Below are 56,161 nucleotides of genomic sequence, written 5' to 3'. Positions count from 1 at the left end.
CGTAGACCCGCTGGATATGCTCCCAGCGCACCCGGTCGGCCGACATCGGGTTTTCCGGCGGCTCCGGCTTATGGTCGCCGGCGCTCAGCGCGCTGTGGATCTCGTCGGCGTCGGCGGGCTTCGCGAGGTAGTCGACCGCGCCCATCTTCACCGCGGTGACCGCTGTCGCGATGTTGCCGTAGCCAGTGAGCACCACGCCGCGGGCGTCCGCCCGGCGCGACTTCAGCGCCGATATGACGTCGAGGCCGGACCCGTCGCCGAGCCGCATGTCGACCACCGCGAAGGCCGGGGGCGCGCGTTCGACCGCGTCGAGACCTTCGCGGACGCTCTCCGCGACCGTGACTGCGTAACCGCGGGCTTCCATGGCGCGGCCGAGCCGCTGCACGAAGGACTTGTCGTCGTCCACGATGAGCAGCGTCATCTCGGACGCAGCTCCCACGCGAGCGTCCGCTCCGCTCGCAGCTTCGGCCGTCATCTGCATCGACATTCCAGACTTGCTCACATCGCCGCGACCTCTGCCGCGACCGATCGAAGCACTATAGCCGATGACACGGCTCCGCAACCACCGTTCACGTGAAGCGGAGCTCGTTCATCTTTGCTGAACGTTGAGCGCAGAAAGCCTTTGGCGCCGGAGGCGCCGCGCGGGATCAGCGCGGCGCGAGCACCATCGTCATCTGCCGGCCTTCGAGCGACGGATCGCTCTCGACCTTGGCGATCGGGGAAACCTCCTCGCGCACCTTGATCAGCAGCTTCAGGCCCAGGTCCTGATGCGCCATCTCGCGGCCGCGGAACCGCAGGGTCACCTTGACCTTGTCGCCTTCCTCGAAGAACCGGCGCATCGCCTTCATCTTCACCTCGTAGTCATGATCATCGATGTTGGGACGCATCTTGATCTCTTTGACTTCGACGATCTTCTGATTCTTGCGAGCCTCGGCGGCCTTCTTCTGCGACTGGTACTTGTACTTGCCGTAGTCAAGCAGCTTACAGACAGGCGGAACAGAGTTCGGCGCGATCTCGACGAGATCGAGCCCCGAATCCTCCGCGGCCTGGAGCGCGTCATTGATCTTCGTAGGGCCGAGATTCTGCCCGCTCGCGTCGATGAGCTGAACCTCGAGGACGCGGATCTCCTTGTTGACGCGGGGTCCGTCTTTTTGAACCGGCGCGACTGGCCTCATGGGACGACGAATGGCTGCAATCTCCTCTTAACATTACGGTGCGCCGTCATCTGCTCCAACGCGGAAAGCCCCGTGTTCTGACACGAGGCGCGCGCCAAAGCGGCGAACGTCGCCGACGGCGAGCCAAAGATCGTGACAAAGGACCGGGAAGTCAACGCCCGGCGTCGTCGAGCAGGCTGACGTAGGCCTCGAGCGTCGTGCGCGTCATCGCCTCGAGGCCGTAATGCGCCGCCACGTGCGCCCGGCCGCGGGAGGCGAGGGCAGCGCGGTCGTCGGGACCGAGCGCAAGCGCCGCCGCCAGACCTTCGGCGAGCGCATCGGGATCTCCGGGCGCCACGAGCCATCCCGTGCGGGCGTCGTCCCTCGCCGCCGGCGGCGCGAGCACCGTCTCCGCCACGGCGCCGTGGGCGGAGGCCACGACGGGGACGCCCATGGCCTGCGCCTCCGTCGCGCCGCGTCCGAAGGCCTCGGGCTCGGTCGAAGGCACGGCCGCCACGTCCGCCGCAAGCAGCGCCGCGGGCACGTCAGCGACGTGGCCGGGCAGACGCAGGCGGTCGGCGATCCCGAGCCCCTCGGCCTGCGCGATCAGCCCGTCGCGGTAACGCTCCCGCCCTTGCGCCTCGCCGGCGAGAACAACGACAACGTCGTCGCGTCCGAGCCTTTCTACGGCGTCGAGCAGAACCGACTGTCCCTTCCACGACGTGAGCCGGGCGGCGAGCAGCACCACTTTCGCCGCCTCGGGGATCGCCCAGGCGGCGCGCAGGGCGGCCACACGGGCGGTGTCCACCGCCGCCGGGTCGAAGGCCGCGAGATCGACGCCGCGGGGGATGACCGCCAGCCGCCCCTTCGGAGCGCCATGCTGTCGGGCAATGTGCGACGCGGTGAAGCCGGAATTCGCGATCACCAGGTCGCCGCGCGCCATCACCGAATTGTAGAACCGCTTCGGGGCGGAGTTTCCGGAATGGATGCCGGCCGCGGTCGTGACGAAGGGAACGCCGGCCAGCCGCGCCGCGCCGAGCGCGCTCCAGGCCGGGGCGCGGGAACGGGCGTGGAGTATGTCGGCCCCCTCGGCGCGGACGAGCCGCGCGAGCCGTCCGACGTTCGCCGCCATCGTGAGTGGATTCTTGCTGGCCGCGGGAAAGACCACGTGGCGCGCCCCGGCCGCCTCCAGCGCCGCGACCCCACGGCCGCCTTCGCTCGCGACCACCGCCCGCGCGCCGACGGCGACCAGCGCCTGCGCGACGTCGATGGCCGTGCGCTCCACGCCGCCAGCGTCCAGCGCGGGCAGGATCTGGAGCACGGTGCGGCCGACGAGGGGATGCACGGGAGCGGTTCAGCCTTGCGCGAGGGGGACGGCGCGGCTCTCCCGCGCGGGCTCGCGCCGTGGTACCTCAACGACGATGCCGTCGCCAGAGATCCGCCTGCGTCCCGCCGTCTTCATCGACGCCGACGCCTGCCCCGTCAAAGACGAGATCTACAAGGTCGCCGCCCGGCATGGGCTGGACGTCACCGTGGTCGCGAACCGCTTCATGGTCACGCCGCGGGAGGCCTTCGTCCGCCTTCAGGTCGTGCCCGAAGGCCCGGACGTCGCCGATGACTGGATCGCGGAGCACTGCGTCGCCCACGACATCGTGGTGACGGCGGACATCCCGCTCGCCGCCCGCTGCCTCGCCAAGGGCGCGGCCGCCATCGGCACGACGGGCAAGCCCTTCACCGAGAGCTCGATCGGCTCGGCGCTCGCGACCCGCGAGCTGATGAGCCACCTCCGCGAGATCGGCGAGATCACAGGCGGCCCCCGCCCCTTCGCGGCGCGGGACCGCTCGAACTTCCTTCAGGCGCTGGAGCTCGCCGTGACCCGCTCGAAACGCGCGCTCGCCGAGGCCGCCCGTCCGTGACGCGCCGCGGCGTGATCAGGCTCGGCGCCCTGCTTGCGGCGAGCGCCGCGGCCGGCGGCTGGTCCTGGCTGGCGTCCGTTCGGGACAAGAACCCCTATTACGCGGGCGCGCCGACCGACCACTTCGACGGCGTCCGCTTCTTCAACCCCGATCATCAGTGGTCGAAGTCGTTCGGCGAGGCGCTGCGCGGCGTCTGGTTCGCGGACAAGGCGACATGGCCGGAGAGCTTCCCGAGCCCGTTCGATGCCCGACCGCCCGCCAAGGTCGAGGGCGACCGTCTCCGCGTCACCCTCGTCGGCCACGCCACGCACCTGATCCAGACGCAGGGATTGAACATCCTGATCGATCCGGTCTGGTCCAAGCGGTGCTCGCCGGTCTCCTTCGCCGGGCCGAAGCGGGTCAACCCGCCGGGGGTCGCCTTCGACGCGCTGCCCAAGATCGACGCGGTGCTGATCACCCACAACCACTACGACCATCTCGATCTCGACACCCTTTCGCGGCTCGCCGCCCGGGACCGGCCGCGGGTGATCGTGCCGCTCGGCAACGACGCGATCCTCAAGGCGCACGATCCGGCGATCCGGCGGGAGGCCTACGACTGGCGCGCGCGGGTCCCCCTCTCTGAGACGGTCGTCGTCAACCTCGTGCCGTCCTACCACTGGTCGGCGCGCGGCGTGTTCGACCGGCGCAAGGCGCTGTGGTGCGGCTTCGTGATCGACGCGGGCGGCGCCGGCAAGCTCTACGCCGCGGGCGACACCGCGCTCGGGCCGCGCACCATCTTCCCGGCGATCCGAGCCGCCCACGGCCCATTCAAGCTCGCAATCCTGCCGATCGGCGCTTACGAGCCGCGCTGGTTCATGAAGGACCAGCACGCCAACGCGGCCGAAGCGGTCGAGATCATGGGCCTGGTCGGCGCCGAGAACGCCGTGGGCTGCCACTGGGGCACGTTCCAGCTGACCTCCGAGGCGATCGAAGCCCCGGCCGAGGCCTTGGCCGCGGCGCTGGCGGAGCAGAGTATTCCTGCGGATCGCTTCCGGGCGCTCCGCCCCGGCGAGGTGTGGGAAGGCTGACGCCTCACTCCGCCGGCTGCGACCGGGCGCCCCGCGCCTGGACGCGGCGCTCGGCCCACTCCACCTTGCGATAGTCGAAGCCGCGGACGAGCGCCGGCTTCACGATCTCGAAGTAGGGCGAGATGTCGAAGTCGCGCGGCATGTAGAGCGAGTCGTGGCGGATGTGCAGGATCTCATGCCGCTCGCCGTGATCGGCGATGGTCTCGACCCGCGGCAGGATGGGGTAGCGCACCCGCTCGAAGGCGCGGGCGATCAGCGACGAGCAGATCGCCCGCGTCGGCAGGCCCGAACCGAGCGACAGCATCCGCCGACGCAGGCGCGCCGACACCAGCGGGATCGGCGTGCAGTAGCGCAGCAGGTCGAGCACGTTCTTGACGTCGTACTCATAGCCCAGACGCAGGATGCAGAACCGCGCGACCTGCTCGCGTTCGCACAGGTCGAGATCGAACGGGCGGCAGATGCGGATATGCTCTGTCGCGTATTTCGACAGCGGCGCCGAGGCGCAGCCGATTCCGAGCTCCATCTCCACCAGCGTGTGGCGCTCGCCGTCCGCCGCGTGGACGTCGAGCATATCCCCGACGTAGAGCACGGCGTGCGACCACACCGACGAGGTCATGCGGCGGATCACGCCGGAGACGCGGCTGCGGCCGGCGATCAGGATCACGTCGCCGATCTCCAGCGTCTCGCGCAGGCGCGCCGGATCATAGGCCGTCTCGGGCCGGCCCCGGATCTCCTCCGTGAGATAGGTCACCAGACGCCGGCCGACGGCGTTGCCGATCCAATCCATGACGCGGCCCCCCCGTCGACGACGGGCCGCGCTCGTCGGCGCGGCCTGCTCGAACCTCCAGTCTCGCCGCAGACGCTCGCCCAAGACTGAAGGCTTGCGGCCTCCGCCGCGGTTTCGGCTTTTATGGTTAATGAAACCTTTCCGGTCAAGGCAGTGCTACCCGTGACTGCGGAACGAATCAGGAAGTCCATTGAAGTCTTCGATTCGTTCTCCGTGAACGAATCGCGATTTACTGACCAATCTCGATTCGTTCTTTGGGGTCGAACATCATCCTGCCGATCTATTATGCTTAACAGACCGTTTAAGACACCCAATTTGATCGCGGGATCGTTACGATCTGACCGTAAAGTGCGATAATTTGTTTACCCTAACCGAGGATGGTGACGAGGCGTCGGCGTGTCCGGCGACTTACGAAGAGAGGGCCCCGTGGCTCACACCTCGCTTAAGGCGGCGACCGTCATCGCCCTCGCGCTCGTGGCTCACACCTCGCTTAAGGCGGCGACCGTCATCGCCCTCGCGCTCGTGGCGACCGCCGCGCAGGCGGCGGAGCGCGACGCGATCGCCGGCATGATCGCGCAAAACTCCGCGGTCGAGCCGCCGCTTGCCGCTCCCGTCGTGGAGCCCTCGGCGCCCGCCGTCGCGCCCGCGGCGCGACCCGCCGCGCCCCGCGCCGCCGCGACCCCGATCGACAGCTACCCGGTGGACCTGCTGATCGCGCTCGCGAACGACGCGGTGTTCACGAGCGATCCCTACCCGCGCGGCCAGCACTCCGATCCGCGGATGATCAAGCTGCAGGTGCTGCTCGACCGCGCGCACGCCTCCCCCGGCGTCATCGACGGCATCAACGGCGGCAACGTCGCCAAGGCGATCGCCGCCTTCGAGATGATGGTGGGGCATCCCATTGACGGGGTGATGGACGCCGAGCTCTGGGCGAAGCTCGAGGCCACCTCGACCGAACCCGTGCTGGTTCCCTACGTCATCACCGAGAAGGACGTCGCCGGCCCGTTCGTGCCGGTGATGCCGGACGATTACGCCGAGCAGGCGCTGCTCCCCGGCTCGTCCTATCGCGACCCGACCGAGATGCTCGCCGAGCGCTTCCACATGGACGAGAGTTTCCTTCGCCGGCTAAATCCAGATGTCGACTTCTTCGCGGTCGGGTCGGAGATCATGGTGGCGAACCCCGGCCGCAAGCAGACCGTGAAGGTCGCGAGCATCGTCGCCGACAAGGGCCGCAAGCAACTGTTCGGTTTCGACGCCGCCGGCAAGATCGTCGTGGCTTACCCCGCCACGATCGGCAGCTCGGATCTGCCCTCGCCGACCGGCGTTCACGCCGTGAAGGCGATCGCGATCAATCCCGAGTACTGGTACCGGCCCAAGGTCAACTTTCAGCAGGGCAACAACACTAAGGCGCTGCGCCTGCCGCCCGGCCCGAACGCGCCCGTCGGCGCGGTCTGGATCGGCCTGGACAAGCCGACCTACGGCCTGCATGGCACGCCGGAGCCCTCCCGCATCGACAAGACCAACAGCCACGGCTGCGTGCGCCTGACCAACTGGGACGCCGACGAGCTCGCCCATCTGGTCGCGCCGGGCGTGGTGGTGGACTTCCGCGAGCCCGAGCTTGCGCCGGCCCAGACGGCGGAAACGGAGCCGCTGACGACCGGCAGCGCGCCGGCGCGGACCATGCCGTACTGAGCGAGCGCTCGTCCCGGCCGTAAAGCCGGGACCCACCATGCTTGCCTCAGGCGACGCGAAGACCGACGCGCCAAGCTTCCAACGCATAGGTTTTGGGTCCCGGCTCGAGGCCGGGACAAGAACGTTGCGGCCGATTCCCAATGGGCGTTGACCCCGCGCGCAGCTCCCGCGACAACTTCGGGATGGTCGCCATCAAAGCCTCGGGCGTCGACGCCTTTCTCGCCAAGCCGCCGGCGGACGTGTTCGCCGTGCTGATCTACGGCCCCGACGCCGGCCTTGTGGCGGAGCGCGCGGAGCGGCTGGCCTCGCGCGTGCTTGAAGGCTCCGACGACCCGTTCGGCCTGGTGCGTCTCGACGGCGACGAACTCGCCTCCGATCCCGGCCGGCTCGCGGACGAGGCGCGCACCATCGCGCTCTTCGGCGGCCAGCGCGCGATCCGCGTCAAGGTCGGGGGGAGGGCGATCGTGACCGCGGTCGAGGCTCTGCTCGGAGGGCCGGCGCCGGAGTCGCTCACCGTCATCGAGGCGGGCGACCTCAAGAAGAACGCCCCCTTGCGGACGCTGTGCGAGAAGAGCCCCCGCGCTGCGGCGCTGCCCTGCTACCCCGACGAGGCCGGCGCGCGCGATCGTCTGATCGACGAGGAGACCCGCCTGTCCGGCCTTTCGATCACGCCGGACGCGCGGGCGCTGCTGAGCGCGTCGCTGGGGCCCGACCGGCTCGCGGCCCGCGGCGAGGTGCAGAAGCTCTGCCTCTACGCCCATGGTCGCGGCCGCATCAACGTCGACGACGTGACGGCCGTGATCGCCGACGCCGGCGACGTCGGCATGGACGTGGCGGTCGATGCGGCGTTTGCCGGCAAAGCAGGGGAGGCGGCCTCCGCGCTTCGGTCCTTGCGCTTCAGCGGCACGCCGGCGTCCGTTGTCGTCGGCGCGGCTCTCCGTCACGCCATCACGCTGCATCGGCTGCGCGGCGACGTCGACGCCGGCCGCAGCGCGCGGGCCGTGATGGAGTCCAACGGCTTCCTCTTCCACTTCCGCCGCAAGGACTCCGTCGAGCGCGCGCTCGGCGCCTGGAGCGGGGCGCGGCTCACCGAGATCGTGGCGAAGCTCGCCGAGGCGGTCGCGACGGGGCGCAGGGCCGCGGGCGTGGGAGAGGCCGTCGCCGAGCGCGCCCTGCTCGCCATCGCGATCGAAGCGGCGCGACGGGCCCGTTGAGCGCACGTTCGCGCTTTAGTTGTGATCGACTAAGAAATTCGCGACTCAATAGGAGAGTCACTGGCGGCGTTTTTAGATGCGGCTGGGGTGATTGGATGCCCGAGACGCGCCGGCCGCTGGTGGGCTTCTATTAGGCGAGAAAAGCCCGGTCGTCTTTAATGCTCGCAGACGATCGGGATCGTGCTTCACCGAGATCGAATACCGGTCCCTATCGCGATCCAAAGGAAGCGGAGCCTCAGCAACCGATCGCCCGCCCGGCCGCGTCATTCGATACGGTTGAGACTGTCCTTGTGCAGCTTCCAAAAATACATGAGCCCGCAGGACTCCGACCATAGGATAGAGCGTTTGTCGCGAGTCCGGCTTAGACCAAGAACGACCCCTATCGTGGTCTTCCTCTCAAATGCTCCCTCCATTCTTCCGGAAGTCCCGCAGTTGGCGCCGTTCTCTCCACCAGACGTGTAGAAAACGATCCTTCGCCGCGTTTCGCCCTTCAGGATTTCGGTTGGCTCGAAAACAATCCGATGTGGATCCTCTGCAAGAAATCCATCATCGAACTTTGGAAGATCAGTTTTGCGGATGTCGATCACACGACCTCGGGCGATGTAAGTAGCGCTCCTAAAGATATCCGAGCGAAACTCCTCGCTCATCCCGGGACAGTCGCACGCGAAAGCGACGTTCGGCGCCACGAACGCTGCGCTGCAGACCAGCATGAAAGCGAGAAACGGAGCGATCCCCCTCACAAAATTTATCCCTTCAGGCGCGCCGCCACCATGTCGAGTTGCTCGAGATCGGCATAGCGGATGACGAGCTCGCCGCCCTGGCCCTTTGGCTTCAGCGTCACGGCGAGGCCCAACGCTTCCGAGAGAGCCTCCTCCAGAGCGCGTGCGTCGGCGTCCTTCTCAGGCTTCGCCCGGCGGGCGCCGTCGACCGACTTCACCTCGGGCGCGCGGGCCATGGCCTCGACTTCGCGCACCGACAGCCCCTTCGCGACGGCCTTCTCTGCGGCGGAGGAGGGGTCATCGAGCGCGAGCAGGGCGCGGGCGTGGCCGGCGGTTAGCGAGCCGTTCAGCACATGGGTCTTCACGCTCTCCGGCAGCTTGGTCAGCCGCAGCGTGTTCGCGATGTGGCTGCGGCTCTTGCCGATGACGCGAGCAAGGTCCTCCTGCCGGTAGGAGAACTGCGTCATCAGTTGCTCGTAGCCGACGGCCTCGTCGATGGCGTTGAGATCCGCTCGCTGGACGTTCTCGACGATCGCGATCTCCAGCGCCTCCCGCTCGGTAACGTCGAGGATGACGATCGGCGCGTCATGCACCCCGGCCCGCTGCGCCGCGCGCCAGCGCCGTTCGCCCGCGATGATCTCGAACTGCTCCGTTCCGCTCGCCGCGCGCCGCACCAAGATCGGCTGCAGCACGCCCTTCTCGCGCACCGAGGCCGCGAGGTCGTCGAGGTCGGCTTCGTTGAAATGACGGCGCGGGTTCGCGGGGTTCGGCCGGAGATGGGCGATCGGCGCGCGGCGCTGGCCGCGGGACCGCTCGACCACCGCGCCTTCGTCGGCGACGTCGCCGATCAGCGCCGCGAGGCCGCGCCCCAAGCGCGACCGGGAGGGCTCGTCCGCCATGCTCATCCTTTCAAAGGTCCCGTCAGGCTGCGCGCAGCGTGCGTTCGCGCTGGATCACCTCGGAGGCGAGGCGCAGATAGGCCTGCGAGCCGTTGCACTTCAGGTCGTACAGCAGCACCGGCTTGCCGTGGGATGGCGCTTCGGAGACGCGCACGTTCCGCGGGATCATGGTGTCGTAGACCTTGTCGCCCATGAACTGGCGCACGTCCGCCACCACCTGGCCGGAGAGGTTGTTGCGCGGGTCGAACATGGTGAGCACAACGCCATGGATCGACAGGTTCGGATTCAACGAGCCGCGCACCTGCTCCACGGTTTTCAGCAGCTGGCTGAGGCCCTCCAGCGCGAAGAACTCGCACTGCAGCGGCACCACGATCGCGTTGGCTGCGGTCATGGCGTTGATGGTGAGCAAGTTCAGCGAGGGTGGGCAGTCGACCAGCACATAGGTGTAGCGCCGGTCGGCCGTCGCCCCCTCATGCAGCGCGCGCACCGCGTCGCGCAGCCGGAACGCGCGGTCGCGCTCGGAGGCGATCTCCAGCTCGACTCCGAGCAGGTCCATGGTGGATGGCGCGAGGTGCAGCCGCGGCACGGCCGTCTCGTGGATGGTCTCCGCCAGCGTCGCCTCGCCGACGAGCACGTCGTAGGTCGACAGCCGCCGCGCGCGGTGGTCGATCCCGAGCCCGGTGGAGGCGTTGCCCTGCGGATCGAGGTCGACGATCAGCACGCTTTCGCCGATGGCGGCCAGCGCCGTGCCGAGGTTGATCGCCGTCGTCGTCTTGCCGACGCCGCCCTTCTGGTTCGCGAGCGTCAGCACGCGAGGCGCGCCGGCAGGGAAATGCGAGGACAACATCTGGGCGGCTCCGGCGTCGAACGCGCGTGGCTCTAGGCGTTCGACCGGAGCTCCTGAAGACTTTCGACGCGCACGATGCGCGCGGCGGGGTCGGTGCGGCTCGGGTGAAACGATGCCTTAACTTTCCAGGATTCCAAGGCCTGGGTCAATTCAAGCTCGGCCTTCTCCCCTTTGGGAAACAGCCCGATCGCCCCGCTTTTCAACAGGGGCGCCGCCAGTGCGAGGAGTTCGCTCATCGAAGCCAGCGCGCGGGCGCTGACGACGTCGGCCTGCGGAACGACCGAGCCGACCACGGCCTCCGCCCGAACGGCGTGAACCGTGACCGAGACGCCCATGGCCCGGGCCGTTTCGCGCAGGAACGCCGCCTTCTTCAGATTGCTTTCGACGAGATGGACCTGAGCCTTGCCCGTCAGCAAGGCGGCCGCGACGAGGCCGGGAAAGCCCGCGCCGGAGCCGAGATCGACCCAGATCTTGACGTCTTTCGGAGCCAGAGCGACGAGCTGCGCGCCATCGGCGACGTGCCGCGTCCACACCTCGGCGAGGGTGTTCGGAGCGACCAGGTTCATCGTGCCCTGCCACCGATCGAGCATTGATACGAGCTGGCCGAGCCGCGCCCATGTTTCACGTGAAACATCGACGAGGGCTTGAGCGTTCGCCCGGTCCGCGGCGCGAACCTTGGGATCAACGGGGGGCATCACGAGGCTCCGGTGGAATGGCGGCGGCGCTCTGCGAGGCGACGCGCTCCATGCACGCGATCGTCACGCCGCGCGCCGGGCGCGCGCCGCGATTAGCGTGAGGGCGGCCGGCGTCATGCCCTCGATGCGTCCGGCCTGGCCCAGCGTTCTCGGAGAGACCGCCACGAGCTTGTTGCGCAGCTCCGCCGACAGGCCGGGGAGGGCGGCGTAGTCGATGTCGCCCGGGATCGTCGCGTGCTCCTCGGCGCGGAAGCGGCGGATGTCCGCCTCCTGACGGTCGAGGTACACGGCGTAGGACGCCTCGATCTGGAGCTGGGCGAAGGTCGCAGGCTCGATCGACGCAATTTCCGGCCACAGCCGCACCAGCTCCTCGCGCCCAACGTCCGGAAGCGACAGCAGCTCAAAGGCGCTCCGGCGGCGGCCGTCGTGGTTCACGTGCACGCCCTGGCGGGCGGCCTCCGTGGGCGTGATCGCGAGCCCGCGGGTCAACGCCTCAGCGGCGGCGAGCGCGCCGGCCTTGGCGGTGAACGCCGCCGAACGCGCGGCGCCGACGCAGCCCAGCGCTTCGCCTCGGGAGGTCAGCCGCAGGTCGGCGTTGTCGGCGCGCAGGCTGAGGCGGTACTCGGCGCGCGAGGTGAACATCCGGTAGGGCTCGGTCACGCCGCGGGTGACAAGGTCGTCCACCATGACGCCGAGATAGGCCTCGGATCGGTCGAAGGTGGCGCCCTCCTGCCGGGCGGAACGCCGCGCCGCGTTGAGCCCGGCCAGCAGACCCTGCGCCGCCGCCTCTTCGTAGCCCGTCGTGCCGTTGATCTGACCCGCAAGAAAAAGCCCGGGAAGCCGTTTCACCTCCAGCGCCGGATCGAGCTCGCGCGGGTCGACGTGGTCGTACTCGATGGCGTAGCCCGGCCGCAGGATCTCGACGCGCTCCAGCCCGGGGATCGATCGGACGAGCGCAAGCTGTACGTCCTCGGGCAGCGAGGTGGAGATGCCGTTGGGGTAGACGGTCGGGTCGTCGAGGCCTTCCGGCTCAAGAAAGATCTGGTGGCTTTCGCGATCGCCGAAGCGCACCACCTTGTCCTCGATCGAGGGGCAGTAGCGCGGGCCGCGGCTCTCGATCTGGCCGGAGTACATCGGCGAGCGCGCGATGTTGGCGCGGATAATCGCGTGGGTCTCAGGCGTCGTTCGGGTGACGTGGCACACCGTCTGAGGCGTTGTGATCGCCGAAGTCAGCGTCGAGAACGGTTCGGGCGGCGCATCGCCCGGCTGCTCCTCGAGCGCCGCGAAATCGATGGTTCGGCCGTCCAGCCGGGGAGGGGTGCCGGTCTTCAGCCGCCCCAACGCGAGCCCCGTCGCGGCGAGCCGCTTCGACAGGCCAAGCGCCGGCGCCTCGCCGACGCGTCCCGCCGGGATCGTGCGGTCGCCGATGTGGATCAGCCCTCGGAGGAAGGTGCCCGTGGTCAGCACCACGGCGCCGGCCGCGATGCGCCGTCCATCGCCCGTGACGACGCCGGCGACGTGGTCCTGCGCGACGATCAGGTCGTCGACTTCGGCCTCTATGATCGTGAGATTGGGCTGCGCGGCGAGCGCGGCTTGCATGGCGGCGGCGTAGAGCTTGCGGTCAGCCTGCGCGCGCGGCCCGCGGACGGCCGGCCCCTTGCGCCGGTTAAGCACTCGAAACTGGATGCCGCCCGCGTCCGCCACGCGGCCCATCAGCCCGTCCAGCGCGTCGATCTCGCGGACCAGATGACCCTTGCCGAGCCCGCCGATCGCCGGATTGCACGACATGGCGCCGATCGTGTCGGCCCTGTGCGTGACGAGCGCGGTCGCGGCGCCGGTGCGGGCGGACGCCGCCGCCGCTTCGCAGCCCGCATGACCGCCGCCCACCACGATGACGTCGAAGGACGTCGGCATGTCTTCAGATCCTGCCGCTGTGACTGATCGCCCGACGCATAGCCCCGCGAGCCCTCCGCTGCAACGATCGCCAATGTTTCACGTGAAACATTCGGGCTGCCCGGCTCACTTCCCGATGCAGAAGCTCGCAAACAGCCGGTCGAGCACGTCTTCGACGCCGACCCGGCCGGCGATGCGGCCCAGCTCGGTGGCGGCTCCGCGAAGGCGCTCCGCGAGCAGTTCGTCCGGGAGTTGCTGCCAGCGGTCGAGCGCAGACCGCAGATCAACGGCCGCAGCCCGGATCGCGTCGCGATGGCGGGCCCGGGTAAGCCCTACGTGCTCATCGCCGCCGAGACCGTCCCGAGCCGCCTGACCCAAGCCGGCGATCAGATCATCGAGGCCCACGCCGGTGCGGGTCGAAATAGCCCGGTCCGCCCATGCCGGCGCGGCGGGGGCGAGGTCGGCCTTGCTGGCGATCGTCCAGAGCGCGCCGCCCGTCGACGGCGCAGTCGCCTCCTTCTCGTATGTCGCCTCCCGCAGCCACAGCACGAGGTCGGCGTCCGCCGCCCGGGCGGTCGCGCGGCGCACGCCCTCGCGCTCCACCACGTCGTCGGTGGCCCGCAGGCCGGCGGTGTCGGCGATGATCGCGGGGTAGCCTTCGAGGTCGAGATGCACCTCCACCACGTCCCGCGTCGTGCCGGGGATGTCGCTGACGATCGCAGCCTCCCGGCGCGCGAGCGCGTTCAGCAGCGACGACTTACCGGCGTTCGGCGCGCCCACGATCGCGATCCGAAACCCCTCGCGCAGCCGGTCGGCGCGTGTGTCGGCCAACGCCGCGTCGAGATCGCGCACGAGCAGGATGATTTCCTCCCTGGCCTGCGCTCGGGCCGCGGCCGGCACGTCGTCCTCGTCGGCGAAGTCGATGCCGGCCTCCACTAGCGCCATGGCCGCGATCAGCCGGTCACGCCAGCCGTCGACAATGGCGGACAGCGCGCCTTCGCTCTGGCGGATGGCCTGGCGGCGCTGGGCCTGGGTCTCGGCGTCGATGAGGTCGGCCAAGCCTTCGGTCTCCGCGAGGTCCAGTTTGCCTGCGAGGAACGCGCGTCGCGTGAACTCGCCGGGCTCCGCCGCCCGCACGCCGTCCACCGCGAGCACGGCGTCGAGCACGGCCGCGACGACCGCTCGGCCGCCATGCAGATGCAGCTCCGCGGCGTCTTCGCCGGTGGCGCTTGCGGGCCCGGGGAACCACAGCGCAAGGCCGCGGTCGAGCAGTTCGCCGGTCTTGGGATGACGCAGTGCGCGTAACGCGGCGACGCGCGGCTGCGGGCGGCCGTCCGCGATGCGGTCCAGCACGGCTCCGGCGGCGGGACCCGAGATGCGCAGTACGGCGATCGCCGCGCGCCCTGGCGCGGTGCTGACGGCCGCGATGGTGTCGCGCGTTGCAAGAGTCCTAGGTTCCTGACTCACGCCGCGCCTTTCCCGATGCTTGGGACTTCGACGCCTAGGACCTTCATGACCAATCGCCTCTCCGCCTCCGCCAGCCCCTATCTTCTCCAGCACGCGGACAACCCCGTCCACTGGTGGGAGTGGAGCCCTGAGGCGTTCGCGGAAGCGAAGCGGACCAACCGGCCGGTGCTGCTGTCGATCGGCTACGCCGCCTGCCACTGGTGCCACGTCATGGCGCACGAGAGCTTCGAGGACGAGGCCGTCGCCGCGGTGATGAACGAGCACGTGGTCGCGATCAAGGTCGACCGCGAGGAGCGGCCGGACGTGGACCAGATCTACATGTCTGCCCTCCACGCGCTCGGTCAGCAGGGCGGCTGGCCGCTCACCATGTTCCTCACCGCAGACGGCGATCCGTTCTGGGGCGGCACCTATTTCCCGAAACAGGCGGCCTATGGCCGACCGGGCTTTCCCGACGTGGTGCGGACCCTCGCGACCGTCTACCACGAGGACCCAGACCGCGTGACGCAGAACGTCGCCGGCATAGCGGAGAAGCTGAAGCCAAAGGCGGCGCCGGCCGGCGACTTCGGTCCGGCCCAACTCGACGAGGTGGCGAAGCGTGTCGTGCGGATCTACGACCCCGTCGACGGCGGCTTCCACGGCGCGCCGAAGTTTCCGCAGACCGGCGTTCTGGAGGGCCTGCTCCGCAGCGCGCGGCGCACGGGCGACGCCGGCCTCTCCGCACCGGCCGAACTCACGCTGCGGCGGATGACCAAGGGCGGAATCCACGACCACGTCGGCGGCGGCTTCGCCCGTTACTCCACAGACGCCCACTGGCTCGCGCCGCACTTCGAGAAGATGCTCTACGACAACGCCCAGCTGCTGCCTCTGCTCGCGAGCGTCGGGCGCGAGACCGGGGACGCGCGGCTGACCGCCGCGGCGCACGGGATCGTGGACTGGCTGGCGCGCGAAATGATCACGCAGGAGGGCGCGTTCGCCGCCAGCCTTGACGCCGACACGGAGGGCGTCGAGGGGCGGTTCTATGTGTGGCGGCGTTCGGAGCTGGACATGATTCTAGGCCCAGACGACGCCGCCTTTGCGGCGGAGGCGCTGGACATCTCGAACGGGGGCAACTGGGAGGGCCTTTCGATCCCGAACCGGCTCGACGAGCGGGCTCCGATCGACGAAGCCCGGCTGGCCATCGTCAGAGCCCGGTTGCTCGCGGAGCGCGAGACGCGGACTCGGCCGGGCCGCGACGACAAGGTTCTCGCAGACTGGAACGGGCTAATGATCGCGTCCCTCGCCGACACGGCGGCGCTGCTCGGCCGGCCCGACGCGCTGGCGCTGGCCGAGCGGGCCTTCGCGTTCGTCACCCGCGAGATGACGAAGGGCGCTCGCCTCGGGCACGCCTTCCGCGCCGGGCGGTTGATCTACCCGGGGTTCGCCACGGACTACGGCGCCATGGCGCTGGCCGCCCTCGCGCTCGCCGGCGCGACGGGAGATCCGTCGTACCGCGACCTTGCCGCCCGCTGGCTCGCGGCGGCGGACACGCACCACCGCAATCCCCACGGCCCCGGCTTCGCCGTGGACGCCGACGACGCAGACCGGCTGGTGGTGCGCCCCGAGGCGCTGACCGATGAGGCGCTCCCGAGCGGCACGGCGCTGATCCTCGCCGCGGAGCTGAAGCTTGCCGCCTTCGACGCCGACGAGGTCCGGCTAGCGAGGCTCGACGGCGAGCTGGCAGCGCTGATGGGGCTGATGGCGTCGAACGTCATCGGCCACGGCGGACTCTTGAACGTGCTCGATGGCCGGATGCGGCTGGCGTCGGTCGTCGTGGTCGGAACGGGCGACGTTGCGACCGCGCTGCACGTCGAGGCGCTTTCAGCGCCGGCCTGGGAGCGGGTCGTCCGCCGGGTTGGGGCGCTCGACCAACTGCCCGACGATCATCCAGCCCGCGCGGGCCGCGTCGACGGCGCCGCAGCCTTCGTCTGCGCCGGCCAGCGCTGCTCGCTGCCGGTGACCGAGCCGCCGGCGCTCAGGCGGACGATCGCTGAGATGACGCGCCTGGGATGAGGCGCGGCGTGGAGCTGCACGCCTGGCGTCATCGACATCGCGAGGCGCCGCCGGTCCAGGACGAGACGCGTGGATCCCTCCCTCGATAGAGGGAAGCCCCGACCGGGTGGGGTGGCCGCCGGATGAGACCCGACCTTCCTCACGAGCTCGACGTCCAAGGACCCTACCCGACCCTTTGCCGTGCAAAGGGCCACCCTCCCCACACCTTCGGCGCGAGGAGGGATCCCGCGCCTTATCGATCGGGTTGAAGAGATTTTCGCGCCCGTCAACGCTCTCCTCACCCCACTAGGTCGCGCACATCGAGCGGCGCGCCGGCGTCGGTCTCGATCGCCATGTCAAGTTCGCCCGCGGCGTTGCGGAACACGCGGTAGACGATGCGCTCGTCGATCTGATTGCCCGGCTTGAAGGTCAGCACCTTCGGGCAGCGGGCGATGACGTCGTCGGCCGAGCCCCATTCCGAGGAGGCGATGATGACCTCGTCGCCCACCTGACAGGTGCGGGCGGCGGCGCCGTTCAGGATGCAGCAGCGCGAGCCGGGGACGCCGTAGATCACATAGGTCGAGATCCGCGCGCCGGACATCTTGTTCCAGATCTCGACGAACTCGAGCGGCTCCAGCCCCGCCTCCCGGCAGAGCTCGGCGTCGATGGTGATGGAGCCGTGATAGTTCAGGTCCGCTCCAGTGACGCGGATGCCATGAAGCTTGGCCCGGACGTACTGCTGCATGGCGGCCGCTCTCCTTCGGAAGGTCGGAACATGGCGAGAGCGCCGGAGGGGGTTCCGGCGCTCTTCAAAAACCGTCGATCGGTCCGCCGATCAGGCGCTCAGGCGGCGGCCGCGGCGTCTGCGGAAACAGCCGGGATCGCGTCCGCTTCGGCCACGTCCTCGACCGTGCGCAGGCCCGCGCGCGGCGCGTTGACCAGCACGGCCATGTTGCCCGGCGCGTGCTGGTTCTTCCACATCTTGGTGTGGGCCTTCGGAATGTCGGCGAAGGTGAACACCTCCGACATGCAAGGGTCGACGCGGCGGTCGATGACGAACTTGTTCGCGGCGGACGCCTGCTTCAGATGGGCGAAGTGCGAGCCCTGGATGCGCTTCTGCCGCATCCAGACGTAGCGGGCGTCGAAGGTGATGTTGAAGCCGGACGTGCCGGCGCAGAACACCACCATGCCGCCGCGCTTCACCACGAGGCAGGAGACGGGGAAGGTCGCCTCGCCGGGATGCTCGAACACCATGTCGACGTCGACGCCCTTGCCGGTGATCTCCCAGATCGCCTTGCCGAATGCCCGGGCGGACTTGACCCAGGTGTTGTACTCGGGGCTGTTGACCGTGGGCATCTGGCCCCAGCAGTCAAAGTCCTTACGGTTAATCACGCCCTTGGCGCCGAGGCCCATCACGTAGTCGCGCTTCGACTCGTCCGAGATCACGCCGATGGCGTTGCCGCCGGAGGCCGCGATCAGCTGGACTGCGAACACGCCGAGGCCGCCCGAGGCGCCCCACACCAGCACGTTGTCCGAGGGCTTCAAGCCATGCGGCGGGTGGCCGAACAGCATGCGGTAGGCGGTGGCGAGGGTCAGCGTGTAGCAGGACGCCTCCTCCCATGTCAGGTGCTTCGGCCGCTGCATGAGCTGGCGCGACTGCACCCGGCAGAACTGCGCGAACGAGCCGTCCGGCGTCTCGTAGCCCCAGATGCGCTGCGAGGGCGAGAACATCGGGTCGCCGCCGTTGCACTCTTCGTCGTCGCCGTCGTCCCTGTTGCAGTGGACGATGACTTCGTCGCCCACCTTCCAGCGCTTCACCTTGCGCCCGACGGCCCACACGATGCCGGAGGCGTCGGAGCCCCCGATGTGGATCGGGTTCTTGTGCACGTCGATCGGCGAGATCGGCTCGCCGAGCGACGCCCAGACCTGATTATAGTTCACGCCCGCGGCCATGACGTAGACGAGCACCTCGTCGTCGCCGATGTCCCAGGTGGGAACCACCTCGAGCTGCATCGCGCTCTCGGGCGGCCCGTGCCGCTCCTTGCGGACGACCCAGGCGTGCATGTTCGCCGGCACATGGCCCAGCGGAGGTATCTCGCCCAACTCGTAGAGGTCTTTACGCTCGGTCGTTGCGGCCATGGCGAAAGCTTTCGTCAGTATCCGGGTCCGAGCGGCAATATGACGTCGGGTCCGATGCGCGCAATGCGACGTTGGCCTCATGTTGCGATGCGATATGGTCATTTGCGGACGGCGCTCCATGTCTAAAGACGCAATCGGCGGGAACGGTCCCGCCCTTTAAGTCGAAGGACGTAGACGCCATGGAACCGTTCGCAGGATTTGGAATTCTCGCCGTGCTGCTGATCGGCGCGATCGCGGGTTGGCTCGCCGGCCAGATCGTCCGGGGCTACGGCTTCGGCATCATCGGCAACATCATCGTCGGCATCATCGGCGCCGTCATCGGCACCTGGCTCCTCGGCCAGCTCGGCGTCTCCACCGGCGGCGGCGTCCTCGGCGCGATCATCGGCTCGACCATCGGCGCGATCGTGCTGCTGCTGATCATCGGCCTGTTCCGAAGGGCGTAAGACGAAAATTAGCCTCATTTCGAACTTGAGCCGCCCGACGCTAGTCGGGCGGCGAAGCGCGTGGTCTAATTCGTTCCCTCGCAGCGGATCTGCCCGTCGGAAAACGGACCATGCCAAGTCTTCCTAAGACGCCCTTCTTCTTCAAAAGGACCCGGGTAAGGGTTGCGCTGGCGCTCGCGGCCCTTCCGCTGGGCATGGCGACCGCCAAAGTTTCGAGCGCCGTCGCCGAACACTATCAGCTCGGACTTGTGGAGGGCTTACTTGCCAGCGGCGCGATCGGGGTCACATGTGGGCTCGCGGCGATCGGCTTCAGTTACGTCGTCTTGATCCGTCGGGACGATCCATCCTGCGGGTAGAGTTACTCAGACGATCGGCCCATTGCACCGCAGCACGCGGAAGCTAAACACTGTTTCGGGCGGAACGGCCGCCTGCGACGTGCGAGGCTGACTGATCCCATGGCGGACAAACCCTGGCTGATCCGGACCTACGCGGGCCATTCCACGCCCGCGGAGTCCAACCGGCTCTACAAGTCCAACCTCGCTAAGGGCCAGACCGGCCTCTCCGTCGCTTTCGACCTGCCGACCCAGACCGGCTACGACCCGGACCACATCCTCTCGCGCGGCGAGGTCGGCAAGGTCGGCGTGCCGGTCTCCCATCTTGGCGACATGCGGGCGCTGTTCGACGGCATCCCGCTCGCCCAGATGAACACCTCGATGACGATCAACGCGACGGCGGCGTGGCTACTTGCGCTTTACGTCGCACAGGCCGAGGAGCAGGGCGCCGACCGCGCCGCGCTGAACGGCACGACGCAGAACGACATCATCAAGGAGTACCTGTCGCGTGGGACCTACGTGTTCCCGCCGGCCCCGTCGCTTCGGCTGATCCGCGACGTCATCACCTTCACCACCGCGGCGATGCCGAAGTGGAACCCGATGAACGTCTGCTCCTACCACCTGCAGGAAGCAGGCGCGACGCCGGTGCAGGAGCTCGCCTACGCGCTCGCGACCGGCATCGCCGTCCTGGACGAGGTCAAGGCGACCGACCCGAGCGAGGAGGTCTTCGCCCAGACCGTGCAGCGCATCTCGTTCTTCGTGAACGCCGGGATGAAGTTCATCACCGAGATCGCGAAGATGCGCGCGTTCGTCGACCTGTGGGACGAGATCACCCGTGACCGCTACGGCGTGACCGACGCCAAGAGCCGCCGCTTCCGCTACGGCGTGCAGGTCAACTCGCTCGGCCTGACCGAGCCGCAGCCCGAGAACAACGTCTACCGCATTTTGATCCAGACGCTCGCCGTCACGCTGTCGAAGGACGCCCGCGCCCGCGCCGTGCAGTTGCCCGCGTGGAACGAAGCGCTTGGCCTGCCGCGGCCTTGGGACCAGCAATGGTCCCTGCGCGCGCAGCAGATCCTGGCCTATGAGACCGACATCCTGGAATACGCCGACATCTTCAACGGCTCCGAAGTGATGAACGCCAAGGTCGAGGCGTTGAAGGACGAAGCCCGCGCCGAGCTTGCGCGCATCGACGAGATGGGCGGGGCGATCGCCGCCGTGCAGTCGGGCTACATGAAGGGCCGGCTGGTCGAATCCAACGCCCGTCGCCTCGCGGCGATCGAGAGCGGGGAGCAGGTGGTCGTCGGCGTGAACCGCTGGAAGGAGACGGAGCCTTCGCCGCTGTCGACCGGCGCCGGCTCGATCCAGGTTGTGCCCGAAAGCGTCGGCCAGGAGGCGATCGAGCGCCTCGAGGCTTGGCGCGCCCAGCGCGACGCCAAGGCCGTCGAGGCGGCGCTCGCCGAGGTCGCCGCCGCCGCGAAGGAGGACCGGAACATCATGGAGCCGTCGATCGCCGCCGCGAAGGCCGGCGTCACCACCGGCGAGTGGGGCCAGACCCTCCGCGACATCTTCGGCGAGTTCCGGGCTCCGACGGGCGTCGGACGCGCCGTGCGCGCGGACGCCGGCGGCGCCGAGATCGAAGAGGTGCGCGCCCAGGTCGAGGCCGCCTCGGGCCGCCTGGGCCGCCGGCTGAAGCTGCTCGTGGGCAAGCCCGGCCTCGATGGGCACTCGAATGGGGCGGAGCAGATCGCCGTCCGCGCCCGCGACTGCGGCTTCGAGGTCGTCTACGAGGGCATCCGATTGACGCCCTCGGAGATCGTCAACGCCGCGCTCGAAGAGGGCGTCCACGTGGTTGGGCTGTCGATCCTGTCCGGCTCCCACGTGCCCCTGGTGCGCGACGTGATCGAACGCATGCGCAAGGTCGGCCTCGACGACGTGCCGCTGATCGTCGGCGGCATCATCCCGCCCGAGGACGAGCTTCAGCTCAAGGCCATGGGCGTGGCCGAGGTCTACACCCCGAAGAACTTCGACCTGACCAGGATCATGGCGGACATCGTCCGGATCGCCGAAATCGCCCACAAGGAAGCGGCGTAATGCGCCGGGCCCTTCACCCTCAGCGCCAGTCTTTGTCCCGGCCTTGAGCCGGGACCCCGAATCCCGACGTTCGGCGCCCACCCGCGCGCGGGCCGCGCATACTTCCAACGGAGGTTGGCGTGTCCGGGTCCCGGCTCAAGGGCGGGACATGAGGTGGGCGCTGCCTCAACTCACGGGCAGCGGCCGCGGCTTCCGGTCCTCGTCGATCGCCACGAAGGTGAAGGTCGCCTCGGTCACGCGACGCATCTCGTCCTCGTCGCGTTTGCGGCGCCAGGCTTCGATGCGAATGCGGATCGACGTCCGGCCGCGCTTCACCACCGTGCCGTAGAAGCTGACTTCGTCGCCTACGAGCACCGGGCTGAGGAAGGTCATCTGGTCGACGGCGATCGTCGCGCAGCGGCCGCGGGCGATGCGGGCCGCGACGTTGCCCGCGGCGAAGTCCATCTGCGCCATCAGCCAGCCGCCGAAGATGTCGCCTGCGGGGTTGGTGTCCGCGGGCATGGCGATGGTGCGGATGACCGGATCCGTGCTCGGCAATCTCTCGGAGTCCATCGCCGCCCCCGCTGGCCATATTCGACTTTCGTCTGATTACAGCATCGAGGCCCGCGCGCCGAGCGGTTTCAGCGCCAGACGCCGCCGCGCCGGATGCGCACATAGAGCGCGCCCGATCCGCCATGATGGATCTGCGCGGTCTCGAAGCCCACCACCAACCCGCGCGCGGCGGGCGAGGACAGCCAGATCGGCACCGACCGACGCAGCACGCCCCGCTCGGGTCCGAACAGGTCGCCTTCGGCCGGGCCCGCCCGACCCTTTCCGGTGATGACCAGCACCACCTTGAAGCCCGAGGCCTGGGCGCCCACGAGGAAGGCGCCCAGCCGCCGGTGGGCCTCGTCCTGCCGGAGGCCGTGCAGATCGATGCGCGCGTCGACCGAGACGACGCCGCGGGAAATCCGCCGCCGAAGCTTGGGCTCGAGCGGCGCCAGCGGCGGCGGGGCGGGAATGTGGGGCCTTGGAATGGACGGCGGCGGCGTCGTCTTGGCGCGCTTCGGCATCTTGCCCGGAGGCGGCGGCGGTCCCGGAGGCGGCGGCTCGACGGGCGGAGGCGCGGCCTGGGGCTCCTCCGGCTTGCGGGGGCCGAGCGGCGTCACGCTTTCGACGACCTTGCTCCAGAGCTCGCGTTCCGACGACGAGAGCGTCCGCTTGCGGCGGCCGGTCACCGTCACGGCCGCGGCTCCGCGTCCGGCAGCGCGGCGGCGTCGGCCTTCGGCAACAGCACCACGAAGTCGGTCTGCTCCCGCATGCCGCCCGCGACCTTGCCGGCCTCATTTCCTGAGCCGGCGAAATAGTCCCCGCGGGCTTGGCCGAGGATGGCGGAGCCGGTGTCCTGCGCGATGACGAGACGCTTGAGCGCGGCGCCGCCGACCGTGGTCGGCAATCGGCCCTCGATCCAGACGGGTATGCCGTAGGACCAGCGCGTCCGGTCGACGGCGAGGCTCCGCCCGGCCTTCAGCGGCACGGCCTGCGCGCCCCGAGGACCGTCGTCCGGCGTCAGGCTCTCGTCGATCCGGAAGAAGATGTAGGAGGCGTTCTCGCGCATGATCGCGCGGCCCTCCGCCGGACGGGCGCCGAGCCAGGCCCGCAGCGCCTGCATCGAGGCGACGTCCTTCGCCATTTCGCCGCGCTGGACCAGCAGGCGTCCGATCGGCGTGAAGGGCCGCCCGTTGCGGCCGTCGTAGGCGATCCGGATCACCCGGCCATCGGGAAGGCGCACACGGGTCGAGCCCTGCACATGCACGAAGAAGGCGTCGATCCGCGTCAGCCAGACCAGCGGCTTCGACCTCGCGCCCAGCGCGCCGTCCTCGATCTCTGCGCGAGTTGGATAGGGCGCGTGGCCGTCGGCGGTCTTGCGCGCCGCCGTCAGCGCGTCAGCCACGCCCTCGGGTCGCGCGGCCCCGTCGGCGAGGTCGACGAGGTCGTCGGGCCGGGCGAGCAGCGGCGTGTCGTAGGTCGCGTCAGGCGCAACGCGGCCGTCGACCTCGGGCTCGTAATAGCCGGTGAGGATGCCGCGTCCCGCCAGGACCGGCGTGAAGCGCTCCTCGAAGAAGCTGCGGGCGGCCGCGCCGTCCTCGACGGACGTCTCGAGAGCCGCGCGGCAGGTCGTCTGCAGCGCCTGCGACGGCGGCAGCGCCGCGCGCAACGGCGGCAGGCGATCGACGATCGCGCGGCACGAGAGCAGGAAGGCGTCGAAGGCGGCGAGGTGGTCGTCGGCGGCCCAGCCGTCCAGCGCGGCGTAGGAGACGGGCGCAAGCGGCGCGTCAGCCGCCCGCGTCGCGTAGGGAAGAAGGATCGCTCCGAGAAGACCTGCGGCGAGCGCCGCCGCGGCGCGCGCAGCCATCGTCATGGTCCTTCGGCGTCAGACCGCTTCGGTCGAGATCAGGCGCCAGTTCGGGTCGCGGGCGTTCAGCTCGCGCGCGAAGGTCCAGACGTCGACGAGGTCCGCGATCTCGGTCGGGCTGCCGTCGATCACGGCGCCGTTCTTGTCGCGGGTGGCGCTGATGATCTGCGAGACGAAGCGCACGGTGAGCTGCGCGGTCTTGCCCACGATCTCGACCTCCGTGAGCTCCGCCTTGTCGATCGCGACGAAGCGGGACTCCACGGTCTCGCCCCGGCTCTCGCGCTCGGCGATCGCGGCGCTGAAGCCTTCAAACACCTCCTTCGCGAGGAGGGGCTTCAGCGTCTTGCGGTCGCCGGCGGCGAAAGCGCCGACGATCATCTCATAGGCCGCGCGGGCGCCGCCGATGAAGCCGCGAGCGTCAAAGCCGTTCTCGGCCGCGGCGATCTCGTCGAGGCCGAGCGCGACCGGGCTTCCGGGCGCGGCGATCCCCTTCCAGCGCTCGCCGGCAGGTTCGTCGTCCAGCGGGCCGTGCTCCGGGCGCGAGCCGTCGGAGGCGCGCGTCGGGAGAGGAACGACCTTGTCGTTCGCAGGCGTCGGCTCCGGCCCGGCGGGCGGCGCGCGGAACGCGTCGTTCGGACGCCGCTCGTTGCCCGTGCGCGTGCCCAGCACCGACCGCAGCCGGATGAAGATGAACACGGCCAGCACGAGGATGATGATCGTGTAGATGTCGAAGCCGTCGCTCATCGGGTCTCGCAATCGTGTGGCCGGAGCGCGCCCCGCGCCGCTGAGGGCCGCGCACGCTCCGATGTATATGTGCCGTCCGGCCCCGTCGATCCAGTCGCGGCGCCGTTACGCGTCGTCGCGGGCCGGCTCCCGGCGTCGTGACCGGCGGCGTCAGGCGCCATACCCCTTGCGGAACTTGGCGGAACGGCGCGTCGTTCCCACATGAGGCGCGCCGGCTTCTCGGCGCAAGGACCTTCACGGACACGTCATGCCACGGCTGCTCACTCTCTTCCTGGCCCTGCCGATCCTCGAGATCGTCGCCTTCGCCCTCGTCGCGGCGATCATCGGCGTCGGCAAGGCCATTTTGCTGCAAGTGGCGATCTCGGCCATCGGCATCGCCATGCTCGGCTCATTGGTGACCGAGGCCAAGACGGAGGCGCGCCGCCGCGGCGGGCTGGTGTCCTTCGCGATGGACGGCTCCAAGGGCCTGCGGGGCTTGGCGGGTCTCCTGTTCGCCATTCCGGGCTTCATCACCGACGTGATCGGCGTTCTGGCGCTCGTGCCGGAGTTCCGGACGCGCATCCGGCGCTTCCTCGGCTGGGCCGAGGTCGCGCCTGCGACGGTCCATCCCCAGACCGCGCGCCCGGCGCGGAAGGAGATGCTGGATCTCGACCAGGCCGAGTGGCGCGAAGTCGAGCCCGCGCGCCGTCCCGAGCGTTGATCATCCTCGCCCGAGCGTAGCCATGGTCGGCTTGCGGGCGCGCGCGGGGGCGTGGTAACCCGCGGGCCGCCGATCGCGGCTTCGTCGCGCGCGCGGCCGATCCGTCCTCCGACGCCGAAAGTCGACAAAAATGGCAAACACCCACGGCGCTTCCGAGTCCGCCGCGCCCGCGATCAACGTCCTCGCCCAGTATGCGAAGGACCTCTCGTTCGAAAACCCGAACGCCCCACGCTCGCTGGCGCCGCGCCAGACCTCGCCGAACATCGAGATCAAGGTCAACGTCAACGCCCGCAAGGTGGGCGAGACGGACTTCGAAGTCGAGCTGGCGATCGAGGGACAGGCTAAGGACGGCGACTCGCTGCTGTTCCGCGTCGACCTGTCCTACGGCGGCGTGTTCCGCGTCGTGAACATTCCGGAGGAGCAGCTCCACCCGGTCGTCATGATCGAGTGCCCGCGCCTGCTGTTCCCCTTCGCGCGCCAGATCGTCGCCGAGGCGGTGCGGAACGGCGGCTTCCCGCCGCTGATGATCGACCCGGTCGACTTCGCGGCGCTCTACCGCGCCCGCGCCGAAGAGGCCCTCGCCCAGCAGACGACCGGCGCGCCGAACTGAGGCCTGCCCGCTCAGGTTCGTGTCCCGGCCTCGAGCCGGGACCCAGATCCTCAGTCGACGACAAAAGGGCGTGACGGCGCGCCATGGCTAATATTGAGTAAAGCGGCGTTTCTGGCCCTGGCTCATGGCCGGGACACGCGCGTCGCGTTTCCACGCGTCCTCTTGAGGGACCTCGCTCCTCTCCAAGCCCTTGCTTCGGTTGACCCCTGTCGGCGTTCGGGCGAATGTCCGCGCGCTTCGGCGCCCGCGCCGCATTCCCTTTGACCTGAAGTCTGGCGTACCCATCCCATGACGACCGAGCGCTACAACGCGCGAGAGGCCGAGCCCCGCTGGCAGGCGAGCTGGAACGAGCGCAAGCTGTTCGAGACCGACGCTGGGGATGCGCGGCCGAACTACTATGTCCTCGAGATGTTCCCCTATCCCTCGGGGCGCATCCACATGGGGCATGTGCGCAACTACGCGATGGGCGACGTCGTCGCGCGCTACAAGCGCGCCAAGGGTTTCGCGGTGATGCACCCGATGGGCTGGGACGCCTTCGGCCTGCCGGCCGAGAACGCCGCCATCGAGAAAAAAGTCCATCCCAAAGCCTGGACCTACGACAACATCGCGACCATGCGCGACCAGCTCAAGGCGATCGGCCTGTCGCTGGACTGGAGCCGCGAGATCGCGACCTGCGATCCCGAGTACTACGCCCAGCAGCAGAAGCTGTTCCTGGACTTCCTGAAGGCCGGCCTCGCCTACCGCCGCCAGTCCAAGGTGAACTGGGACCCGGTCGACAACACCGTGCTCGCCAACGAGCAGGTGATCGACGGCCGCGGCTGGCGTTCGGGCGCACTGGTGGAGCAGCGCGAGCTGACCCAGTGGTTCCTGAAGATCACCGACTTCTCCGAGGACCTGCTGTCGGCTCTCGACGGGCTGACGCGCTGGCCGGAGAAGGTCCGGACCATGCAGAAGAATTGGATCGGCCGCTCGGAAGGGCTGCTGGTGCGCTGGCCGCTCGCGGACGCTCCCGGCGCCAACGCGCCGGCCGGCGAGGTCGAGGTCTACACCACCCGCCCCGACACGCTGTTCGGCGCGAGCTTCCTGGCGCTCTCGGCGGACCACCCCATCGCCAAGGCCTTGGCCGAGGGAAACCCGGCGCTGTCCGCCTTCCTCGACGACTGCCGCCGCGCGGGCACCAGCGTCGCGGCGCTCGAGACCGCCGAGAAGAAGGGTTTTGACACGGGACTCAAGGCGAAGCACCCGTTCGATCCGTCCTGGGAGCTGCCGGTCTACGTCGCGAACTTCGTGCTGATGGACTACGGCACGGGCGCCATCTTCGGCTGCCCGGCGCACGACCAGCGCGACCTCGATTTCGCGCGCGCCTACGGACTGCCGGTGACGCCGGTCGTCGAGCCCGAGGGCGTGGACCCCGCCTCGGTCACGATCGACACCGTGGCCTATGACGGCGACGGGGTGATGATCAACTCCCGCTTCCTCGACGGCCTGAGCCCGTCCGACGCGTTCCGGGAGGTTGCGCGCCGGCTGGAGGCCGCGGAGCTGAACGGCCGGCCCGTCGCCGTCCGCAAGGTCAACTGGCGCCTGCGCGACTGGGGGATCTCCCGCCAGCGCTACTGGGGCTGCCCGATCCCGGTGATCCACTGCAAGGCCTGCGGCGTCGTTCCCGTGCCGGACGACCAGCTGCCGGTGCGCCTGCCCGACGACGTGACCTTCGACCAGCCGGGCAACCCGCTCGACCGTCACGACGCCTGGCGCAACGTGGCCTGCCCGCAATGCGGCGGCCCGGCGCGGCGCGAGACCGACACCATGGACACCTTCGTTGACTCGTCCTGGTACTACGCCCGCTTCACGTCCCCCCGCGCCGCCTCGCCCACCGTGAAGGCGACGGCCGACCGCTGGCTGCCGGTCGACCAGTACATCGGCGGCGTGGAGCACGCGATCCTGCACCTGCTGTACTCGCGCTTCTTCACCCGCGCGATGAAGGCCACCGGGCATGTCGGCCTCGACGAGCCCTTCGCCGGCCTGTTCACGCAGGGCATGGTGGTCCACGAGACCTACAAGGACGCCGGCGGCCAATGGGTCGCGCCGGCGGAGATCCGGATCGCGGAGGAGGGCGGCGCGCGCCGCGCCACGCGTCTCGACGACGGCGCTCCGATCGAGATCGGCTCGATCGAGAAGATGTCGAAGTCGAAGAAGAACGTCGTCGACCCCAACGACATCCTCGGGACCTACGGCGCGGACACCGCCCGCTGGTTCATGCTGTCCGACAGCCCGCCCGAGCGCGACGTGATCTGGACCGAGTCCGGCGTCGAAGGCGCCAGCCGTTTCGTGCAGCGCGTGTGGCGGCTGGTGAACGACGCGGCTGCGAAGGGCGCCTCAGCTGGCGCGGCGGCGCCTGCCAGCGTCGGCCCCGCCGCCGAGAGCCTGCGCCGCGCGGCCCACGGCGCGCTCGCCCGCGTCGAGGACGACATCGAGCGCCTGCGCTTCAACCGCTGCGTCGCGGCCTCCTACGAGCTCGCCAACGCGCTCGGACAGGCGCTGCAGGCGGAGGCGGCGCCCGCAGACGACATGGCCTTCGCGCTGCGCGAGGCGGCCGAAATCCTTGTGCAGATCCTCGCGCCCTTCATGCCGCATCTGGCTGAGGAGTCGTGGTCGGCGCTCGGACATGCCACTCTCGTCGCCGAGACGCCCTGGCCGAAGGCCGACCCCGTGCTGCTCGCCTCCGACGTCGTGACCCTGCCGGTGCAGGTGAACGGCAAGAAGCGGGACGAGATCACGGTCGCTCGCGACGCCGACGCCAAGGCGATCGAAGCGCTCGTGCGCGAGTTGGACGTCGTCCAGAAGGCGATCGGCGACAAGCCGATCCGAAAGATCATCGTCGTGCCGCAGAGGATCGTGAATGTCGTCGTCTGACATCGAGTTCCGGCCCGCGCGCCGCGCCGTTCTCCGCGCCGGCGTTGCGGCCGGCCTGTCGCTGACGCTGGCGGGCTGCTTCCGCCCGCTCTACAGCGAGCAGAGCTACGCGACCGGGCCCTCCGCCAAGGGCGAGGTTCCGGTGCTCACGAACCTGCGCCGCATCGACGTGCGCCCGATCGAGGGCCGCATCGGCAACACGCTGCGCAACGAGCTGATCTTCCAGCTGCGCGGCGGCGGGGCGGCGGACGCCACCGCCTACCGGCTCGACATCTCGATCGCGAACCGGGCGCAGTCGCCGATCGTGGACCCGTTCACCGGCCAGCCCGAGACACGCTCGGTGTCGCTGAGCGTCGACTACGCGCTGAAGCCTGCGGGCCAGATCGATCCGGTGATCTCGGGCCAGGAGTTCGCCTCGGCGTCGTACTCGTACACGCTGCAGCGCTTCGCCGACATTCGCGCCGAGCGCGACGCCCAGAACCGCGCCGCGGTCCAGATCGCCGGCAAGCTGCGCAATCGTCTGCAGGGCTATTTCGCCACCGGGCGATAAACGGAGGCCAGCTTTGCGCAGAGGTGCGGGCCGCCCTCTCCGTCGTCCTCCGGCTTGACCGGAGGACCATCCCAGACGTCGAGCGCTTCGTCGCAAGTGGATGGTCCGGTCAAGCCGGACCATGACGACGCTTGATGTCCCATCGGTCCGGCGACCGCCGGACCCCGATGGCGATCTCAATCCCCGAAGCTCGCCTTGCCGCCGTGGGCGGCGGACCAGGCGGCGGGCGCGTTGAGGAAGGCCTCGACGTCCGCGAGCTTGCCGGCGTCGAGCTTGCCGTCCTCCTTCGCGACCGCCAGCACGTCCCAGAACGTCGCGAGCTCGTGCAGCTTCACGCCGATGCGGTCCATGGTCTCGCGGCTCTGCGGGAAGATGCCGTAGTGGAACAGCACGAAGGCGTGCTCCACCACCTGCCCCGCCTCGCGCAGCGCCTCGCAGAAGGCGACCTTGGAGCCGCCGTCGGTCGTCAGGTCCTCGATCAGGATGGTGCGGTGGCCTTCGGTGACCGCGCCCTCGATGCGGGCGTTGCGGCCAAAACCCTTCGGCTTCTTTCGCACGTAGAGCATCGGCAGCATCAGCCGCTCGGCGATCCAGGCCGCAAAGGGAATGCCGGCGGTCTCGCCGCCCGCCACCGCGTCGAGGCTCTCGTAGCCGACCTCGCGCAGGATCGTCGCGGCGGCGTCGTCCATCAGCTGGGCCCGCAGGCGCGGGTAGGAGATGAGTTTGCGGCAGTCGGTGTAGACCGGGCTCGCCCAGCCAGAGGTGAAGATGAACGGCTCTTCCGGGCGAATGTGGATCGCGCCCACCTCGAGCATCATGCGCGCGACGCGGCGGCCCACGGCGTCGCGGGAGGAGAGGGCGGGGGCGATCTCGGTCATGGCTGTCTCCAACGGCGCGGCCATTCCGCGGGCCGCGGTCGGAGCGCAGCGTTAGCCCATGCGGCGGCGGACGTCACGATCTCCGACGCCGCACGGCGGGTTTTCCAACCCTCAGGCGGCTGCGGCCGGCGCCTTCTCCAGCAGCACGGCCTCGAAGCCCTCGAACTGCGGGTGGCCGGCGTACATCGGCTTGTTCTGGCCGGCGTTGCGGTGGGCGGCGCGGAACGCCTCCGACTTCGTCCAGGCCTCGAAGGCGGCGCGCGAGCTCCAGATCGTGTGCGAGGCGTAGAGCACGGTCTCCTCGTCCGCCGGGCCCTTCAGCAGGCTGAACTCCACGAAGCCGGGGACTTCGGCGAGATGACGGTCGCGCTCGCGCCACACGGTCTCGAAGGCCTCGGCCTCGGCGGCGAACACCTTGAAGCGGTTCATGGCGACGAACATCGGCGGCTCCCTGAAAGCGGACACGTCGGGCAGGTCTAGCGCGCCGTCTCGGGGTAGTCGACCTGCGTCAGCGTGAGCCCTTCCGGCGGCGCCACGGGGCCGCAGGCCGCGCGGTCGGCCTTCTCGAGGGCCTGCGCGAGATCGTCCGCGATCCAGCGGCCGATCCCGACCTCCACCAGCGAGCCCGCCATGGAGCGCACCTGGTTGTGCAGGAATGAGCGCGCGTCGGTGCGGATCAGGACCGCCTGTCCCTCGCGCGCCACGTCGAGCCGGTCGAGCGTGCGCAAGGGGCTCGTCGCCTGGCAGTGGGCGGAGCGGAAGGTGGTGAAATCGTGCCGGCCGAGCAGGCGCTTGGCGGCCGCGTCCATCGCCGCGACGTCGAGCGGCTTCGGCACGCGCCAAGCCCGGCCGGCGTCCAGCGCCAGCGGCGGCCGGCGGTCGACGACGCGGTAGACGTAGTGCCGACGGACGGCCGAGAACCGCGCGTCGAAGGCGTCGGACACCCGCTCCGCCTCCAGCACGGCGACGGGCAGCGGGCGGAGATGGGCGTTGACCGCGTCGCGCACCGTGTCGGTCCGCCACTCACGGGCGAGGTCCACATGGGCGACCTGGCCGCTGGCGTGCACGCCGGCGTCGGTGCGCCCAGCGCCCTTCACCACCACCGCCTCATTGGCGAAGGCTCGAAAGGCGTCTTCGAGCGCGCCCTGCACGGAGGCGCCATTGGCCTGCCGCTGCCAGCCGGCGAAGGGCGCGCCGTCATACTCCACCAGAAGCCGGAAACGGGCCATGTCAGAGCAGGCGGGCGCCCGGCGTGAGCCGCGCGCCGTTGAGGAAGGCGCCCGCGTCCACCGGCCCCTTGCCGGCGCGCTGCAGCGTCAGCAGGCGGACGGCGCCGTCGCCGCAGCCGACCGTCAGCCGGTCGTCGAGCAGCTCGCCAGGGGCGCCGGAGCCGTCCACGCGGGTGGAGCGCAGCGCCTTGACCCGTTCGGGGCCGCGCGCGCCCTCGATCTCGAACCAAGCGCCGGGAAACGGCGACAGCCCGCGGATGTGGTCGTGAACGGCCTGCGCGGGCTTCGCCCAGTCGATCCGCGATTCAGCCTTTTCGATCTTGGCGGCGTAGGTGACGCCCTCGCTGGCCTGCGCCCGGAACTGGAGGCCGCCGCGCCCGAGCGCCGCGACCGCGCGGCCCATGAGGTCGGCGCCGAGGCGCGAAAGCCGGTCGTGCAGTTCGCCGGCGGTCTCGTCCGCGCCGATCGCAAGCCGCTCCGCCATGCCGACGGGGCCGGTGTCGAGGCCCTCCTCCATGCGCATGGCCATCACCCCAGTCTCGGCGTCGCCGGCCATGATCGCGCGCTGGATGGGGGCCGCGCCGCGCCAGCGCGGCAGCAGCGAGGCATGGCAGTTGAGGCAGCCGAGCTCAGGGGCCTCGAGCGCGGCCCTGGGCAGGATCAGCCCGTAGGCGACGACGACCGCGAGGTCCGCGCCGTGCTCCGCAAAGCGGGCGATCGTTTCGTCGTCGCGGAAGCTGCGCGGCGTCTCGACGGGAATTCCAAAACTGTCCGCCAGGCGGTGCACCGGGCTCCTGGTCAGCTCCATGCCGCGGCCTGCGGGCTTCGGCGCGCGGGTGTAGACCGCCGCGACCTCGTGGCCCTGGCCGACGAGCTCCGACAGCACGGGCGCCGCGAAGTCCGGCGTGCCCATGAAGACGAGGCGAAGGGTCATGGATAGGGCGCGGACGAGGCCGCTCAGGCCTCGACCGTCTCCGGCGCGGCGCGGTCGCGCTTGTCGCGGCGGGGGAACGACGGCAGCTCGCCCACGGCGCGCGCCTTCTCGAACTTCTTCATCACCCGGTCCCGCTTGAGCCGCGAGATGTGGTCGATGAACAGCACGCCGTTGAGATGATCGATCTCGTGCTGGATGCAGACCGCGAGCAGGCCGTCGGCCTCGATCTCCTTCGGGGCGCCGGTCTCGTCGAGGTAGCGCACGGTGACCTGCGCCGGCCGCTCGACCTCCTCGTAGTAGTCTGGGATCGACAGGCAGCCCTCGTCGTAGACCTGCCGCTCGTCGGACGACTTGACGATCTCGGGGTTGATCAGCGTCAGCGGCTGCGGGGCCTCGTCCTTGCCGGCGAGGTCGATCGTCACCACGCGCTTCGCGACGCCGATCTGGATCGCCGCGAGCCCGATGCCGGCGGCGTCGTACATCGTCTCGTACATGGTCGCGACGAGCGCCTTGACCTCGTCGTCGACGCGTTCGACCGGCGCGCTGACGAGCCGCAGCTTGGAATCGGGAAGATAGACGAGAGGCGAGGCGGCCATGGCGCAGTTTCGACAGCTCTTAAAGACCCAAGGGAGGCTCCGGCGATAAGCCCTTGCCGCAAGGGCGTCAACATGTTCTTTATTTGTTCGCGTTACTGCAGCCGTATCTTGCGTGTTCGAGGCGATTGTCGCGATGTCCGAAACTCTCCTTGTCGTCGGCGGTCATGCCCTCAGCCTCGGCGAAACGCTGGCGGGGCTCGGCGCGGCTGTGCTCGGCGCGCTGCTCATCGTCATCGTCGCGCTGTTCCGTTCGGCCTCGATCCAGCACAACGCGAGCGCCGAGGCCGCATGGCGGGCGCGGGAGGCGGAGGCCCGGCTTGCCGGGCTCGAGCGCCAGCAGTCCGAAGCAAGCGGCCGGCTGCAGGCCTTCGCGTCCGCGCTCGGCGCGCGGCAGGCCGATCTCGCGCGCGGGGTCGCGGAACGGCTCGACGCGGTCGGGGCCCGCGTCGGCGACGGGCTGGCCGCGAGCGGGCAGGCGACCTCCGAGCAGTTGTCGCGACTGGAGGCCCGGCTCGCGGTGATCGACGCCGCCGGCGCCCAGATCGGCGCGCTCGCGGGCCAAGTGACGGACTTGAAGGCCATCCTGTCGAACAAGCCCGCCCGCGGCGCCTTCGGGCAGGGCCGCATGGAGGCGATCCTCAAGGACGCCCTGCCGCCCTCGGCCTACGCCTTCCAGGCGCGGCTCTCCACCGGCGTACGTCCCGACGCGCTGATCCGCCTGCCCGGCGACCCGCGCGGCCTCGCGGTCGACGCCAAGTTCCCGCTGGAAGGGTTCGAGCGCCTGCGCACGGCTGAGACCCCCGAGGCCGTGAAGGCGGCGGAAGCGCGGGTGCGCGCCGACGTCGGCCGGCACATCGCGGACGTCGGCGACAAGTACCTGCTGGCCGGCGAGACCCAGGACGTGGCGCTGCTGTTCGTGCCCTCCGAGCAGATTCACGCCGAGCTCGCCGAGCGGTTCGAGGACGTGACCGCGCGCGCCTACCGGGCGCGGGTGCTGATCGTCTCGCCCTCGCTGCTGATGCTCGCCGTGCAGGTGGTGCAGGGCCTCACCCGCGACGCCGCGATGCGCGAGCAGGCGCATGTGCTGCAGGCGGAGGTCGGCCGGCTGATGGAGGACGTCCGCCGCATCGGCGAGCGGGTGGAGAAGCTCAAGAGCCACTTCGGGCAGGCCACCGCCGACCTCGACCAGATCGCGATCTCGGCCGAGAAGATCGGCCGCCGCGGAGCCCGCATCGAGCAGATGGAGCTCGGGCCCATGGCCGAGCCCGAAGCCCTGCCGAACCCGCTGCGCCGGGACGCGGCGGAGTAGGGACGTCAGATCACTCCGGCGACGACCCTCGGGCGGCTTGAGGATGACTTGAGGATAGGGCGCGGGCGTCCCTCCCCGAGAGGGAGGGTGGACGGGCGAAGCCCGGCCGGGTGGGTGTGCGCCGGATAAAGCTCGGTCGGTTGACTTGGTGTCTGCGCCCAAGGTCCCCACCCGACCGGGCTTCGCCGAGGCCACCCTCCCCACGCCTCCGGCGCGAGGAGGGATCCCCGCGTTTCCTGCATGAATCGAAGACGGCCCCGAAAGGGGCCTGGCCCTCAACCCTCAGCCTGCTCGGCCCCCGCTCCGATCGCGCTCCAGAGATCGCCGACCGAGATCGGCTTGGTGACGACGTCGTCGACCCCCGCCGCTCGGAACGCCGCGATCTCCTCCGCGAAGGCGCGGGCTGTGACGCCGACGATGCGGATGTGGCCGAGCGGCGCAGGCAGAGCGCGGATTGTGCGCGTGGCGTCGAGCCCGTCCATCTTGGGCATGGTCGCGTCCATCAGCACCAGGTCGTAGCGGCCGGTCGCGACCGCCGCGACCGCGGCCTCCCCATCCGGCGCGATGTCGAAGACGAGGCCGAAATGCTCGAGCAGAGTGCCCAGCACGCGCTGGTTCACCGCGTTGTCCTCGGCCACCAGCACCCGCCGGAGCCCGCAGAGCGGCGGCGGAGCTGGCGTCACGCGATCGAGCCGCGCGGTGGCGATCACCTCGGCGCCGCCCTCGGGCCGGTTCGCCGCCGCCGCGCCGCCGCCCATGTCGCGCGCCAGCGTCGCCACCAGCGACAGACCGAGGCCGGCGCCTCCCGGCGCCCCTTCGCCCTGGACAAATGGCTCGAACAGCCGCTCGGGACGCTGGCCGAGGCCGGGGCCGGTGTCGCGCACCACGATGCGGAGCGTCACCGAGGCCTCGTCTTCGGCCGCCCATTCCAGCGCGAGCTCGATGCGCCCGCGGTCGGTCACCCGCAGCGCATTGTCGGCGAGGTTTTCGACGATCTGCCGCAGCGCGCCTTCGTCGGCGAGGGCGCTCTCCGGCAGGCGCGGGTCCAGCGTCGCGGCGAAAGCGAGGCCCTTCAGGGCCGCCCGGGCGCTGAGCGCCGGCGCGACGCGGGCGAGAAACACCGCAAAGTCGAGCTCCCGCCGAGGCTGCGGCGCGCTTGCGCCGAGCAGCGTGCTGGCGACGCCGAACAGATGCTCGGCCGCCGTCTTCAGGGCTGCGGCGTGGCCGCGGGCCGCCTCCGACAGATCCTCGGCCAGCAGCAAGTCCGCCAACGCCAGGATGCCGCCGAGCGGCGTGCGGATCTCGTGGGCGGCCACGGCGATGCGGCGGTCGGCGCTGGGCGCCAGGTCGTCGTCGACGTGGCTCGCGGTCGCGATCATGCGGCGGGCGGCTCCGGTTTGCGTCTGTCCGAGGGCGGGTCTTCGCTGGACCGTGGCGCCCTCGAGCTTAAAGATGGGCTAAACCGATTGCGGAAACCTGCGCTCCTCGCGCGCTATCCCCACCTTCCGCTTTCCGATCCCGAGCCGCCATGTCCAACCTCATCGCCATCGTCCTGCCGACCTTCGGCTTGATCGGACTCGGCTTTTTCGCGGGCAAGCTGAAGCTTCTCGGCGACCGCGCCGGCGACGGACTGTCGGACTATGTGTTTCTGATCGCCGTGCCGGCGCTGATTTTCCGGACGCTTGCGACCGGCGCGGACGCCGACGCCAACCCTTGGGGCTACTGGGTCGCCTATTTCGGCGGCGTCGCGGTGGTCTGGACTGTCGGCATGTGGCTGGCGATCCGGGTGTTCAAGCGCGACCGCCGCGAGGCCGCGATCCACGGCTTCGCCTGCGGCCAGTCGAACACCGTGCTCGTCGGCGTGCCGCTGATCCTGCAGGCCTACGGCGACGCGGGCGCGGTGCCGCTGTTCCTGTTGCTGGCGATCCACCTTCCGATCATGATGTCGGTGGCGGCGCTGCTGATCGAATCCTCCGGGGCGGCGGGCCGCCCGCTCGAGGTCGCGTGGCGGCTGGCGAAGACCATCGTCACCCATCCGATCATCCTGGCTCTCGCCGTCGGCGTCGCCGCGAAGAGCGCCGGCGTGGCCCCGACGGGGGCCGCGAAATCGATCGTCGACCAGCTCGCGGCGACCGCCAGCCCCTGCGCGCTCGTCTCCATGGGCCTCGCGCTGAAGCGCTACGGGATCCTGAGCGACCGCGTCCCGGTGCTGACCATCACCGCGCTCAAGCTGATCGTTCATCCCTTTTTGGTGTGGGTCCTCGCGTTCTACGTGCTGCCGGTGCCGCCCGTGTGGGGCGGCGTGGCCGTGCTGTTCGCCGCCATGCCGAGCGGCATCAACGCCTACCTCGTCGCGGCCCGCTACAAGACCGGCGAAACGACGTCGTCCGCCGCCATCGCGGTCTCGACCGCGCTGTCGGTCGTCACGGTCTCGGGCTGGCTCTGGGTGCTGGGCGTGGTGTGAGGCGTCAGCGCACGATCGGCGCGTTCGGGAGCTCGTTCCCGAGGCCGGGCTCCGGCGGCAGGGCCTGCGCCAGCGCGGCGCCGCAGGTCTCCACCGCCTGCACGAGCCCGTCGACCAGGCGGCCCGCGCGCGCGGCGGAGACGACCATCTCCACCTCCTCCGCCCAGGTCTCCGGCGCGATCGCCGCATGGACGCCTTCGTCCGCCACGATCTCGACGCGCCTGTCCGCGACCGCGACGTGGATCATCACGCCCGTCCGCTCCTTGGTCCGCGCGAGGCCGAGATCGTCGAAGGCCCGCAGGGCCGCCTGATGGGCGGCGTGCGAGGGCAGCCGGCCCACGCCGAGCGCGCGCCGCACCCGCGACGAAGCCGCGAGGGCGGCCAGCCCCGCAAACAGCGCGGCCTGCGCGATCACCACGCCTTCGAGCCGAAGCCCGGTCCAGGACAGCAGACCGCCGACGGCGATCGCAAGGAAACCCGCTGCGACGAGCGCAACGGTGGCGTCGCCCTCCTCGCAGGGATCGGTCTCCACCACCACGACGATCTCCGCCGAGGTCCGGGCCTCGGCGGCGGCGACGGCCGCAGCGATGCGCGCCCGGTCATCGGCGGTCAAGGCCGGGCAGCTTGCAGCCGTCACCATCCGCCCGAGGCCCCGCCGCCGCCGGAGGACCCGCCGCCCCCGCCCGAAAAACCGCCTCCGCCGGCGGACCAGCCTCCGCCACCCCCGCCGAAGCCGGGGCCGCCGATGATCCAGGGACTCGACCGGCGTCGCGAAACGCCGCCAGAGCGCAGGCTGCGGATGAAGCTGTAAAGGAAGAGCAGCAGGAACAGCCCCATGACGATCAGCACGATCGGCGGCGGCTCCTCGTCCCGCTGGGCGGCGGCGCGCGCCTTGTACTCGTCGGCCTGCCCCGAAAACACCGCCATGACGTCGTCGGCGCCGCGCGCGATCCCGCCGCTGAAATCGCCGGCGCGGAACCGCGGCAGGATGGCGTTCTCGATGATCAGCCGGGACACGGCGTCCGTGAGGTCGCCTTCAAGCCCGTAGCCGACCTCGATGCGCACCTTGCGCTCGGTCGGCGCGACGAGGAGCAGCGCGCCGTCGTCGCGGGTCGCGTCCCCCAACTTCCAGGCGCGGAACAGACGGTTGCCGAAGTCCTCGACCGAGGTTCCCTGCAGCGAGGGCACGGTCGCGACCGCAAGCTGCCGGCCGGTGCGCTCCTGGAAGCTCTTCAGCTTCGCGACGAGCGCGCTCTCGTCGGCCGGAGGGATCACCCCCGCCTGGTCGACGACGTAGTTCGTGAAGGAGGGAAAGCTGAGCTCGGCCCGGGCGGGCGCGGCGACGACGAGCGCGACCACGATCGCGCCGAAGAGCCGTGAAAGGGAGCGGACCGCCGTCATGGCCGCATTGGGAGCACGGAGACGGCCGGCTCGGCAAGCGGGAACGACGCCCGAGCGCGCGGCCTCGGTTGCTGCGCGCAGGCGCCGCGACCCCGGATCAGGTGTTCATCGAGTCGAAGAAGTCGCCGTTGGTCTTGGTGGAGCGCAGCTTGTCCAGCAGGAACTCCATCGCGTCGACGGTGCCCATCGGGTTCAGGATGCGGCGAAGCACATACATCTTCTTGAGGGTATCGGCCGGAACGATGAGCTCTTCCTTGCGCGTGCCCGAGCGGGTGATGTCCATCGCCGGGAAGGTGCGCTTGTCCGAAACCTTGCGGTCCAGGATGATCTCGGAGTTGCCGGTGCCCTTGAACTCCTCGAAGATCACCTCGTCCATGCGGCTGCCGGTGTCGATCAGCGCCGAGGCGATGATGGTCAGCGAGCCGCCTTCCTCGATGTTGCGCGCCGCGCCGAAGAAGCGCTTGGGGCGCTGCAGCGCGTTGGCGTCGACGCCGCCGGTCAGCACCTTGCCGGACGAGGGCACCACGGTGTTGTAGGCCCGGCCGAGGCGGGTGATCGAATCCAGCAGGATCACGACGTCGCGTCCGTGTTCGACAAGGCGCTTGGCCTTCTCGATCACCATCTCCGCGACCTGCACGTGGCGCTGGGCCGGCTCGTCGAAGGTGGAGGAGATCACCTCGCCCTTCACCGAGCGCTGCATGTCGGTGACCTCTTCCGGCCGCTCGTCGATCAGCAGCACGATGAGGTAGCACTCGGGATGGTTGGCGGCGATCGCGGTCGCGATGTTCTGCATCATGACCGTCTTGCCGGTGCGCGGCGGGGCCACGATCAGCGCGCGCTGGCCCTTGCCGAGCGGCGCGACGATGTCGATCACGCGGGTCGACATGTCCTTCTTGGTCGGATTGTCGATCTCCATCTTCAGCCGCTCGTCCGGGTAGAGCGGCGTCAGATTGTCGAAGTGGACCTTGTGCCGGACCTTCTCCGGGTCGTCGAAGTTGATGGTGTTGACCTTGAGCAGCGCGAAGTAGCGCTCGCCGTCCTTCGGGCTGCGGATCTGGCCTTCGACCGTGTCGCCCGTGCGAAGCGAGAAGCGGCGGATCTGGGAGGGCGAGATGTAGATGTCGTCCGGGCCGGGCAGGTAGTTGGCGTCCGGCGAGCGCAGGAAGCCGAAGCCGTCCTGCAGCACCTCCACCACGCCGACGCCGATGATGTCGGTCTCGCGCGCGGCAAGCTGCTTCAGGATGGCGAACAGCAGCTCCTGCTTGCGCAGCGTGCTGGCGTTCTCGACCTCGAGCTCCTCCGCCTGGACGAGAATTTCGGTCGGCGACTTGGCCTTGAGATCGGAAAGCCTGACTTCGGGCATCGTGAGCCTTTGGGGAGATGGAGTCCGCTTGGAAAGCTGTGCGGAGAAGCGACCGGACGAAGGAGATGATGAGGCTGGCGGCGCTCAGGACAGGCGCGCGACAGCGGCTCGGTCCTGTTGAAGGCGCCTAACGTCGCAAAGCGGATCGGGCGATCCGCGTGCCAGTGTCGATTCAGCCGTTGTCCAGGCCGAACGCGAGGGCGCTACGAAGGGAATACCCATTCATAGCTTATTCGCGCGACGGCCTGCAAGTCTCCGCGGCTCGGTTTTTTGACGATCGCCCGCACTCAGAACGGCTTTACGATCACGAGGGCGACAATGACGAGCATCAACACCGTCGGCGCTTCGTTGGCGATCCGGTAGAAGCGCTGGGATCGGGTGTTCCGGTCCGCCGCGAAATCCTTGGTCCAGCGGCCCAGAACGCCGGTGAAGCCCGACAGCGCCACGACGAACAGCAGCTTGGCGTGGAGCCAGCCGGACGCGCCCCAGCCGCCCTGCCAGATCAGGATCAGGCCGGCGATCCAGGCGACGCCCATGGCGGGCTTGGCGATCGCGTTCAACAGCCGCCGCTCCATGACCTTGAAGGTCTCCGAGGTCTCGGAGCCGACGGTCGCGGCGGCGTGGTAGACGAACAGCCGCGGCAGGTAGAGCAGCGCCGCCATCCACGAAATGATGGCGACGACATGCAGCGCCTTGATCCACGCGTAGAGATCCATCGCGAAAGTCCTTGCCGTAGCTCCCGGCGGCGACGGGAGCCTAGATCGTAATAGGATGACGGCACGGACGCGACGCGTGAGCCAATCGCGCTCCGCTGCGACGACGATCCCGGATCGCGCTCTGTCCGTCCAGGACGCCCCTCAGCCCGCCCGCCGCACCCGCGCAACCATCCGGGCGACATGCTCGGGCGGCGTCTCCTGACGTACGCCGTGGCCGAGGTTTACGATCAGCGGCCGATCGCCGAGGTCGGCCAGCACGCCGTCGACGGCCGCGTCCAGGGCAGCGCCTCCGACCGTCAGCGCGATCGGATCGACGTTGCCCTGCAGCGCCACGTGCGCGGGAACGGCCTCGCGGGCGGCGCGGCGGTCCTCGGCGGTGGCGAGCCCGATCGCGTCGGCGGGCACCGCTTCGGCAAAGGCCTTCAGCTTCGCGCCGGCGCCCCGGGGAAACGCGAGAATCTTCGCGCCCGGCCGCCTCGCCCGCACCCTGGCGCAGATCGCCGCGATGGGCGACGCGGACCAGGTCATGAACTCGGCCGGCGGCAGGTCGCCGCTCCAGCTGTCGAAGATCTGCACCGCGTCCGCGCCGGCCTCGAGCTGCGCCAGGAGATGCGCCGCGGAGGCGTCCACCAGCAGGTCAATCAGCGCCTGGAAGGCCGCGGGGTCGCTATAGGCGAGCTTGCGGGCGGGCGCCTGCTCCTCGCCGCCGCGGCCGCCGACCATGTAGGTCGCGACCGTGTAGGGCGCGCCGCAGAACCCGATCAACGCCTTCGACGGATCAAGCTCGGCGCGCACACGCGCCACGGTCTCGTAGACCGGCGCGAGCATCCCGAGGTCGATCTCGGGTTTCAGCGCCGCAAACTCCGCTCGGTTCGCCAGCGGATCGAGCCGCGGACCCTCGCCTTCGACGAACCGCACATCCTGGCCGAGCGCGTGCGGCACGACGAGGATGTCGGAGAACAGGATGGCGGCGTCGAGATCGAAGCGTCGGATCGGCTGCAGCGTCACCTCGGTCGCAAGGTCCGGCGTGTAGCAGAGATCGAGGAAGCCGCCGGCCTGGGCGCGCAGCGCGCGATACTCCGGGAGGTAGCGTCCCGCCTGGCGCATCAGCCAGACCGGAGGGACCGTCTGCGTCTCTCCGGAGAGCGCCTTCAGGAAGCGTGAGCCGCTCGCCTCAGGGATAGGAGTCGCGAGGTTGTTCGCAGGACTTACCAACGGCGGAGGCCCTCTCTTAGAATCTGGAGTTGAGTCTTCTGTTTCTTTTTCTAGGGGGGCGGATTACAGCCGTTCCTCGCCCTCCACAAGGCGTCCACACCTTGGCCGGCGTTAACCATTTTTTAAGACCTGTGGCGAAACCATGAGTCTCAAGGCGTTAACGGGTTCTTCACCTTTTCGGACGCGGACCCATGGATCGTTATCCCGTCGCGCGGCGGTGTTGATGATTATCGGGGGCTCGGCGACAGTGTCGGACGCAGGGGCGGGGCGAGGCTAATTCGTCCACAGTCGTCCACCGGGTCGTCGACCGGTCGTCCCGGGATTCCGACGCCCGGATCGACCGCGCTAAACGCCGCCATCCGGTCGCGGTTCCACCGCTAGAGGCTCTCAGCTTTCATGTCGCCGGACCGCCACTCCTTCCACGTCCACCTCGTCTCCGACGCCACCGGCGAGACGCTTGTCGCGGTGGCGCGCGCCGCCGCCTCCCAGTATGCCGCGGCGTCGTCGATCGAGCATGTCTATCCGCTCGTGCGATCGGCCCGGCAGCTCGAACGGGTGCTCGACGAAATCGCCGACGAGCCCGGGATCGTGCTCTACACGCTGGTGGACGAGGACCTGATCGGGAAGCTCGAAAGCCGCTGCCGCGACCTCGGCTGTCCCTGCCTGTCGGTGCTGGAGCCGGTGTTCACGCTGCTGCGGTCCTATCTCGGGACCGAGCAGAACAAGCAGCCGGGCGCCCAGCACGTGCTGAACGCCGACTATTTCAAGCGCATCGACGCCCTTAACTACACCATGGCCCACGACGACGGGCAGTACGCTGACGACCTCGCCGCGGCCGACGTGGTGCTGCTGGGGGTCAGCCGCACGTCGAAGACGCCGACCTCGATCTATCTGGCGAACCGGGGGGTGAAGACCGCGAACATTCCGCTCATTCCCGACCTTCCCCCGCCGCACGGGCTCGAGAAGCTCAAAGGCCCCTTGATCGTGGGCCTGGTCGCGTCGCCCGAGCGCATCGTCGCGATCCGGCACAATCGCGTGCTGGGGCTCGAAGGCGCCATGCCCGGCCGGCTGCAGGACGGGGCCTATGTGGACCCGGATCTGGTGGCCGCGGAGATCACGGCGTCGCGTCGGTTCTGCGCCCGGCACGGCTGGCCGACGATCGACGTCACGCGCCGTTCGATCGAGGAGACGGCCGCCGGCGTCATCGCCATGCTGAACGAGCACCGCGCCAAGCGCTTGGCCGCCGTGATCGCGACGACGTAGGATCGGGCCAACGTTGGCGGCTGCGGTTTGGCTGTTTGGCCGCCAATGCGTGTTTCGCGACGCCCGCCAAACAGCGGGCTCCTCGGCATGAGTCTGGCTTCCATGAGAGTGGACCTCTCGCGATAGCGAGGCGTCTCGAAGCACGCACTGGCCCGGCCGTAACTTGCCCATCGTCCCGACAGGCCCTCAGCTCGGATGTCCGCATGACCCACCCGCTCTGGCTTCCGTCCGCCCCGCTGGCGCTCGCCTCGAAGAGCGCGATCCGGGCCAAGGTCCTCACGGACGCGGGCCTGCCTGTAGAGGCGCTGCCGGCGGAGATCGACGAGCGCGAGGTCGAGGCCGGCCTGACGGGCGACGGCGCCACGCCGGCGAACGTGGCGGGCGCGCTTGCGGCGGCGAAGGCGGTCGACGTCTCGCTGCGGCTGCCGGGGCGCCTCGTGGTCGGGGCCGACCAGACGCTTGCGCTCGACGGCGAGCGCTTCACCAAGCCCGTCGACCGCGACGCGGGACGCCTCCAGCTGCAGCGGCTCTCGGGCCGCAGGCACACGCTGTCGTCGGGCGTCGCGCTCGCGCTCGACGGCGTCGCGCTCTGGACCGACGTCGCCGAGGCGCATCTCACCATGCGCCCGCTCTCCGACGCCTTCATCGAATCCTATCTCGACGCGGCCGGCGAAGGCGCGCGCCTGAGCGTCGGCGGCTACCAGTTCGAGGGCGTCGGGGCGCATCTGTTCGCGGCGGTCGACGGCGACTTCTTCACCATTCTGGGTCTGCCGCTTCTGCCGCTGCTCGCGGCCCTGCGCCGTGCGAAGGCGATTGCGGCGTGAGCGCTGCGCCGCGCGCCTGCGTGCTCGGATGGCCCGTCCGCCAGTCGCGCTCGCCGATGATCCACGGCCATTGGCTGAAGACCTACGGCCTGCCGGGCTCCTACGAGCACGCCGAAGTGGCGCCGGAGGATTTCAAAGCCTTCGTCCGCGCCTTCGTGGAGAACGGCTTCGTCGGCGGCAACGTGACGGCTCCTCACAAGGAGGCGGCCTTCGCGCTGCTCGACCATGCGGAGCCGAGCGCGGCTGCGCTCGGGGCGGCCAACACGCTGTGGCTTGCGGACGGTCGGCTTCACGGCGCGAACACCGACGGCTTCGGCTTCCTCGCCAATCTCGACGATCGCGCGCCGGGCTGGGAGGGTGAACGCAAGGTCGCGCTCGTGCTGGGCGCCGGAGGCGCGTCTCGGGCTGTGGCGCATGCTCTGGCCGGGCGCGGCTTCGAGCGGGTCGCCGTCGTGAACCGGACGGTGGAGCGGGCCGAGACGGTCGCTGCGCTCGCCGGCTCGGCGGGCGTCGCCTGCGGCTATGACGAGCTCTGGCGCTGGCTGGCGCTGGCCGACGTGGTGGTCAACGCGACCTCGCTCGGCATGGCGGGCAAGGGCGCGCTCGACGTCCATCTCGGCGAGATGCGGGACGAGGCCGTGGTGACCGATCTCATCTACGTGCCGTTGGAGACGCCGTTCCTCGCGGCGGCCAAGGCGCAGGGAAACCGCACCGTCGACGGCCTTGGCATGCTGCTGCACCAGGCGGTCCCGGGTTTCGAGCGCTGGTTCGGCGTCCGTCCCGAGGTGACTTCCGAACTGCGCGCGCTGGTGATCGACGATATCCTGGGCCGGTGATCTGACAGGCGTCGAGCACCCGCGATGATCGTCATCGGCCTCACCGGCTCTATCGGCATGGGCAAGTCCACCACCGCGAAGCTGTTCGCGGAGGAGGGCGTTCCCGTGCACGACGCCGACGCCGTGGTCCACGCGCTCTACGCCGGCCGTGCTGTCCCGTTGGTGGAGGCGGCGTTTCCGGGCGTCACGCGCGACGGCGCCGTGGACCGGAAGGAGCTGGGGACGAGGGTCATCGGCGACCCCGCCGCTCTGGCGAAGCTGGAGTCGATCGTCCATCCTCTCGTGCGTGAGGCCGAGGCCGCGTTCATCGCCGCCCGCCGCGCCGAGGGCGCCGACGTCGTCGTGCTCGACATCCCGCTGCTGTTCGAAAGCGGGCGAGACGGCGCCGTCGATCTCGTCGTCGTCGTCAGCGCAGGCGCCGAGGAGCAGCGCCGCCGGGTGATGCAGCGGCCCGGAATGACCGAGGAGACCTTTCGCGCCGTGCTCGCCCGCCAGACCCCCGACGCCGACAAGCGCGCCCGCGCCGCCGTGGTGATCGACACCGCGCGAGGGATCGAGCCTGCCCGCGCGCAGGTCCGCGCGCTGCTCGCGCGCCTCCGGTCGCGCGACGGAGCGCGGACCGATGCGTGAGATCGTCCTCGACACCGAGACCACCGGCCTCGATCCGCTGAAAGGCGATCGGGTCGTCGAGATCGGGTGCGTCGAACTGCTCAACCGCATCCCGACGGGCGCACATTGTCATCTTTATGTTAACCCCGAGCGCGACATGCCGGAGGAGGCGTTCCGCGTCCACGGCCTGTCGGCGGAGTTCCTGAGCACGAAGCCGGTGTTTGCCGCGGTCGCCCAGGAGTTCCTGGACTTCATCGCCGACGACGCCCTGGTCATCCACAACGCGGCCTTTGACGTCGGCTTCCTGAACATGGAGCTCCGGAAGATCGGCCAGCCGGAGCTCGCCCAGCACCGCATCGTCGACACGCTGCAGCTCGCGCGCCGGCGCAATCCTGGGGGCTCCGCCTCGCTCGACGCGCTCTGCCAGCGCTACGGCATCGACAACTCGCGCCGCACCAAGCACGGCGCGCTGCTCGACAGCGAGATCCTGGCCGAGGTCTATCTCGAGCTGCTGGGCGGTCGTCAGGCGACGCTCGGCCTCTCGCATCTCACCGATCGCAACCTCCGCGGCGGCCGCGCCGTCGCGCCGCGTCCCACGCCGCTGCCGTCGCGCCTGACGGCCGAAGATCTCGCCGCCCACGCCGCGTTCATCGCCACCCTCGGGGGCGGTTCGCCGATGTGGCGGGAGTATCTCGACGCGCCGGACGCGGTCGCCGCCGAGTAGCGGCGCCCGTTGATCTCGTTTACGTTTTGGCGTTCCGCACGCGCGCCGAGGGCGTGTTTGGCCTGTCCCGAGGAGCCGAGATGACCGACGCCCCCGCCCGTCTCGCCCTGGTGCGCGCGGCCCTCGCCAAGGCGGAGCGCGCCGCCGGCCGTCCGGAGGGCGAGACGACGTTGATCGCCGTGTCCAAGACCTTCGACGCCGCGGACATCCTGCCCGTGCTCGAGGCCGGCCAACGCGCGTTCGGCGAAAACCGGGTGCAGGAGTCGCAGGCCAAATGGCCGGAGCTGAAGGCGCGGTTTCCGGACGTCGAGCTTCACCTCATCGGCCCGCTCCAGTCGAACAAGACCGCGGAAGCGGTCGCGCTGTTCGACGCCATCCACACCATCGATCGGCCGAAGATCGCCCAGGCCGTCGCGAAGGAGATGGCGGCGCAGGGCCGCAGCCTGAAACTCTTCGTGCAGGTGAACGTTGGGTCCGAGCCGCAGAAGGCCGGCGTCGATCCGGAGGACGCCGACGCGTTCGTCGCGCAGTGCCGGGACGCCTATGGCCTGGAGCTCGAAGGGCTGATGTGCATCCCGCCGGTGGACGAGCCGCCCGCGCCCTACTTCGCGCTTCTCGACCAGATCGCGCGCCGCAATGGGCTCAAGGGCCTGTCGATGGGGATGAGCTCCGACTTCGCGGACGCCGTGCCGTTCGGCGCGACGCATGTGCGCGTGGGCAGCGCGATCTTCGGGACGCGGCCGAAGCCGGAGTGAAGTCGGGATGCGGAGGGGGGTCCCAAAACGCGACGACGAAACCCCGCCTCCGCCCGAACTGACGCCGGTACGCATGAACCAGATCCGGCGATCCTGATTGTGCAAGCGCCTTGCCAGTCCACGGTGGTGCCTTCGCGCCCAAGATGTGGGGCTTTCGAGGCGCAGACCGTCAACAGCTAGTGTGAGGGCCGGAAGCGCTTCGCAGCGCGCGTCGCGTTTTGCGACGCATTTCGCAAATTGCAAATCCGCGGAATGGATAAGTCCCGCTTCGGACCGGATTTCGCGCCCCGCGCTGTCCTCGACCGGCAGGCCGCGCGTGGACCTCAGTCCTTGACGGGCGTGTCCGACAACGGATGCGCGCGGGCGGCGATCCGCCGCTTCAACTCGACGCGTTCGCGCGTCGAAACGCCGAGCAGTTCGGCGACGCGCCACACCACGTTGTCCTCGAGCTCATTGACCGCGCCGTCCGAGAACACGAGCTCCCACATCATCTCGATGACGCCGGCCCGTCCCTCCGCGTCCAGAGAGCGCTTGAGCACGCTCGTGAAGGCGTAGAGGTCGACCGCTTCCTGATCGCGCTGGCGGGCGAGGGCGAGAAGCTCGTCGGTCTCGCTTTCCGACAGGCCGAACCGCGTCCGCACGATGCCGTGCAACGCGTCGCGCTCCTGCTCCTCGACGACGCCGTCCACGCCCAGCAGGTGGACCATCAGCGCCGCAGCCGCGACGCGGTGGTCGGACACCGAAAACGGCTCGGCCGCGTCCTCGCCGCTCCCGGCGAGCTCGTTCATGAAATGCCGCAGACTGTCGAACATGGGTCCCCGCTCCGCCCAGGACGCCGATCGGCGTCCGTCCCGCAGGGCGTCAACGAAGGTATAGACGGCCGCGTTCGACGTCCGGTAGGACGCGGAAGCGACACTGACGCGATTTCGATGAAAGGGGTGGTGCCGCTTGCGTGACTCGAACACGCGACCCCGTCATTACGAATGACGTGCTCTACCAACTGAGCTAAAGCGGCGACGGCGCACCCTCTACCGAAAGGGCGCTCCGAATGCAAGGCGCGACGTGCGAAGCGTCGCCGAAATCAGGCCGGCGGGATGTACTGGTACAGCCACGTCTCGGTCAGAACCCTGTCTCCGACCTTCATGTAGCAGCGCATCTCGACCGGCTCCGGCCCTTCCGCCGTCAGGTCGAACTGTGCGCGCCAATGGCCCGGCACGTCGCTCGGGACCGCCTCGGCGAAGACGTAGGAGAAGGTCCCGCGGGACGCCCAGAGCACGGGCTCCACGGTCTGGCCGTAGGGGATGTCGGTTAACGGCCCGCCCAGAAACTCGATCATGAACTTGCGCACGCCGGGCGGCCGCGGCAGGCCGGGCTGGCCGCCCCGGCCAAGCCTGGTGGCCACCACGCGGCCGAGCGGGGGGGGGTAGGGCTCTTCGTCCAGCCAGTGCAGCTTGTAGGCCAGCGCGACGGTGTCGCCCGCCTTGGTGGGCTCCGAGGGGATCCAGTAGGCCACCACGTTGTCGTGGATCTCGTCGTCGGTCGGCAGCTCCACGAGCTGAACGACGCCCTTGCCCCAATCGCCCACCGGCTCGATCCAGGTCGAAGGGCGGTCCTGGTACTTCACGCCGTCCTGATAATGGTCGAACACCCGGTCGCGCTGCAGAAGGCCGAAGCCGCGCGGTCGTTCGTCGGTGAAGCTCGAGGTCATGATGCGCGGCGGGTTGTTCAGCGGCCGCCAGATCCGCTCGCCTGCGCCGGTCCACATGGCGAGGCCGTCGGAGTCGTGCACCTCGGGGCGCCAGTCGATCAGCGACGGCTTCTGCGCCTCCGAGAACCAGTACATCGAGGTCAGCGCGGCGAGCCCGAGCCGCGGCACGTCCTGGCGCATGGTCACCGTCGCTTCGATCTCCATCAGCGTGCCGGCGGTGCGATGGATCAGGAAGCGATAGGCGCCGGCGAGCGACGGACCGTCGAGCAGCGCGTAGACCGTGACCGGGTCGCCGTCGGCCTTGGCCGGCTCGAACCAGAACGCCGTGAAGTCCGGGAACTCTTCCGCCGCGCCGGGCTGAGGGAACAGCGCCACGCCGCGCGCGGACATGCCGACCTGTCCCTTGCCCCCGATGGCGCGGAAGTAGGACGCGCCGAGGAAGGTCGCGAAGGGCTCGCGCGTCTTCCAGTCGCCCTTGTCGGTGACCTGATCCTTGGCCTCGCGGATCCAGAGGCCCGCGTAGGCCGACGGCTGCGGCGGGAGGCCCTTGGCGACGTGATCGGCCGGCATGTCGAAGTAGGCGGGATCGTAGAGGATCTCGCGCGACTTGCCTTCGGCGACCGCGTGCATGCGGACCGTCTTGGGGAAGAACTGGCCGACGTGCATGAAGGTGATGGGATAGGCGCCCGGCGATTTGCCGTAGAGTGCGTGCTCCGGGTTGAACTTCAGCTTGCCGTGGGCGTCGTAGTCGATCTTCCGGACGATCTCCGGATTCGGACGCGGAGGCTCGGCGTAGGGTTTCGCCGCCTTCCCCTTCGCGAGCGTCTTCAGCCCGTCGTAGGAGAAGGGCTCTGCCGGACCGAACTTCAGATCGTCGCCGGCTGCGCCCTGCGCAAAGGCGGGCGTCCCGAAGGCGATCGCCGCCTGAGCGGCGAGGCCGATCTGCAGCAACGCACGGCGGTCGAGGAGGGAAACGGAGGAGGCGTCGGGCGAAGGCCGGCGGGACATGAAGCTCTCAAGCGTCGAGGAAGGACGGTGGAGCTTCGTGATATAGTGCGATTTCGGTCGCGAGAAGGCCAAGACGCACGCGACTGATCACGTGTCCGCGCCGGCGCGGGAGAGCGCCGGCGGCGGAGAAGCCTCTGTCAGGAGCCGGCGGCCTCGGCCACCACGGCGGCGACCGCGCGACCGGCGGCGGCGGCTTCGTCGGCGCTCAGCCCATGGCGCTTGACCAGCGCCTTCGGGTCGTCATAGGCGATCGAGACGAAGTCGCCTTCCATGTAGACCAGCGCGCGCAGCGGCAGGTCGAGCGCGTCAAGCGCCCGGGCGGAGGCGTCGGCGGTGTGATGGGGGTCCGCGAAGAGCACCAGGGTCGCGGAGGCGGACTGCTCGACCTTCACGACCGTGGAGACGCCGCGGCGGCGGAGGGAGGCCTCGAGCGCCTGGACCGTCGGGATCACGCCATGGGCGCTGCGCACCACGATCGGCTCTCCGGATTTGGTGACCGCCTCGGCCGGTCCGCTCATCGGCAGCAGAGCGACGGCGAGCACGAAGAGCAGGATCGCCGAGAAGAAGATCGCGACGCGCATTTTAAGAACCCCCGAGAGACGCAAACGCCCGTGTGACGCGCCTATAACGCGCCTGGAGGGATTAAGGATCCATTCTCCAACGGGAAAGCCTCAAGGCATTGAGGACCACGCTCACGGAGGACAGCGCCATGGCGGCGCCGGCGATCGCGGGCGATAAAAAGCCAAGAGCCGCAAGGGGCAGGCCTACCACGTTGTAGGCGAAGGCCCAGACGAGGTTCTGGCGGATTGTCGCCACGGTGCGGCGCGAAAGCGACAGTGCTGCGGGAGCGAGAAGCAGGTCCGGGCGTAACAGCGCGATCCCCGCGGTCTCGAGCGCCACGTCCGCGCCGCCGCCCATGGCGACGCCGATGTCGGCGGCCGCGAGCGCCGGGGCGTCGTTGATCCCGTCACCGACCATCGCGACGACGCGACCTTCCGCCTGAAGGCGCGCGATCGTCGCGAGCTTGTCGGCCGGGCGGGCGCCGGCCTCGACGCGCTCGATGCCGACGCCGCGCGCGATGGGGGCCGCCGCTTCCGCCGAATCGCCGGTCAGCATCACGATCTCGATGCCGTCGTCGCGCAGCCGGCGCACGGCTTCCGCGGCGTTCGGCCGGGCGGCGTCGGAGAACGCCAGCACGCCCTTGGCGCGGCGTCCCTCCGAGATCGCCACGGCGGTGCGGCCTTCGGCGGCGTGGCGCGCGAGCATCGCCTCGATGGGCGCGGTGTGGGCCCCGATCTCCGTCAGCAACCGCACGCCGCCGATGGCGATCTTGGACCCGTCGACGGTGCCGGTGATTCCCTCGCCGGACACGGCGCGGATGTCATGGGCGACGGGAATGTCGAGGCCCTGACCCTCGGCGGCTTCGACGACGGCGTGCGCGAGCGGATGCTCCGACCCCCGCTCGATCGCGGCCGCAAGAGCGACCAGCCTCTGGCCGTCGCCGTCGAGCGCCTCGGAGGCCACCAGGGCGGGCCTGCCCGCGGTCAGCGTTCCCGTCTTGTCGAACACGACGGTGTCGATCCGCGCCGCGCGCTCGAGCGCTTCGATGTCGCGCACCAGGATGCCGGCGCGCGCGCCCGCGCCGGTGCCGGCGACGAGCGCCGCGGGGGTCGCGAGGCCGAGCGCGCAGGGGCAGGCGATGACGAGCACCGCGATGGCGTGACCCAGCGCCGCGCCGGCTCCGGCCCCAGCAAGCAGCCAGCCGACGAAGGTTAGGGCTGCGATCCCGACCACCACCGGCACGAACACCGCGGTGACCCTGTCCACGAGTCGTTGCACGGGCGCCTTGGCGAGCTGCGCGCGCGCCACCAGCCGGCCGATGCGGGCCGGGGTGGCGTCCTCGCCGACGGCGGAGGCCTCTACAAGCAGCGACCCGGAGCCGTTCATCGCCCCGGCGATCACGGCGTCGCCCGCGGCCTTGGCGACCGGCTTGCTCTCACCCGTGACGAGCTGCTCGTCGGCGTCGCTACGCCCCTCCACGACCAGACCGTCCACCGGAAAACGCTCACCCGGCCGCACCCGCACGATGTCGCCGGCGTGCAGGGCCTCCACCGCGACGTCCTCCTCGCGGCCGTCGGGCCGGTGGAGGCGAGCGTGCGCCGGAGTGAGTTCGCCGAGCGAAGTGAGCGCCGCGCTGGCCCCGGCGGTGGCGCGCGCTTGAAGCAGGTTGCCAAGCAGCACGAAGCCGAGCACGGCGACCGCGGCTTCAAAATACAGAGGTCCATGTCCGCCATAGGCGAGCACCTCGACCGCGCTCCAGCCATAGGCGGCGGTGGCGCCGAGGGCGACCAGCACGTCCATGTTGGCGGCGCCGCCCCGCAACGCCGCCCAGGCGCCGCGGTAGAAGCGCGCCCCGACGAGCAGCTGGACGGGGGTGGCGAGCGCAAGCTGCAACCAAGGGGGCAGCAGACCATGGGCGCCCACCGCCATGCCCGCCATTTCGACGAGGAAAGGCGCGCCCAGCACCGCCGTCATGATCAGCAGGGCGGTGGTGCGCCGCTCGTCGGCGCGACGGGCGACCGCGCGGGCCTCGTCGGCCGCGCGCCGCGCTTGCGAACCCGACGGGCGAACATGGGCGTCGTAGCCGGCGCGCCGCACCGCGGCGACGGCGGCGGCGGGATCGGCCGGTCCGTCGAAGCGGACGTCGGCGCGCTCCAGCGGCAGGTTCACGACGGCCGAGGCTATTCCCGGCGTGCGGCCCAGCACGCGCTCGATCCGCTCCGCGCAGGCGGCGCAGTGCATGCCCTCGACGTCGAGCGTCACGCTCGCCGGCGCGGAGGCGTCGGCGGCGAAGGCGTGTGCGGGTTCGGGCCGTGTCATGAGTCTTGTCCTCGAGTCGCTCCTAAATGCGGCGCGGAGCGTCGTGGGACAAGGTGAGGCCGAAGGCTAGAAGCTCGGCCGGTCCGCGGGAAACCGCTTGGTCGCGACCGCGTCGACAGGCTCGGCGGCGGCGGGGCCCGGATCGTCGGGCGCCCGGGTGAGCGGGAACACGGCCGCCGTCGGCTTGGCCGCCATGGGCTTCGGCGGCGTCGGCAGGGCCGCCGCGACGGCGGGAGTCTCGGTCTTCGGGGGCGGGACCACCTCAACCAATCCGGTCTTCGCCGGCTCGGTCTTGGGCGCGTCCACCTTCGAAACGACGGACTTTGGGGAGACCGCCTGCGCGGCCGGCGGCGCATCCGCGGGGTCCATCAACTCCGGCATCTTGCGCGGCAGCACCGAAGACGGCGCGCTGGGCGCGATCATGCTGGCGTCGGCGCCCGGCCGCTGGTCGAGCCAAGCGTCCGCGGCGAGCTTGGGCCGCGTCTCCTCGACCGGAACCTTCCAGACAAAGGCGTCGAGCCGGCCGGTGACGGGCGACACGGGCGCCCATGTGTCGCTGGCCACGCCGTCGGCGACCCAGGCCGGGTCGCGCGCCGCGCGCAGCGCCCGGGCGAGCCACTGGCGGGCGCTGCCGGTGTCGCCGTTCTCGATGTCCTCGAGCTCCGCCATCAGCAGGCAGGCGCGCGCGGTCGGGCGGATCGAGATCAGCTTGTCGGCGGCGGCGCGGGCGGTCTCGAACTCGCGCGCCGCGATCGCGGCGCGGGCGACCGCCAGCAGCCCTTCCGGATCGTCCCCGGAGCGCTCGGCGAGGGTCTTGGCGCGCTTCAGCTTGGCGAGCGCCGGATCGCCAGGCTTCGCGTGCACGTAGACCTCGGCGAGATCCGGATGGGGCGCCTTGGCCCAGGTCGCCTCGACGATCTTCGAGGCCTTGCGCGCGTCGCCCTGCTCGGCGAGCAGACGCCCGGCCAGCGCCGCCGCGGGCACGAAGTCCGGCGCGAGGCCGTGCGCCTCACGGGCGCGTTTCACGGCGAGCGCGGGATCGGCGGCCGCGCCGTCGGTCGCCTGGGCCGTCAGCAACACGGCGCGTCGGCGCTTCACCTCGGCCTTGTCCATCAAGCGGTTGGCGGAGAGCCGTTCGAGCGTCGACAGCGCCCCGCCCCAGTCGCGCTCCGCGCACTGGAAGTCGAACAGCGCCTGGCCCGCCCAGGGCGTCTCGGGCGACTGGCGCGCGGCCTCCTCGGCGAGCGCCTTGGCGCCTGCGCGGTCGCCGCGGCGTTCGGCTTCGACGAACAACCCGCGCAGGCCGAGCGAGCGCGTCTCGGGCGAATCGGTCATGGCGCGGAAGGCGGCTTCCGCGCCGGTGCGGTCGCCGGCGAGCTGCGCGGCCTGCGCCGCCAGCACCAGCGTCAGCGGCTCCTTTCCGAGCAGGCGCCGGGCCTCGGAGGCCTCGCGCCCGGCCTGGCGGGCGTCGCCGGTGCCGACCGCCACCACGCCGCGCGCGATCGCCTTGTAGCCCTTGGCGCGGCGCTGGTTGCGCCGGAACAGCGCGAAGGCCTCGGGTCCCGCGAGGATCCAGCGCATCACGTTCCACAGCACCACGGTGGCGCAGACGAGCGCCGCCACGAAGGCGAGCGCGACCGCGACGCTGGTCTCGACGCGGTAGCCCTGCCAGGTGAGCACCAGCTCGCCGGGACGGTCGACGACCCAGACGGCGCCGAAGGCGAAGACCCCGACAAGAACGAGGTAAATCAGAACGCGAACCATGTTCGATGGACCTCAGTCGGTGGCGCCAAGGCGCGCAAGCGCGGCGGTGCGGGCGGTGGCGAGGGCCTCGTCGGCGGCGAGACGGGCTTTCGCCTTGTCCGCCCAAGCGGCCGTGGCGGCCTTGGCGTCCGGATCGAGCGCCTCGATGTCGGCGAGGGCGCCCTCGACGTCGCCGGCGGAAGCCTTCGCGGCCACCCGGGCGCGCACGTCCGCAGGCGCCGATCCGGCCGGCGCGGTCGCCGGCGTGACCTTGACCACCGAACCCGCGCTCGCGACGAGGCGGTCGAACACGGACGCGTCGGCCGTTGGCTTGAGCGGCGGCAGCTTCGCCATCACGTCCTGAAGCTCGGCGCCGAGCGCGGCCTTGGTGGGCGCGCCGCCCGCCGCATAGGGCTCGAGCGTAGCGACGTCGCCGCCGGCCGCCTTGGCGGCGGCGAGTTCGGCCGGGAACGGCCTCCCGGCTACGACGGCCTGGTCGATGGCGGCGAAGGCGGTCACCAGCCGCGCCGCGGGATCGCCCACCGGGCGGGCCTTGAGCGCGGCGTCGAGCGCGGCGATCTTCTCGTCCAGCGGCTTCACCGCGGCGTCGATCCTGGCGCCGAGTTCGGCGATCGCTTCGCGGGTCGGCGCCTGGGCGATCTTGGCCTCAAGGCCGTCGACCCGCTTCGCGAGGGCGTCGACGGCGCCAGGGTCCACGGTCGGCGCCTGCTCGCGACCCGCGAGGCCGCGGATTTCGCCCTCGAGCGCCGCGACGCGCGCGCCGGAGCCGTCGATCGTCAGGGCGAGCTCGGAGATGCGGGCTTCGATCGCTGAGGTGTCGGCGGTCTGGGCGGTCTGGCCCGAACGTTCGCGGAGAGCGGCCACATCGCGGCCGACCGAATCGAGCTTGCTCTCGACGGCCGCGACGCGCGTCGACTGGGTCCCGTCCCCGCCGATCAGCTCCTGGCCATAAAGCGCGACCACGCCCAGCGCGATCGCGGCGCCGAACAGCGCGGACCCAGCGAGCCCCAGCACCCCCGCGCCGCCGCGCGCCGGCGTCACAGCCGCCGCGACGCGAGTCGGGGCGCCCGTGTCCGCAGGTTTCGGATCGACAGGCTTGAAATCCGAAGACTTGAGGTCGGCCGGCTTGCCGGGCTCGCTCTTGCCAAGGTCCGGCTTCGAGGACTCGGGTCTGGCGCCGGTCTTGGACATGTCTGGGCCCGTGGCGGCACCTGGCTTGGGCGCGGCGGTTTCGGTCGGTTTCGCCCCGCCGAAGCTCGGCGTCGCGCCAGCGGGACGGGCGCCGGGAACGCCGGACGACGTCGGGCCGGCCGACGCGGGAGCTGCGGCGACCGGGGACGCCGGCTTGACGTCAGCCGCCTTGATCTCGGGCGAGCCTGCGGGCGATGCGGCGCCCGGCTGTGGCGCGCTCGGGCTGGAAGGCTTGGGCGCGTCCTTGGCGGCGGCGGGCGTCGTCGTCGCGGAGGGCGGGTCCTTCGCCGCATCCTTGGGCGTCACGTCGGCGGCCTTCAGGTCGAGCGTCGGAGCCTTCGGCCGCGCGGAGGGCGCGCCGCCGCCGGTCGTGGTCTCGGGTCCTTTGGGGTCCGCCATAGGCCGCTCCTGACTGGTCACGGGAAGATCGGGCCGTCCGTCTCCGGGCGTCCGCCGCTTCCTAATTAGAACGCTCGCCCCCGGATTGCGAGCCGGGGTTGATCACGCCGGCGAGTGCGTCGAGCAAGGCGCCTTCGTCCGGTCGCGCCGCGACCGCTACGATGGGACAACCGGCCGCGAGCAGAGGCTCCGCCACCCGCAGCGCCAGCGCCGCGTGGGGCAGGGGACGGATCGCCTCCGTAAGCCCCGCGCCGGCTGCAAGCATCAAGAAAGTCTCGGCGATGCGGCGGGAGTGGTGCAGCACGGCGTCGACCTCGCCGGCGGAAAGCGCGGCTCGCGCCGTGTCCGGCAGGGCGGGGGCCGCGGTCGCTCGATAGAGCTCGACCACGTCGACCGCATGGCCGTGCGCGGCAAGCGCGCCCGCCACGTCGAAAGCCCGGTCCGCGCCGGCGGCGTGCAGGAAACGCGAGGGCGCCGGGAACCGCGCGGCGGCGTCCGCCACCAGCGACCGGCCGTCGCCCTCGGCGACGTGCACGACGGCGAAGCCCGCCTCGCGGCCGGCCTCCGCCGTGCGGTCGCCGACGGCGATCAGCGGAACCCCGCGCAGTCGGCCGATTTCCGGCCGGTCCTTGAGCTTGCGCAGGCCGTTGGCGCTGGTCGCGAGCACGGCGCCATAGGCGACGTCGGGAATGGCCGCGTCGAGTGTCTCGATCGCGAGCACGGGCGCGAGGATCGCCGTCATCCCGCGCGCCTCGAGCGCGCGGGCGGTGCGTTCCGCAGCGCGTTCCGGGCGAAGG

At 70.2% G+C, this 56,161-nt stretch carries 52 protein-coding genes and 1 tRNA gene (2 of these 53 cut by a window edge); 19 read left to right on the top strand and 34 right to left on the bottom strand.

All coding sequences use genetic code 11. The features are described 5' to 3' along the window. The 3 genes from K244_RS0115980 to K244_RS0115970 all read right to left on the bottom strand — a co-directional run. Window positions 1-475: the 5' portion of an ActR/PrrA/RegA family redox response regulator transcription factor gene (locus K244_RS0115980; RefSeq protein ID WP_146035717.1), read on the bottom strand. Its footprint begins 95 nt before the window's first position; only the first 475 of its 570 coding nucleotides appear in the window; its start codon is at window positions 473-475; the stop codon falls past the left edge of the window. Between the two features lie 172 nt (window positions 476-647). Next, complete coding sequence (gene infC, locus K244_RS0115975; RefSeq protein ID WP_197027221.1) at window positions 648-1,187, bottom strand: translation initiation factor IF-3; 540 nt, start codon at window positions 1,185-1,187, stop codon at window positions 648-650. Window positions 1,188-1,326: 139 nt separating this feature from the next. After that, a complete protein-coding gene (locus tag K244_RS0115970; protein ID WP_020187286.1) occupies window positions 1,327-2,499 on the bottom strand; it encodes a glycosyltransferase family 4 protein in 1,173 nt (390 codons plus the stop codon). Between the two features lie 76 nt (window positions 2,500-2,575). On the opposite strand from K244_RS0115970, the gene K244_RS0115965 reads away from it, so the two are divergent. Together K244_RS0115965 and K244_RS0115960 are read left to right on the top strand one after the other, a co-directional pair. Then, complete coding sequence (locus K244_RS0115965; RefSeq protein ID WP_020187285.1) at window positions 2,576-3,070, top strand: YaiI/YqxD family protein; 495 nt, start codon at window positions 2,576-2,578, stop codon at window positions 3,068-3,070. Then, window positions 3,067-4,137 (top strand): MBL fold metallo-hydrolase, encoded by a 1,071-nt coding sequence (locus K244_RS0115960; protein ID WP_020187284.1) that lies wholly within the window; start codon window positions 3,067-3,069, stop codon window positions 4,135-4,137. The genes K244_RS0115965 and K244_RS0115960 overlap by 4 nt, the downstream gene beginning before the upstream one ends. A gap of 4 nt (window positions 4,138-4,141) precedes the next feature. On the opposite strand, the gene K244_RS0115955 is transcribed toward K244_RS0115960, so the two are convergent. Beyond that, the gene (locus tag K244_RS0115955) at window positions 4,142-4,924 is read right to left on the bottom strand and encodes a hypothetical protein (RefSeq protein ID WP_020187283.1); all 783 of its coding nucleotides are present in this window, start codon (window positions 4,922-4,924) and stop codon (window positions 4,142-4,144) included. Between the two features lie 426 nt (window positions 4,925-5,350). Between K244_RS0115955 and K244_RS22120 the strand changes: the two genes are divergently transcribed. Next, the gene (locus tag K244_RS22120; protein WP_024816547.1) at window positions 5,351-6,616 is read left to right on the top strand and encodes a L,D-transpeptidase family protein; all 1,266 of its coding nucleotides are present in this window, start codon (window positions 5,351-5,353) and stop codon (window positions 6,614-6,616) included. Window positions 6,617-6,756: 140 nt separating this feature from the next. Then, entirely contained in the window at window positions 6,757-7,830 is a 1,074-nt protein-coding gene (holA, locus tag K244_RS0115945; RefSeq protein ID WP_020187282.1) for a DNA polymerase III subunit delta, read from the top strand. Window positions 7,831-8,575: 745 nt separating this feature from the next. Here holA and K244_RS0115940 read toward each other — a convergent pair. The 5 genes from K244_RS0115940 to mnmE all read right to left on the bottom strand — a co-directional run bounded on the left by K244_RS0115940 (window position 8,576) and on the right by mnmE (window position 14,350). Beyond that, window positions 8,576-9,448 carry a ParB/RepB/Spo0J family partition protein gene (locus tag K244_RS0115940; RefSeq protein WP_020187281.1) on the bottom strand — a complete coding sequence of 291 codons (873 nt, stop codon included), beginning with the start codon at window positions 9,446-9,448 and terminating at the stop codon, window positions 8,576-8,578. 22 nt (window positions 9,449-9,470) lie between these two features. Next, window positions 9,471-10,295 (bottom strand): ParA family protein, encoded by an 825-nt coding sequence (locus K244_RS0115935; RefSeq protein ID WP_020187280.1) that lies wholly within the window; start codon window positions 10,293-10,295, stop codon window positions 9,471-9,473. Window positions 10,296-10,327: 32 nt separating this feature from the next. Then, a complete protein-coding gene (gene rsmG, locus K244_RS0115930; RefSeq protein ID WP_036305823.1) occupies window positions 10,328-10,990 on the bottom strand; it encodes a 16S rRNA (guanine(527)-N(7))-methyltransferase RsmG in 663 nt (220 codons plus the stop codon). Window positions 10,991-11,053: 63 nt separating this feature from the next. After that, window positions 11,054-12,904 (bottom strand): tRNA uridine-5-carboxymethylaminomethyl(34) synthesis enzyme MnmG, encoded by a 1,851-nt coding sequence (mnmG, locus tag K244_RS0115925; RefSeq protein ID WP_020187278.1) that lies wholly within the window; start codon window positions 12,902-12,904, stop codon window positions 11,054-11,056. A 105-nt stretch (window positions 12,905-13,009) separates the two neighbouring features. After that, window positions 13,010-14,350 (bottom strand): tRNA uridine-5-carboxymethylaminomethyl(34) synthesis GTPase MnmE, encoded by a 1,341-nt coding sequence (gene mnmE, locus K244_RS0115920; RefSeq protein WP_036305822.1) that lies wholly within the window; start codon window positions 14,348-14,350, stop codon window positions 13,010-13,012. 45 nt (window positions 14,351-14,395) lie between these two features. Between mnmE and K244_RS0115915 the strand changes: the two genes are divergently transcribed. Further along, complete coding sequence (locus K244_RS0115915) at window positions 14,396-16,399, top strand: thioredoxin domain-containing protein (RefSeq protein WP_020187276.1); 2,004 nt, start codon at window positions 14,396-14,398, stop codon at window positions 16,397-16,399. A 277-nt stretch (window positions 16,400-16,676) separates the two neighbouring features. Here K244_RS0115915 and panD read toward each other — a convergent pair whose 3' ends face one another. Both panD and ccrA read right to left on the bottom strand, forming a co-directional pair. Then, window positions 16,677-17,123: an aspartate 1-decarboxylase gene (gene panD, locus K244_RS0115910; RefSeq protein WP_020187275.1), complete on the bottom strand. Its 447-nt coding sequence runs from the start codon at window positions 17,121-17,123 to the stop codon at window positions 16,677-16,679. 98 nt (window positions 17,124-17,221) lie between these two features. Next, window positions 17,222-18,517, bottom strand: coding sequence for a crotonyl-CoA carboxylase/reductase (gene ccrA, locus K244_RS0115905; protein WP_020187274.1), 1,296 nt, complete (start codon window positions 18,515-18,517; stop codon window positions 17,222-17,224). Between the two features lie 179 nt (window positions 18,518-18,696). Here ccrA and K244_RS0115900 point away from each other — a divergent pair, with 179 nt between their 5' ends. Further along, the gene (locus tag K244_RS0115900; RefSeq protein ID WP_020187273.1) at window positions 18,697-18,960 is read left to right on the top strand and encodes a GlsB/YeaQ/YmgE family stress response membrane protein; all 264 of its coding nucleotides are present in this window, start codon (window positions 18,697-18,699) and stop codon (window positions 18,958-18,960) included. Window positions 18,961-19,415: 455 nt separating this feature from the next. Beyond that, complete coding sequence (locus K244_RS0115890) at window positions 19,416-21,386, top strand: protein meaA (protein WP_020187271.1); 1,971 nt, start codon at window positions 19,416-19,418, stop codon at window positions 21,384-21,386. 165 nt (window positions 21,387-21,551) lie between these two features. On the opposite strand, the gene K244_RS0115885 is transcribed toward K244_RS0115890, so the two are convergent. The 4 genes from K244_RS0115885 to K244_RS0115870 all read right to left on the bottom strand — a co-directional run bounded on the left by K244_RS0115885 (window position 21,552) and on the right by K244_RS0115870 (window position 24,525). Next, window positions 21,552-21,887, bottom strand: coding sequence for an acyl-CoA thioesterase (locus K244_RS0115885; RefSeq protein WP_245259823.1), 336 nt, complete (start codon window positions 21,885-21,887; stop codon window positions 21,552-21,554). A gap of 119 nt (window positions 21,888-22,006) precedes the next feature. Beyond that, window positions 22,007-22,609, bottom strand: coding sequence for a Smr/MutS family protein (locus K244_RS0115880; RefSeq protein ID WP_020187269.1), 603 nt, complete (start codon window positions 22,607-22,609; stop codon window positions 22,007-22,009). After that, a complete protein-coding gene (locus tag K244_RS0115875; RefSeq protein WP_036306913.1) occupies window positions 22,606-23,781 on the bottom strand; it encodes an MltA domain-containing protein in 1,176 nt (391 codons plus the stop codon). Before K244_RS0115875 ends, K244_RS0115880 begins: the two co-directional genes overlap by 4 nt. Before the next feature lie 18 nt (window positions 23,782-23,799). Continuing rightward, the gene (locus tag K244_RS0115870) at window positions 23,800-24,525 is read right to left on the bottom strand and encodes a Tim44/TimA family putative adaptor protein (protein WP_020187267.1); all 726 of its coding nucleotides are present in this window, start codon (window positions 24,523-24,525) and stop codon (window positions 23,800-23,802) included. 247 nt (window positions 24,526-24,772) lie between these two features. Here K244_RS0115870 and K244_RS0115865 point away from each other — a divergent pair, with 247 nt between their 5' ends. The 4 genes from K244_RS0115865 (at window position 24,773) to lptE (ending at window position 29,298) form a co-directional block, all read left to right on the top strand. After that, complete coding sequence (locus K244_RS0115865) at window positions 24,773-25,225, top strand: FxsA family protein (RefSeq protein ID WP_020187266.1); 453 nt, start codon at window positions 24,773-24,775, stop codon at window positions 25,223-25,225. Window positions 25,226-25,355: 130 nt separating this feature from the next. Beyond that, window positions 25,356-25,835 carry a protein-export chaperone SecB gene (gene secB / locus K244_RS0115860; protein WP_020187265.1) on the top strand — a complete coding sequence of 160 codons (480 nt, stop codon included), beginning with the start codon at window positions 25,356-25,358 and terminating at the stop codon, window positions 25,833-25,835. Window positions 25,836-26,123: 288 nt separating this feature from the next. Further along, entirely contained in the window at window positions 26,124-28,748 is a 2,625-nt protein-coding gene (leuS, locus tag K244_RS0115855; protein WP_020187264.1) for a leucine--tRNA ligase, read from the top strand. Next, entirely contained in the window at window positions 28,735-29,298 is a 564-nt protein-coding gene (gene lptE / locus K244_RS0115850; RefSeq protein WP_020187263.1) for an LPS assembly lipoprotein LptE, read from the top strand. The genes leuS and lptE overlap by 14 nt, the downstream gene beginning before the upstream one ends. 176 nt (window positions 29,299-29,474) lie before the next feature. Here the strand turns inward: lptE and K244_RS0115845 are convergent, their stop codons facing one another. The 5 genes from K244_RS0115845 to def all read right to left on the bottom strand — a co-directional run bounded on the left by K244_RS0115845 (window position 29,475) and on the right by def (window position 32,935). After that, window positions 29,475-30,176 carry an orotate phosphoribosyltransferase gene (locus K244_RS0115845; RefSeq protein WP_020187262.1) on the bottom strand — a complete coding sequence of 234 codons (702 nt, stop codon included), beginning with the start codon at window positions 30,174-30,176 and terminating at the stop codon, window positions 29,475-29,477. A gap of 111 nt (window positions 30,177-30,287) precedes the next feature. Continuing rightward, window positions 30,288-30,617: an antibiotic biosynthesis monooxygenase gene (locus tag K244_RS0115840; RefSeq protein ID WP_020187261.1), complete on the bottom strand. Its 330-nt coding sequence runs from the start codon at window positions 30,615-30,617 to the stop codon at window positions 30,288-30,290. Window positions 30,618-30,652: 35 nt separating this feature from the next. Next, window positions 30,653-31,405, bottom strand: coding sequence for a tRNA pseudouridine(38-40) synthase TruA (gene truA / locus K244_RS0115835; protein WP_020187260.1), 753 nt, complete (start codon window positions 31,403-31,405; stop codon window positions 30,653-30,655). Between the two features lies 1 nt (window position 31,406). After that, window positions 31,407-32,339: a methionyl-tRNA formyltransferase gene (gene fmt, locus K244_RS0115830; RefSeq protein WP_020187259.1), complete on the bottom strand. Its 933-nt coding sequence runs from the start codon at window positions 32,337-32,339 to the stop codon at window positions 31,407-31,409. A gap of 23 nt (window positions 32,340-32,362) precedes the next feature. Beyond that, window positions 32,363-32,935 carry a peptide deformylase gene (def, locus tag K244_RS0115825; protein ID WP_020187258.1) on the bottom strand — a complete coding sequence of 191 codons (573 nt, stop codon included), beginning with the start codon at window positions 32,933-32,935 and terminating at the stop codon, window positions 32,363-32,365. Window positions 32,936-33,068: 133 nt separating this feature from the next. Between def and rmuC the strand changes: the two genes are divergently transcribed. Beyond that, window positions 33,069-34,244: a DNA recombination protein RmuC gene (gene rmuC / locus K244_RS0115820; RefSeq protein ID WP_020187257.1), complete on the top strand. Its 1,176-nt coding sequence runs from the start codon at window positions 33,069-33,071 to the stop codon at window positions 34,242-34,244. A 275-nt stretch (window positions 34,245-34,519) separates the two neighbouring features. Here rmuC and K244_RS0115815 read toward each other — a convergent pair whose 3' ends face one another. Beyond that, window positions 34,520-35,623, bottom strand: coding sequence for a response regulator (locus K244_RS0115815; protein WP_020187256.1), 1,104 nt, complete (start codon window positions 35,621-35,623; stop codon window positions 34,520-34,522). A 149-nt stretch (window positions 35,624-35,772) separates the two neighbouring features. Here K244_RS0115815 and K244_RS0115810 point away from each other — a divergent pair, with 149 nt between their 5' ends. After that, complete coding sequence (locus K244_RS0115810) at window positions 35,773-36,708, top strand: AEC family transporter (RefSeq protein ID WP_020187255.1); 936 nt, start codon at window positions 35,773-35,775, stop codon at window positions 36,706-36,708. A gap of 4 nt (window positions 36,709-36,712) precedes the next feature. Here K244_RS0115810 and K244_RS0115805 read toward each other — a convergent pair whose 3' ends face one another. The 5 genes from K244_RS0115805 to hemE form a co-directional block, all read right to left on the bottom strand. Then, entirely contained in the window at window positions 36,713-37,321 is a 609-nt protein-coding gene (locus K244_RS0115805) for a TPM domain-containing protein (protein WP_020187254.1), read from the bottom strand. A gap of 20 nt (window positions 37,322-37,341) precedes the next feature. After that, the gene (locus K244_RS0115800; RefSeq protein WP_020187253.1) at window positions 37,342-38,109 is read right to left on the bottom strand and encodes a TPM domain-containing protein; all 768 of its coding nucleotides are present in this window, start codon (window positions 38,107-38,109) and stop codon (window positions 37,342-37,344) included. 97 nt (window positions 38,110-38,206) lie between these two features. Further along, on the bottom strand, window positions 38,207-39,472 hold the full coding sequence (rho, locus tag K244_RS0115795; protein WP_020187252.1) for a transcription termination factor Rho: 1,266 nt from the start codon (window positions 39,470-39,472) through the stop codon (window positions 38,207-38,209). 287 nt (window positions 39,473-39,759) lie between these two features. Further along, complete coding sequence (gene hemJ / locus K244_RS0115790) at window positions 39,760-40,188, bottom strand: protoporphyrinogen oxidase HemJ (RefSeq protein WP_020187251.1); 429 nt, start codon at window positions 40,186-40,188, stop codon at window positions 39,760-39,762. A gap of 141 nt (window positions 40,189-40,329) precedes the next feature. Next, complete coding sequence (hemE, locus tag K244_RS0115785) at window positions 40,330-41,370, bottom strand: uroporphyrinogen decarboxylase (protein WP_024816543.1); 1,041 nt, start codon at window positions 41,368-41,370, stop codon at window positions 40,330-40,332. A 429-nt stretch (window positions 41,371-41,799) separates the two neighbouring features. Between hemE and K244_RS0115780 the strand changes: the two genes are divergently transcribed. From K244_RS0115780 to K244_RS0115755, 6 genes are all read left to right on the top strand, one after another. Further along, on the top strand, window positions 41,800-42,666 hold the full coding sequence (locus tag K244_RS0115780; protein WP_020187249.1) for a pyruvate, water dikinase regulatory protein: 867 nt from the start codon (window positions 41,800-41,802) through the stop codon (window positions 42,664-42,666). Between the two features lie 203 nt (window positions 42,667-42,869). Further along, window positions 42,870-43,490 carry a Maf family protein gene (locus K244_RS0115775; protein WP_020187248.1) on the top strand — a complete coding sequence of 207 codons (621 nt, stop codon included), beginning with the start codon at window positions 42,870-42,872 and terminating at the stop codon, window positions 43,488-43,490. Then, window positions 43,487-44,326, top strand: a complete 840-nt coding sequence (locus tag K244_RS0115770) for a shikimate dehydrogenase (RefSeq protein ID WP_020187247.1) — start codon at window positions 43,487-43,489, stop codon at window positions 44,324-44,326. Before K244_RS0115775 ends, K244_RS0115770 begins: the two co-directional genes overlap by 4 nt. Before the next feature lie 24 nt (window positions 44,327-44,350). Then, on the top strand, window positions 44,351-44,956 hold the full coding sequence (gene coaE / locus K244_RS0115765) for a dephospho-CoA kinase (RefSeq protein ID WP_020187246.1): 606 nt from the start codon (window positions 44,351-44,353) through the stop codon (window positions 44,954-44,956). Further along, window positions 44,949-45,659 carry a DNA polymerase III subunit epsilon gene (gene dnaQ / locus K244_RS0115760; protein WP_020187245.1) on the top strand — a complete coding sequence of 237 codons (711 nt, stop codon included), beginning with the start codon at window positions 44,949-44,951 and terminating at the stop codon, window positions 45,657-45,659. The genes coaE and dnaQ overlap by 8 nt, the downstream gene beginning before the upstream one ends. An 80-nt stretch (window positions 45,660-45,739) precedes the next feature. Beyond that, window positions 45,740-46,414, top strand: coding sequence for a YggS family pyridoxal phosphate-dependent enzyme (locus tag K244_RS0115755; RefSeq protein ID WP_020187244.1), 675 nt, complete (start codon window positions 45,740-45,742; stop codon window positions 46,412-46,414). 323 nt (window positions 46,415-46,737) lie between these two features. Here K244_RS0115755 and K244_RS0115750 read toward each other — a convergent pair whose 3' ends face one another. From K244_RS0115750 to K244_RS0115715, 8 genes are all read right to left on the bottom strand, one after another. After that, window positions 46,738-47,226, bottom strand: coding sequence for a TerB family tellurite resistance protein (locus tag K244_RS0115750; protein ID WP_020187243.1), 489 nt, complete (start codon window positions 47,224-47,226; stop codon window positions 46,738-46,740). A gap of 127 nt (window positions 47,227-47,353) precedes the next feature. Next, window positions 47,354-47,429: transfer RNA gene (locus tag K244_RS0115745), tRNA-Thr, on the bottom strand. A 66-nt stretch (window positions 47,430-47,495) separates the two neighbouring features. Next, window positions 47,496-49,130 (bottom strand): glucan biosynthesis protein D, encoded by a 1,635-nt coding sequence (locus K244_RS0115740; protein WP_024816542.1) that lies wholly within the window; start codon window positions 49,128-49,130, stop codon window positions 47,496-47,498. Window positions 49,131-49,267: 137 nt separating this feature from the next. Continuing rightward, on the bottom strand, window positions 49,268-49,711 hold the full coding sequence (locus tag K244_RS0115735) for a hypothetical protein (RefSeq protein WP_020187241.1): 444 nt from the start codon (window positions 49,709-49,711) through the stop codon (window positions 49,268-49,270). 61 nt (window positions 49,712-49,772) lie between these two features. Next, window positions 49,773-52,010, bottom strand: coding sequence for a heavy metal translocating P-type ATPase (locus K244_RS0115730; RefSeq protein ID WP_020187240.1), 2,238 nt, complete (start codon window positions 52,008-52,010; stop codon window positions 49,773-49,775). A gap of 66 nt (window positions 52,011-52,076) precedes the next feature. Next, window positions 52,077-53,774, bottom strand: a complete 1,698-nt coding sequence (locus K244_RS0115725; RefSeq protein ID WP_020187239.1) for a heme biosynthesis HemY N-terminal domain-containing protein — start codon at window positions 53,772-53,774, stop codon at window positions 52,077-52,079. A 12-nt stretch (window positions 53,775-53,786) separates the two neighbouring features. Continuing rightward, a complete protein-coding gene (locus tag K244_RS0115720) occupies window positions 53,787-55,364 on the bottom strand; it encodes a hypothetical protein (RefSeq protein ID WP_020187238.1) in 1,578 nt (525 codons plus the stop codon). A 61-nt stretch (window positions 55,365-55,425) separates the two neighbouring features. Next, a protein-coding gene (locus K244_RS0115715; protein WP_020187237.1) for a uroporphyrinogen-III synthase crosses the window boundary here: on the bottom strand, window positions 55,426-56,161 show its 3' portion. The gene runs 14 nt beyond the window's last position; the window shows 736 of its 750 coding nt (coding positions 15-750); its start codon lies off the right edge, out of view — the gene reads right to left on this strand; its stop codon occupies window positions 55,426-55,428.

The sequence above is a fragment of the Methylopila sp. 73B genome (assembly GCF_000526315.1).
Taxonomy (GTDB): domain Bacteria; phylum Pseudomonadota; class Alphaproteobacteria; order Rhizobiales; family Methylopilaceae; genus Methylopila.
This window is presented reverse-complemented; position numbering and strand designations above follow the sequence as displayed.

Bases quoted from the DNA above. Each gene is read 5' to 3' on its own strand.
- K244_RS0115725 (WP_020187239.1), bottom strand. From the start codon at position 53,774: ATGGTTCGCGTTCTGATTTACCTCGTTCTTGTCGGGGTCTTCGCCTTC.
- leuS (WP_020187264.1), top strand. From the start codon at position 26,124: ATGACGACCGAGCGCTACAACGCGCGAGAGGCCGAGCCCCGCTGGCAG.
- K244_RS0115965 (WP_020187285.1), top strand. From the start codon at position 2,576: ATGCCGTCGCCAGAGATCCGCCTGCGTCCCGCCGTCTTCATCGACGCC.
- rmuC (WP_020187257.1), top strand. From the start codon at position 33,069: ATGTCCGAAACTCTCCTTGTCGTCGGCGGTCATGCCCTCAGCCTCGGC.
- K244_RS0115935 (WP_020187280.1), bottom strand. From the start codon at position 10,295: ATGTTGTCCTCGCATTTCCCTGCCGGCGCGCCTCGCGTGCTGACGCTC.
- K244_RS0115870 (WP_020187267.1), bottom strand. From the start codon at position 24,525: ATGAGCGACGGCTTCGACATCTACACGATCATCATCCTCGTGCTGGCC.
- lptE (WP_020187263.1), top strand. From the start codon at position 28,735: ATGTCGTCGTCTGACATCGAGTTCCGGCCCGCGCGCCGCGCCGTTCTC.
- K244_RS0115735 (WP_020187241.1), bottom strand. From the start codon at position 49,711: ATGCGCGTCGCGATCTTCTTCTCGGCGATCCTGCTCTTCGTGCTCGCC.
- secB (WP_020187265.1), top strand. From the start codon at position 25,356: ATGGCAAACACCCACGGCGCTTCCGAGTCCGCCGCGCCCGCGATCAAC.
- truA (WP_020187260.1), bottom strand. From the start codon at position 31,405: ATGGCCCGTTTCCGGCTTCTGGTGGAGTATGACGGCGCGCCCTTCGCC.
- ccrA (WP_020187274.1), bottom strand. From the start codon at position 18,517: ATGGCCGCAACGACCGAGCGTAAAGACCTCTACGAGTTGGGCGAGATA.
- K244_RS0115875 (WP_036306913.1), bottom strand. From the start codon at position 23,781: ATGGCTGCGCGCGCCGCGGCGGCGCTCGCCGCAGGTCTTCTCGGAGCG.
- K244_RS0115780 (WP_020187249.1), top strand. From the start codon at position 41,800: ATGTCGCCGGACCGCCACTCCTTCCACGTCCACCTCGTCTCCGACGCC.
- dnaQ (WP_020187245.1), top strand. From the start codon at position 44,949: ATGCGTGAGATCGTCCTCGACACCGAGACCACCGGCCTCGATCCGCTG.
- mnmG (WP_020187278.1), bottom strand. From the start codon at position 12,904: ATGCCGACGTCCTTCGACGTCATCGTGGTGGGCGGCGGTCATGCGGGC.
- K244_RS0115810 (WP_020187255.1), top strand. From the start codon at position 35,773: ATGTCCAACCTCATCGCCATCGTCCTGCCGACCTTCGGCTTGATCGGA.
- K244_RS0115730 (WP_020187240.1), bottom strand. From the start codon at position 52,010: ATGACACGGCCCGAACCCGCACACGCCTTCGCCGCCGACGCCTCCGCG.
- fmt (WP_020187259.1), bottom strand. From the start codon at position 32,339: ATGACCCTTCGCCTCGTCTTCATGGGCACGCCGGACTTCGCGGCGCCC.
- K244_RS0115890 (WP_020187271.1), top strand. From the start codon at position 19,416: ATGGCGGACAAACCCTGGCTGATCCGGACCTACGCGGGCCATTCCACG.
- rho (WP_020187252.1), bottom strand. From the start codon at position 39,472: ATGCCCGAAGTCAGGCTTTCCGATCTCAAGGCCAAGTCGCCGACCGAA.
- K244_RS0115755 (WP_020187244.1), top strand. From the start codon at position 45,740: ATGACCGACGCCCCCGCCCGTCTCGCCCTGGTGCGCGCGGCCCTCGCC.
- K244_RS0115900 (WP_020187273.1), top strand. From the start codon at position 18,697: ATGGAACCGTTCGCAGGATTTGGAATTCTCGCCGTGCTGCTGATCGGC.
- holA (WP_020187282.1), top strand. From the start codon at position 6,757: ATGGGCGTTGACCCCGCGCGCAGCTCCCGCGACAACTTCGGGATGGTC.
- K244_RS0115740 (WP_024816542.1), bottom strand. From the start codon at position 49,130: ATGTCCCGCCGGCCTTCGCCCGACGCCTCCTCCGTTTCCCTCCTCGAC.
- K244_RS0115955 (WP_020187283.1), bottom strand. From the start codon at position 4,924: ATGGATTGGATCGGCAACGCCGTCGGCCGGCGTCTGGTGACCTATCTC.
- K244_RS0115720 (WP_020187238.1), bottom strand. From the start codon at position 55,364: ATGGCGGACCCCAAAGGACCCGAGACCACGACCGGCGGCGGCGCGCCC.
- K244_RS0115845 (WP_020187262.1), bottom strand. From the start codon at position 30,176: ATGACCGAGATCGCCCCCGCCCTCTCCTCCCGCGACGCCGTGGGCCGC.
- K244_RS0115915 (WP_020187276.1), top strand. From the start codon at position 14,396: ATGACCAATCGCCTCTCCGCCTCCGCCAGCCCCTATCTTCTCCAGCAC.
- coaE (WP_020187246.1), top strand. From the start codon at position 44,351: ATGATCGTCATCGGCCTCACCGGCTCTATCGGCATGGGCAAGTCCACC.
- hemJ (WP_020187251.1), bottom strand. From the start codon at position 40,188: ATGGATCTCTACGCGTGGATCAAGGCGCTGCATGTCGTCGCCATCATT.
- rsmG (WP_036305823.1), bottom strand. From the start codon at position 10,990: ATGCCCCCCGTTGATCCCAAGGTTCGCGCCGCGGACCGGGCGAACGCT.
- K244_RS0115815 (WP_020187256.1), bottom strand. From the start codon at position 35,623: ATGATCGCGACCGCGAGCCACGTCGACGACGACCTGGCGCCCAGCGCC.
- K244_RS0115840 (WP_020187261.1), bottom strand. From the start codon at position 30,617: ATGTTCGTCGCCATGAACCGCTTCAAGGTGTTCGCCGCCGAGGCCGAG.
- K244_RS0115750 (WP_020187243.1), bottom strand. From the start codon at position 47,226: ATGTTCGACAGTCTGCGGCATTTCATGAACGAGCTCGCCGGGAGCGGC.
- K244_RS0115940 (WP_020187281.1), bottom strand. From the start codon at position 9,448: ATGGCGGACGAGCCCTCCCGGTCGCGCTTGGGGCGCGGCCTCGCGGCG.
- K244_RS0115800 (WP_020187253.1), bottom strand. From the start codon at position 38,109: ATGACGGCGGTCCGCTCCCTTTCACGGCTCTTCGGCGCGATCGTGGTC.
- def (WP_020187258.1), bottom strand. From the start codon at position 32,935: ATGGCCGCCTCGCCTCTCGTCTATCTTCCCGATTCCAAGCTGCGGCTC.
- K244_RS0115865 (WP_020187266.1), top strand. From the start codon at position 24,773: ATGCCACGGCTGCTCACTCTCTTCCTGGCCCTGCCGATCCTCGAGATC.
- K244_RS0115775 (WP_020187248.1), top strand. From the start codon at position 42,870: ATGACCCACCCGCTCTGGCTTCCGTCCGCCCCGCTGGCGCTCGCCTCG.
- panD (WP_020187275.1), bottom strand. From the start codon at position 17,123: ATGCAGCAGTACGTCCGGGCCAAGCTTCATGGCATCCGCGTCACTGGA.
- K244_RS0115885 (WP_245259823.1), bottom strand. From the start codon at position 21,887: ATGCCCGCGGACACCAACCCCGCAGGCGACATCTTCGGCGGCTGGCTG.